The organism is Peribacillus simplex (assembly GCF_900156045.1).
GTDB lineage: Bacteria > Bacillota > Bacilli > Bacillales > DSM-1321 > Peribacillus > Peribacillus simplex_D.
Map to the genome: position 1 here is coordinate 1 of NZ_FTMX01000016.1, position 57,145 is coordinate 57,145.

Annotated in this window: 58 protein-coding genes, 2 tRNA genes and 1 rRNA gene; 58 read left to right on the plus strand and 3 right to left on the minus strand. The window is 41.2% G+C overall.

Features of this window, described 5'->3' with window-relative positions; genetic code table 11:
• From rrf to rsmI, 12 genes are all read left to right on the plus strand, one after another.
• Positions 1–104 (plus strand): 5S ribosomal RNA (rrf, locus tag BW986_RS27880); the annotation flags it as partial.
• A gap of 209 nt (positions 105–313) precedes the next feature.
• A complete protein-coding gene (locus BW986_RS27885; protein WP_081395831.1) occupies positions 314–532 on the plus strand; it encodes a sigma factor G inhibitor Gin in 219 nt (72 codons plus the stop codon).
• Positions 533–772: 240 nt separating this feature from the next.
• Positions 773–2,221, plus strand: coding sequence for an aminotransferase class I/II-fold pyridoxal phosphate-dependent enzyme (locus BW986_RS27890; RefSeq protein ID WP_076372918.1), 1,449 nt, complete (start codon positions 773–775; stop codon positions 2,219–2,221).
• Between the two features lie 39 nt (positions 2,222–2,260).
• A complete protein-coding gene (gene tmk, locus BW986_RS27895; RefSeq protein ID WP_076372920.1) occupies positions 2,261–2,902 on the plus strand; it encodes a dTMP kinase in 642 nt (213 codons plus the stop codon).
• A gap of 101 nt (positions 2,903–3,003) precedes the next feature.
• Entirely contained in the window at positions 3,004–3,333 is a 330-nt protein-coding gene (locus BW986_RS27900) for a cyclic di-AMP receptor DarA (RefSeq protein WP_063235895.1), read from the plus strand.
• A gap of 24 nt (positions 3,334–3,357) precedes the next feature.
• Positions 3,358–3,798, plus strand: a complete 441-nt coding sequence (locus BW986_RS27905; RefSeq protein ID WP_076372922.1) for a YaaR family protein — start codon at positions 3,358–3,360, stop codon at positions 3,796–3,798.
• Positions 3,799–3,806: 8 nt separating this feature from the next.
• Positions 3,807–4,811: a DNA polymerase III subunit delta' gene (holB, locus tag BW986_RS27910; protein ID WP_142244757.1), complete on the plus strand. Its 1,005-nt coding sequence runs from the start codon at positions 3,807–3,809 to the stop codon at positions 4,809–4,811.
• A gap of 1 nt (position 4,812) precedes the next feature.
• A complete protein-coding gene (locus tag BW986_RS27915) occupies positions 4,813–5,643 on the plus strand; it encodes a PSP1 domain-containing protein (RefSeq protein ID WP_061440314.1) in 831 nt (276 codons plus the stop codon).
• Between the two features lie 50 nt (positions 5,644–5,693).
• Positions 5,694–6,032: a DNA replication initiation control protein YabA gene (gene yabA, locus BW986_RS27920; RefSeq protein ID WP_370662572.1), complete on the plus strand. Its 339-nt coding sequence runs from the start codon at positions 5,694–5,696 to the stop codon at positions 6,030–6,032.
• A gap of 173 nt (positions 6,033–6,205) precedes the next feature.
• The gene (locus BW986_RS27925; protein ID WP_076372926.1) at positions 6,206–6,949 is read left to right on the plus strand and encodes a tRNA1(Val) (adenine(37)-N6)-methyltransferase; all 744 of its coding nucleotides are present in this window, start codon (positions 6,206–6,208) and stop codon (positions 6,947–6,949) included.
• Positions 6,936–7,196: a GIY-YIG nuclease family protein gene (locus BW986_RS27930; RefSeq protein ID WP_076372928.1), complete on the plus strand. Its 261-nt coding sequence runs from the start codon at positions 6,936–6,938 to the stop codon at positions 7,194–7,196. The genes BW986_RS27925 and BW986_RS27930 overlap by 14 nt, the downstream gene beginning before the upstream one ends.
• A 1-nt stretch (position 7,197) precedes the next feature.
• On the plus strand, positions 7,198–8,082 hold the full coding sequence (gene rsmI, locus BW986_RS27935) for a 16S rRNA (cytidine(1402)-2'-O)-methyltransferase (protein ID WP_076372930.1): 885 nt from the start codon (positions 7,198–7,200) through the stop codon (positions 8,080–8,082).
• Positions 8,083–8,127: 45 nt separating this feature from the next.
• Here rsmI and BW986_RS27940 read toward each other — a convergent pair whose 3' ends face one another.
• Positions 8,128–8,412, minus strand: a complete 285-nt coding sequence (locus BW986_RS27940) for a transition state genes transcriptional regulator AbrB (RefSeq protein WP_048689982.1) — start codon at positions 8,410–8,412, stop codon at positions 8,128–8,130.
• Positions 8,413–9,044: 632 nt separating this feature from the next.
• On the opposite strand from BW986_RS27940, the gene metG reads away from it, so the two are divergent.
• From metG to BW986_RS28090, 30 genes are all read left to right on the plus strand, one after another.
• On the plus strand, positions 9,045–11,006 hold the full coding sequence (gene metG, locus BW986_RS27945; RefSeq protein WP_076372932.1) for a methionine--tRNA ligase: 1,962 nt from the start codon (positions 9,045–9,047) through the stop codon (positions 11,004–11,006).
• A gap of 209 nt (positions 11,007–11,215) precedes the next feature.
• On the plus strand, positions 11,216–11,983 hold the full coding sequence (locus BW986_RS27950) for a TatD family hydrolase (RefSeq protein ID WP_076372934.1): 768 nt from the start codon (positions 11,216–11,218) through the stop codon (positions 11,981–11,983).
• 279 nt (positions 11,984–12,262) lie between these two features.
• Positions 12,263–13,417, plus strand: a complete 1,155-nt coding sequence (locus tag BW986_RS27955; RefSeq protein WP_260321019.1) for a G5 and 3D domain-containing protein — start codon at positions 12,263–12,265, stop codon at positions 13,415–13,417.
• A gap of 189 nt (positions 13,418–13,606) precedes the next feature.
• Positions 13,607–14,170, plus strand: coding sequence for a ribonuclease M5 (rnmV, locus tag BW986_RS27960; RefSeq protein ID WP_076372938.1), 564 nt, complete (start codon positions 13,607–13,609; stop codon positions 14,168–14,170).
• Positions 14,163–15,041, plus strand: coding sequence for a 16S rRNA (adenine(1518)-N(6)/adenine(1519)-N(6))-dimethyltransferase RsmA (gene rsmA, locus BW986_RS27965; protein ID WP_076372940.1), 879 nt, complete (start codon positions 14,163–14,165; stop codon positions 15,039–15,041). Before rnmV ends, rsmA begins: the two co-directional genes overlap by 8 nt.
• Before the next feature lie 201 nt (positions 15,042–15,242).
• The gene (yabG, locus tag BW986_RS27970) at positions 15,243–16,121 is read left to right on the plus strand and encodes a sporulation peptidase YabG (RefSeq protein WP_076372942.1); all 879 of its coding nucleotides are present in this window, start codon (positions 15,243–15,245) and stop codon (positions 16,119–16,121) included.
• A 313-nt stretch (positions 16,122–16,434) separates the two neighbouring features.
• Positions 16,435–16,686, plus strand: coding sequence for a biofilm formation stimulator Veg (gene veg, locus BW986_RS27975; RefSeq protein ID WP_034316343.1), 252 nt, complete (start codon positions 16,435–16,437; stop codon positions 16,684–16,686).
• 152 nt (positions 16,687–16,838) lie between these two features.
• Positions 16,839–17,015 carry a small, acid-soluble spore protein, alpha/beta type gene (locus BW986_RS27980; RefSeq protein ID WP_034316340.1) on the plus strand — a complete coding sequence of 59 codons (177 nt, stop codon included), beginning with the start codon at positions 16,839–16,841 and terminating at the stop codon, positions 17,013–17,015.
• A 323-nt stretch (positions 17,016–17,338) separates the two neighbouring features.
• A complete protein-coding gene (gene ispE / locus BW986_RS27985) occupies positions 17,339–18,208 on the plus strand; it encodes a 4-(cytidine 5'-diphospho)-2-C-methyl-D-erythritol kinase (RefSeq protein WP_034316338.1) in 870 nt (289 codons plus the stop codon).
• A gap of 61 nt (positions 18,209–18,269) precedes the next feature.
• Positions 18,270–19,094: a pur operon repressor gene (gene purR / locus BW986_RS27990; protein WP_076372944.1), complete on the plus strand. Its 825-nt coding sequence runs from the start codon at positions 18,270–18,272 to the stop codon at positions 19,092–19,094.
• Between the two features lie 13 nt (positions 19,095–19,107).
• Entirely contained in the window at positions 19,108–19,482 is a 375-nt protein-coding gene (locus BW986_RS27995; protein ID WP_053537019.1) for a RidA family protein, read from the plus strand.
• A 187-nt stretch (positions 19,483–19,669) separates the two neighbouring features.
• Positions 19,670–19,966: a septation regulator SpoVG gene (spoVG, locus tag BW986_RS28000; RefSeq protein ID WP_034316332.1), complete on the plus strand. Its 297-nt coding sequence runs from the start codon at positions 19,670–19,672 to the stop codon at positions 19,964–19,966.
• Between the two features lie 641 nt (positions 19,967–20,607).
• Positions 20,608–21,981: a bifunctional UDP-N-acetylglucosamine diphosphorylase/glucosamine-1-phosphate N-acetyltransferase GlmU gene (glmU, locus tag BW986_RS28005; protein ID WP_076372946.1), complete on the plus strand. Its 1,374-nt coding sequence runs from the start codon at positions 20,608–20,610 to the stop codon at positions 21,979–21,981.
• 15 nt (positions 21,982–21,996) lie between these two features.
• Positions 21,997–22,950 (plus strand): ribose-phosphate diphosphokinase, encoded by a 954-nt coding sequence (locus BW986_RS28010; protein ID WP_057276495.1) that lies wholly within the window; start codon positions 21,997–21,999, stop codon positions 22,948–22,950.
• 310 nt (positions 22,951–23,260) lie between these two features.
• A complete protein-coding gene (locus BW986_RS28015; protein ID WP_076372948.1) occupies positions 23,261–24,238 on the plus strand; it encodes a sulfonate ABC transporter substrate-binding protein in 978 nt (325 codons plus the stop codon).
• A 13-nt stretch (positions 24,239–24,251) separates the two neighbouring features.
• Positions 24,252–25,424: an FMNH2-dependent alkanesulfonate monooxygenase gene (ssuD, locus tag BW986_RS28020; protein ID WP_076372997.1), complete on the plus strand. Its 1,173-nt coding sequence runs from the start codon at positions 24,252–24,254 to the stop codon at positions 25,422–25,424.
• Positions 25,387–26,172: an aliphatic sulfonate ABC transporter permease SsuC gene (ssuC, locus tag BW986_RS28025; protein WP_076372950.1), complete on the plus strand. Its 786-nt coding sequence runs from the start codon at positions 25,387–25,389 to the stop codon at positions 26,170–26,172. The genes ssuD and ssuC overlap by 38 nt, the downstream gene beginning before the upstream one ends.
• A gap of 13 nt (positions 26,173–26,185) precedes the next feature.
• Positions 26,186–26,938, plus strand: coding sequence for an ATP-binding cassette domain-containing protein (locus tag BW986_RS28030; protein ID WP_076372952.1), 753 nt, complete (start codon positions 26,186–26,188; stop codon positions 26,936–26,938).
• 161 nt (positions 26,939–27,099) lie between these two features.
• A complete protein-coding gene (locus tag BW986_RS28035; RefSeq protein ID WP_076372954.1) occupies positions 27,100–27,738 on the plus strand; it encodes a 50S ribosomal protein L25/general stress protein Ctc in 639 nt (212 codons plus the stop codon).
• Between the two features lie 261 nt (positions 27,739–27,999).
• Positions 28,000–28,560, plus strand: a complete 561-nt coding sequence (gene pth, locus BW986_RS28040) for an aminoacyl-tRNA hydrolase (RefSeq protein WP_076372956.1) — start codon at positions 28,000–28,002, stop codon at positions 28,558–28,560.
• Between the two features lie 105 nt (positions 28,561–28,665).
• Positions 28,666–28,896, plus strand: a complete 231-nt coding sequence (locus tag BW986_RS28045; RefSeq protein ID WP_063574553.1) for an anti-sigma-F factor Fin — start codon at positions 28,666–28,668, stop codon at positions 28,894–28,896.
• A gap of 163 nt (positions 28,897–29,059) precedes the next feature.
• Complete coding sequence (gene mfd, locus BW986_RS28050; protein ID WP_076372958.1) at positions 29,060–32,596, plus strand: transcription-repair coupling factor; 3,537 nt, start codon at positions 29,060–29,062, stop codon at positions 32,594–32,596.
• Between the two features lie 188 nt (positions 32,597–32,784).
• Positions 32,785–33,321, plus strand: a complete 537-nt coding sequence (spoVT, locus tag BW986_RS28055; protein ID WP_063235918.1) for a stage V sporulation protein T — start codon at positions 32,785–32,787, stop codon at positions 33,319–33,321.
• 223 nt (positions 33,322–33,544) lie between these two features.
• Positions 33,545–35,167: a putative polysaccharide biosynthesis protein gene (locus tag BW986_RS28060; RefSeq protein ID WP_076372960.1), complete on the plus strand. Its 1,623-nt coding sequence runs from the start codon at positions 33,545–33,547 to the stop codon at positions 35,165–35,167.
• The gene (yabN, locus tag BW986_RS28065; RefSeq protein ID WP_076372962.1) at positions 35,160–36,632 is read left to right on the plus strand and encodes a bifunctional methyltransferase/pyrophosphohydrolase YabN; all 1,473 of its coding nucleotides are present in this window, start codon (positions 35,160–35,162) and stop codon (positions 36,630–36,632) included. Before BW986_RS28060 ends, yabN begins: the two co-directional genes overlap by 8 nt.
• 23 nt (positions 36,633–36,655) lie before the next feature.
• On the plus strand, positions 36,656–36,919 hold the full coding sequence (locus BW986_RS28070; RefSeq protein ID WP_034316386.1) for an RNA-binding S4 domain-containing protein: 264 nt from the start codon (positions 36,656–36,658) through the stop codon (positions 36,917–36,919).
• A 76-nt stretch (positions 36,920–36,995) separates the two neighbouring features.
• A complete protein-coding gene (gene yabP / locus BW986_RS28075) occupies positions 36,996–37,304 on the plus strand; it encodes a sporulation protein YabP (protein ID WP_034316308.1) in 309 nt (102 codons plus the stop codon).
• Positions 37,301–37,933, plus strand: coding sequence for a spore cortex biosynthesis protein YabQ (gene yabQ / locus BW986_RS28080; protein WP_076372964.1), 633 nt, complete (start codon positions 37,301–37,303; stop codon positions 37,931–37,933). The genes yabP and yabQ overlap by 4 nt, the downstream gene beginning before the upstream one ends.
• A 13-nt stretch (positions 37,934–37,946) precedes the next feature.
• Complete coding sequence (locus tag BW986_RS28085) at positions 37,947–38,333, plus strand: FtsB family cell division protein (RefSeq protein ID WP_076372966.1); 387 nt, start codon at positions 37,947–37,949, stop codon at positions 38,331–38,333.
• 81 nt (positions 38,334–38,414) lie between these two features.
• Positions 38,415–38,870, plus strand: a complete 456-nt coding sequence (locus BW986_RS28090) for a S1 domain-containing RNA-binding protein (protein ID WP_034316303.1) — start codon at positions 38,415–38,417, stop codon at positions 38,868–38,870.
• Positions 38,871–39,035: 165 nt separating this feature from the next.
• On the opposite strand, the gene BW986_RS28095 is transcribed toward BW986_RS28090, so the two are convergent.
• Together BW986_RS28095 and BW986_RS28100 are read right to left on the minus strand one after the other, a co-directional pair.
• Positions 39,036–39,107 (minus strand) — tRNA-Glu (locus BW986_RS28095).
• A 20-nt stretch (positions 39,108–39,127) separates the two neighbouring features.
• A tRNA-Met gene (locus BW986_RS28100) sits at positions 39,128–39,201 on the minus strand.
• A gap of 327 nt (positions 39,202–39,528) precedes the next feature.
• Between BW986_RS28100 and spoIIE the strand changes: the two genes are divergently transcribed.
• The 16 genes from spoIIE (at position 39,529) to lysS (ending at position 56,722) form a co-directional block, all read left to right on the plus strand.
• Positions 39,529–42,003, plus strand: a complete 2,475-nt coding sequence (gene spoIIE, locus BW986_RS28105; protein WP_076372968.1) for a stage II sporulation protein E — start codon at positions 39,529–39,531, stop codon at positions 42,001–42,003.
• A gap of 186 nt (positions 42,004–42,189) precedes the next feature.
• Complete coding sequence (locus tag BW986_RS28110; protein WP_063235926.1) at positions 42,190–42,927, plus strand: VWA domain-containing protein; 738 nt, start codon at positions 42,190–42,192, stop codon at positions 42,925–42,927.
• Positions 42,893–43,891 (plus strand): protein kinase domain-containing protein, encoded by a 999-nt coding sequence (locus BW986_RS28115; protein WP_311316581.1) that lies wholly within the window; start codon positions 42,893–42,895, stop codon positions 43,889–43,891. The genes BW986_RS28110 and BW986_RS28115 overlap by 35 nt, the downstream gene beginning before the upstream one ends.
• Positions 43,892–43,984: 93 nt before the next feature.
• Positions 43,985–45,379 carry a tRNA lysidine(34) synthetase TilS gene (gene tilS / locus BW986_RS28120; RefSeq protein ID WP_076372970.1) on the plus strand — a complete coding sequence of 465 codons (1,395 nt, stop codon included), beginning with the start codon at positions 43,985–43,987 and terminating at the stop codon, positions 45,377–45,379.
• Between the two features lie 32 nt (positions 45,380–45,411).
• On the plus strand, positions 45,412–45,951 hold the full coding sequence (hpt, locus tag BW986_RS28125; RefSeq protein WP_076373001.1) for a hypoxanthine phosphoribosyltransferase: 540 nt from the start codon (positions 45,412–45,414) through the stop codon (positions 45,949–45,951).
• Positions 45,952–46,068: 117 nt separating this feature from the next.
• Complete coding sequence (ftsH, locus tag BW986_RS28130) at positions 46,069–48,129, plus strand: ATP-dependent zinc metalloprotease FtsH (RefSeq protein WP_081395832.1); 2,061 nt, start codon at positions 46,069–46,071, stop codon at positions 48,127–48,129.
• 168 nt (positions 48,130–48,297) lie between these two features.
• Positions 48,298–49,077: a type III pantothenate kinase gene (locus BW986_RS28135; protein ID WP_076372972.1), complete on the plus strand. Its 780-nt coding sequence runs from the start codon at positions 48,298–48,300 to the stop codon at positions 49,075–49,077.
• Positions 49,078–49,103: 26 nt separating this feature from the next.
• Positions 49,104–49,985 carry an Hsp33 family molecular chaperone HslO gene (gene hslO, locus BW986_RS28140; protein ID WP_076372974.1) on the plus strand — a complete coding sequence of 294 codons (882 nt, stop codon included), beginning with the start codon at positions 49,104–49,106 and terminating at the stop codon, positions 49,983–49,985.
• Between the two features lie 18 nt (positions 49,986–50,003).
• Positions 50,004–50,900, plus strand: a complete 897-nt coding sequence (locus BW986_RS28145; protein WP_076372976.1) for a peptidyl-prolyl cis-trans isomerase — start codon at positions 50,004–50,006, stop codon at positions 50,898–50,900.
• Between the two features lie 130 nt (positions 50,901–51,030).
• Complete coding sequence (cysK, locus tag BW986_RS28150; protein WP_076372979.1) at positions 51,031–51,957, plus strand: cysteine synthase A; 927 nt, start codon at positions 51,031–51,033, stop codon at positions 51,955–51,957.
• A 163-nt stretch (positions 51,958–52,120) separates the two neighbouring features.
• Positions 52,121–52,957, plus strand: coding sequence for a dihydropteroate synthase (folP, locus tag BW986_RS28155; RefSeq protein ID WP_076372981.1), 837 nt, complete (start codon positions 52,121–52,123; stop codon positions 52,955–52,957).
• A gap of 1 nt (position 52,958) precedes the next feature.
• Positions 52,959–53,318: a dihydroneopterin aldolase gene (gene folB / locus BW986_RS28160; RefSeq protein WP_076372983.1), complete on the plus strand. Its 360-nt coding sequence runs from the start codon at positions 52,959–52,961 to the stop codon at positions 53,316–53,318.
• Positions 53,319–53,320: 2 nt separating this feature from the next.
• Complete coding sequence (folK, locus tag BW986_RS28165) at positions 53,321–53,848, plus strand: 2-amino-4-hydroxy-6-hydroxymethyldihydropteridine diphosphokinase (RefSeq protein WP_076372985.1); 528 nt, start codon at positions 53,321–53,323, stop codon at positions 53,846–53,848.
• The gene (locus tag BW986_RS28170; protein ID WP_076372987.1) at positions 53,800–54,012 is read left to right on the plus strand and encodes a helix-turn-helix domain-containing protein; all 213 of its coding nucleotides are present in this window, start codon (positions 53,800–53,802) and stop codon (positions 54,010–54,012) included. The genes folK and BW986_RS28170 overlap by 49 nt, the downstream gene beginning before the upstream one ends.
• A gap of 23 nt (positions 54,013–54,035) precedes the next feature.
• Positions 54,036–55,034 (plus strand): tRNA dihydrouridine synthase DusB, encoded by a 999-nt coding sequence (dusB, locus tag BW986_RS28175; RefSeq protein ID WP_076372989.1) that lies wholly within the window; start codon positions 54,036–54,038, stop codon positions 55,032–55,034.
• Between the two features lie 188 nt (positions 55,035–55,222).
• Positions 55,223–56,722, plus strand: coding sequence for a lysine--tRNA ligase (gene lysS / locus BW986_RS28180; protein WP_179086183.1), 1,500 nt, complete (start codon positions 55,223–55,225; stop codon positions 56,720–56,722).
• The last annotated feature ends 423 nt before the right edge of the window (positions 56,723–57,145 follow it).

The following is a 57,145-nucleotide window of genomic DNA, read 5'->3' on the forward strand; positions in this document are numbered from 1 at the left end:
AGCGAAGAGGTCACACCCGTTCCCATTCCGAACACGGCAGTTAAGCTCTTCAGCGCCGATGGTAGTTGGGGGTTTCCCCCTGTGAGAGTAGGACGCCGCCAAGCCATTTAAAAAGATCAGCCATCCGGCTGGTCTTTTTTTGCATAATGCAAAGAAAAATCATTGGATATAAAGGGATTATCAATTAAGGAAACTTTTATAAAGACATACACGTATTGAAATTCCCCATCATACATTGTTAAAAGCATCCCCGGTTCTCTTAAACTATTTAAATTCATGTATGCGAACAATGGTTTTTGGGGAGAATGCAGGTATGGAGGTGGAGATGTTGGGGACAACAACAACCAAAACAACGGCAGGGGAAACGTGCGCGGTTTGTGAACAAATAAAAGGGATGGGAATACATCTATATACGACTTTTATTTGTGAGGAATGCGAAAGGGATATGATCGGCACGGATACGAACGATCCCAAGTACCAATATTACTTAAAGCAATTAAGAAAAATCACTAATCCTGAAATATTATCATGAAAAAATAGTGTGTGGAAAGTTAAAGAGTCAGAGAAAAAAGAAATGATGTGTTTCTTTAATCTCTGATTCTTTTTTTGGTACTTTAGAAGAATACTTGGCAACGTGCTCCCATGTTTCTGTATGTTCCCTCCAAACAGACTGTTCGGAGACGCATAATTGCCTTTCAGTCGACGCAATATGAGATAAAAATGAACTTATTTGATAAAATGAAAAAATACTATGATATGAGGGAAGAGAAAAATGAATCAATCACAGACACCGTTGTTCGATGCAATGAGTGCTTTTCATAAAAAAAGCCCAATATCTCTGCATGTCCCAGGGCATAAAAATGGATGGGTGTTTAATAAAAAGGGCCAAGCCTTATACAACCCCGTTCTTGGTATTGATGCCACGGAGATAAGCGGTTTAGATGACCTGCATGCTCCAGAGGGCGCCATTTTACAGTCCGAGCAACTACTCTCTGACCTATATGGGGTAAAGCGGAGTTATTTTTTGGTTAATGGGTCCACCGTAGGCAACATTGCCATGATTCTTGCTGCCTGCCGGGAAGGCGATAAGGTCCTTGTCCAAAGAAACTGCCATAAATCAATTTTACATGGATTGATGTTAGCGAATGTACAACCGATCTTTTTACAACCAGCTTATTATGAGAAATGGGGCATTGTTGGCGGTGTGGGATCAAAATTAATTGAAGAAGCTTTGAGTGTACATCCAGATGTAAAAGCCATCATTGTTACCTATCCTAATTATTATGGTCTTGGTGATGACTTGACGGAAATGGTAGGACTCGCACATCAAAAAGGGATTCCTGTGCTGGTGGACGAGGCACATGGCGCTCATTTTCAGTTAGGAAGTCCGTTTCCAAAGCCGGCAATTTTGGCAGGGGCGGATGCCGTTGTCCATTCAGCGCATAAAACACTGCCGGCTATGACGATGGGATCATTTCTTCATGTGAATTCATCCTTGGTTGATGTCGATCAAGTATCATTCTATTTACAAATGCTTCAGTCGAGCAGTCCATCTTACCCAATTATGGGATCGCTCGACTTGGCCAGGGCCTACTTAGCCGCTTTTACATCAGAAGATAAAATATCCCTTATTGAAAAGATATCAGACTTCAGAGCGGAATTAGGTGCCCTTCAAACAGTAAGGGTCCTGGAGGCGCCACTAGGCACCTTGGTAGACCCGTTGAAAGTGGTCATTCAATCAACAAATGGTTTAAGCGGGTTTGAATTACAGCAGCTATGTGAAGCCCAAGGCATTTTTACTGAATTGGCTGATCCTCATAATTTATTAATGATTTTACCCTTATTAAAAATGGGTACCGAATTTCCTTTTCATGAAATCGTTCAAACCATAAAAAGTGCCACTGAAGACAGAACTGGAAACAAGGAATCAGATCTCGGGGGCCTATGGCCTGATGGAAGGTCAATGACAGGACTTGAAATGCCATACTCCGTCATGAAGCAAAGTAAATCAAAATCTGTCACATTACGCAATGCAGTGGGTGAAGTATCTGCCGAGATGGTCATTCCTTATCCGCCGGGCATCCCTTTAATTATGTCCGGGGAAATGATTACTCCTGAGCATATATTCAATCTGAGGAGACTGCTGGAACTGGGATCAAGGTTTCATGGTGGTTCCGCCCTTTCAAACGGAGAATTGATCGTTTATGAAAGCGGGCATTAAAATGATATACTACAAACAAAGAACCTTGGAGGTACATCGATGAAACGTGGTATTTTTATAACAATGGAAGGGCCTGAGGGTGCCGGGAAAACAACAATTACCCAAATGCTTGGCAAGGCTCTGCAACAAGAAGGCTATCAAGTCCTATTAACGCGTGAGCCAGGGGGAGTTCCCATTTCGGAGCAAATTAGGGAAGTGATCCTTAATAAAGATAATACAGCCATGGACTCGAGAACAGAGGCTTTATTATACGCAGCAGCAAGGCGTCAGCATTTAGTGGAAGTAGTCATGCCTGAGTTGGAACGAGGGGGAATTGTCCTCTGTGACCGATTTATAGATAGCTCGTTAGCCTATCAGGGTCATGCAAGGGGTTTGGATATAGAAGAAGTTTATAATATCAATAAATTCGCAATTGGAGATATGATGCCAGATGCCACGTTCTTTTTTGATATCGAACCGGAAGAGGGATTGAGACGTATCCAGTCCAATGGGGAACGGGAAGTGAACCGTCTGGATCTTGAAGCCCTCGACTTCCATAAAAAAGTTCGTGAGGGGTATCAACTCATTATAAATAGATGGAAAGACCGTTTCATTATCGTGGATGCAGGCCGGACAATAGATGAAGTCCTAGAGGAAACGAAAGCCAGCTTGCTGAAATTTTTAGCGAAAGCAGGAAACTGAATATATAGGTTTCCATATTATTCAACCAATACTATTCCAGACAAGGACTAGTTGCTATAATGGAGTTAGTAAAAATTCAGAGTAACCGGAGGATGATGAGAATGAAAATGATCATTGCTGTCGTTCAAGACAAGGATAGTCATCGCCTGCTGAATGAATTAGTGGAAAATAATTTTGGAACGACCAAGCTAGCCAGCACTGGCGGGTTTTTAAAATCAGGTAATACGACTTTTATGATTGGCACAGAGGATGAACGTGTTGATAAAGCCATCCAGATCATCAAACAGAATTGTCAGTCACGATCCCAGTTAGTATCACCGGTTTCACCGATGGGCGGGAATGCCGAGTCCTATGTACCTTACCCAGTGGAGATTCAAGTAGGCGGTGCGACCATTTTTGTTCTGCCGGTTGAAAACTTTTTACAATTTTAACGGTTAGTTTCAGGGAGGTTCATTATGAAAATCAACCATGATATCCCTATTAAGCATAATAAATCGCGTCAGGATGCCAAGCAGTTTCAAACCGGAAATGGCAGATTTCAACAAATGGTCCAGACACAGGATCAAAAGATGCAAATCCAAACATTAAACCGTTTGATAGGCGATATTGAAGGGGCAGGTCAGCGCTTAGGAAGGTCACGCACTTTTAGGGAATTGGCAAAATATAAAGCATTGGTGAAACGGTTTGTTAAAGAAGCGGTTGAATATGGACTGGAACTGAAGCAATCCACGAGCTGGAACGAATATGGTCAGAGCAGACAGTTGAAAACGGTGGAAACGATAGATGTAAGATTAGTTGAGTTAAGTGAGGAAATCCTAAATAAAGAGAAAAGCTCGCTTGAAATATTGGAAATGATAGGCGAGATTAAAGGTCTTCTGATTAATTTATATACTTAAGTGAGTTGATGGTTTTGGATAAAACATGGCAGGACATGAGTCAAATTCAGCCGCAGGTAATGACGATGCTGCAAAATAGCATAACGAAGCAAAGGGTGGCCCATGCGTATTTATTTGAAGGGGAAAAAGGGTCAGGTAAGCAAGAGATAAGCAGTGCCTTTGCCAAAAGCTTACTATGTGAAGCCCCGACAGCAGGTTATGAGCCGTGCGAACTTTGTCGGAATTGCAAACGGATTTCAAGTGGGAATCATCCTGATGTCCATTTGATAGAAAGAGACGGTCTCTCAATAAAGAAAGAACAAATTAAGGGGCTTCAGGAAGAATTTTCGAAAAAAAGCGTAGAGGCAGATCGGAAGGTTTATATGATTGCCGATGCTGACAAAATGTCGGTGGGGGCAGCCAACAGTCTATTGAAATTTTTAGAAGAACCTTCGGCTGATACTGTGGCAATATTGATGACCGAACAGCTTCAGAGGATTCTGCCGACTATATTATCAAGGTGCCAAGTGATTTCGTTCAAGCCATTATCTCCTGAGAATGTGAAACGGAAGCTGATGGAACATGATGTAGAACCACAGCTGGCTTCGGTTATTGCACACATAACACAGAATGTGGAAGCCGGAATCGGGCTTAGTCATGATGAATGGTTTGTACAAGCTCAAAAAATAGTGGTAAAATTATATGAAGTGTTAAAACTTAATTCCTTGAAGGCATTGCTGTACCTTCAGACGGATTGGTTCACACACTTTAAAGAAAGAGAACAGGTTGACAGAGGTCTTGATTTGTTACTTCTTATATATAAGGATTTATTATACATTCAGTTGGACAAAAAGGACTTCGTTGTGTTCCAAAATAAACTGAAGGAATTTGAAACTCACGCTCTTCATCTTTCCCCAAGACGCCTTGCTGAACATATGGGTTGCATTTTGGAAGCAAAAAGGAAGCTGATGTCCAACACGAATCCACAGCTGTTGATGGAACAGCTTGTGCTGAATTTGCAGGAGGGATCATGATTTGTATGATGTTGTAGGTGTCCGTTTTAAAAAGGCGGGCAAAATATACTACTTCGATCCGGGTGAATTCGCTATTCCTAAGGACGATTTTGTAATAGTGGAGACTGTCCGCGGTGTTGAATTCGGTAAAGTCGTTACAGCCCGAAAACAAGTAGATGAAAACGATGTTGTCCTGCCATTGAAAAAAGTACTTCGGGTCGCTGATGCAAAGGATAAGCTGATTGTAGACGAGAACAAGGCGGCTGCAGAAGAGGCTTACTCTATATGTTGTCAAAAGGTTGTGGAGCATAAGCTGGATATGAAGCTGGTTGATGTGTCATATACTTTCGACAGAAATAAAGTCGTGTTTTATTTTACAGCGGATGGTCGCGTGGATTTCCGTGATTTAGTCAAAGATTTAGCTGCCATATTCAGAACTCGCATAGAACTGCGCCAAATTGGGGTAAGGGATGAGGCAAAGATGCTTGGTGGCATCGGGCCTTGTGGCAGAATGCTTTGCTGCTCCACATTTCTTGGAGATTTTGAACCGGTTTCCATCAAAATGGCGAAGGATCAGAATTTATCATTAAACCCTACAAAAATCTCAGGTTTATGCGGTCGATTGATGTGCTGTCTGAAATATGAAAATGATGAGTATGAAAGTGCGAAGGAAATGCTTCCTGATTTAGGTGAAATGATTAATACGCCTGGTGGCAAAGGCAAGGTAGTGGGGCTTAATATTCTAGAACGCGTACTTCAGATTGAACTAATCGAGCAAGAAAGAGTATTAGAGTATACTCTAGATGAGATTCTAAAAGAGGGAGCCGTTTCTATTCAAGCCACAGATTATTAAGGTGGTGGGAGAGCGTGGATAAGAAAGATATTTTTGAGTCGGTGACCAATATGGAAACCCAGATAGGCCAATTATATAAGCAGCTTGGAGAATTGAAGCAGAACTTGGCTGAGATCCTTGAGGAAAATCAGTCGCTCAAGCTGGAGAAAGAGCATTTGCGCCATCGGTTGGGCCTTGTGGAAGTCGAAAGTGCGCCTGCTGCAGTAAAGGTCAAACAAAAAGTGAAAAACCGTACAGCAAGTACGGACAAGGTTATGGATATCGGGGAAGGCTATGATAATTTAGCCCGTATCTATCAAGAAGGCTTTCATATTTGCAATCTGCACTTTGGCAGTTTACGAAAAGAAGGGGATTGCCTGTTCTGTTTATCTTTTTTGAACAAGAAGTGATAAAGGAATAATATAAAAGATGTTTCTTTTACGTGATAGATAGACCGTTTACAATATATAGTGATTCGGGGTCTGACGCATACTATGAGTCAGACCCCTTTTTGTACGATAGTAATGTAGAAGCATGGTCCCTAAACATGCTTTTTCGATACATGATTAGGAGGGTAACAGCAATGGTGGAACTTAAAGGCGATGAGCGCCTGGATTATCTATTGGCTGAGAATTTAAGGATCATTCAGAGCCCATCGGTGTTCTCTTTTTCATTAGATGCCGTTTTATTATCAAGGTTCGTAAATATACCGATCCAAAAAGGCAAAATCGTAGATCTTTGCTCAGGTAATGGGGTCATACCTTTACTGCTGAGTACAAGAACGAAAGGGACAATTACAGGTGTTGAAATACAAGAGCGGTTATATGACATGGCCCAAAGGAGCATGGATTACAATGGCGTATCCTCCCAAATCGAGATGATACATGGGGATATGAAGGAAATTCCAAAACAGATAGGGTATAGCAAATATGATGTCGTTACTTGCAACCCACCCTATTTCCCGACTCCATCTATCGAGGAAATTAACAAAAATGAGCACTTTGCAATTGCCCGACATGAAATAATGTGTAATCTTGAGGACGTCATGCGTGTCTCAAGCCAGTTGCTGCGTCAGGGTGGGAAAGCTGCATTCGTTCATAGACCGGGCCGTCTGATGGATATCCTGCATTTCATGCGGATGTACAGAATTGAACCGAAGCGGCTGCAATTCGTTTATCCTAAGAGTTCAAAAGAAGCGAATACGATTCTTATAGAAGGGATAAAGGACGGCAACCCTGATTTGAAGATTCTTCCTCCGCTTGTTGTATATAATGATCAAAATGAGTATAATCCGGAAATCAGAAGGATTCTATATGGAGAGGAATAAGCATTATTTTTATGTTTTGAAATGCAGGGACGGCAGCTATTATGCTGGGTATACGAATAATTTGCATCGTAGGATTGATGCTCATAATAATGGCAGGGGGGCAAAGTATACACGAGGCCGGACCCCGGTTGAACTGATTTATCATGAAATATTCGAAACACGGACATTGGCCATGCAGGCTGAATATAAATTTAAGCAATTAACAAGAAAACAAAAGCAAAAGTGGATGGCAAAGGAGGATACATGATATGTGGCAGCAAAAAAGTTTTGAAAAAGAAGGATTGGAGCCAGCTCTATATCTGGTTCCTACACCGATAGGAAACCTTGAGGATATGAGTTTCCGGGCTTTAAGAATCTTAAAGGAAGCGGATGTCATTGCTGCTGAGGACACGCGAAATACGAAGAAATTATGCAACTACTTTGAAATTTCGACACCTATCGTCAGTTACCATGAACATAATAAGGAATATAGCGGGAAGCAAATGCTAGAGAGGCTTCGATCTGGAGAGGTCATCGCATTGGTAAGTGATGCTGGTTTGCCGACGATATCCGACCCGGGATATGAACTGGTCAAAGATGCCATTGCCGAACAGTTCAAAGTCATCCCGTTGCCGGGGGCCAATGCTGCATTAACTGCATTGATCGCATCTGGTCTGATTCCGCAGCCTTTTTACTTTTATGGCTTTCTACAACGGGGAGCAAAAGAAAAAAAGCAGGAGCTGGAAAAATTAAAAAAAATGGAATCGACTTGGATTGTCTATGAATCGCCACATCGATTGAAAGAAACATTGAAACATATGCATGAAATTTTAGGTGACCGCCGTATAGTATTATGCCGCGAATTAACCAAGAAATTTGAAGAGTTTATTCGAGGGACTGTGAGTGAAGCATTGACGTGGGCGATGGAATCTGAAATTCGCGGTGAGTTCTGTTTAATAATTGAAGGTGGGCAATGGTCGGAAGATGAACCTGAAGAAGCTTGGTGGATGGCCCTTGACATCGTCGGTCATGTTAATCATTATATAGAAACCAAGCAGTTCACTTCAAAGGATGCAATCAAGCAGGTCGCAAAAGATCGCAATATGCAAAAACGTGATGTATATCAAGCGTATCACATTGATATACCAAAATAATAAACATAAAAAAAACTTCCGAAGACCGGAAGTTTTTTTTATCATTTATTTAGAAGCAGTGAAGTTTTGTTGAATTTCTTGAATAAGTAATTCTGCACCTTCACGACTAAGGATCAATTTACCATTAGCAAGTGTAAGGTTGTTATCGGAAACTTCACCTGTAACTTGGCAAGTCATGTTTGGTTTGTATTTTTTCAAGATGATGCGCTCATCATCAACATAGATTTCAAGAGCGTCTTTCTCAGCGATACCCAATGTACGACGTAGTTCGATTGGAATAACCACCCGGCCTAACTCATCAACTTTACGAACAATACCTGTAGATTTCATTTATAAAATTCTCCTCTCAGTTACAATCTAGTACCCTATTTCTATTTTTTTCGCCAATATTCGACAAATTTTTTTATAAATTTATAATACCAGCCATTCCCAAATTCGTCAATGATTTATTTTCATTTTTTTGTAAGAAATAGCATGGCTCTTTTCGTGTAACAAAAAGGCTTTTAAAGAGAAAAAATCGGTTATGTCTTTAAAAGTGAAGAAATAGCAGGATACAAAGAACTACTAACTTCACCACATTTCGACAAAGTATGCATATAAAAACATACTTTACTATTATATGATTAAATATAATTTAGTTTCAAAACAAAAGTTCTGAATTAAGGGTAATTTTCTGAAAAAGTTTATGAATATGTGAGTTGTTGCACAAAAAAAGAAATTTAGGTATATTTTGTTGAGGTAAGAGGTAATGCTGTCATAAGGGAAGTTCACTTCCGTACCCCTATTGTTAAAATGAGATTAAACTTATATTTTTTTAATTCTATTAACATGATGATTAGATTAGTGTTTATTGTCGCGCAGAATTGTATATAGCGTTAAAATAGAGATAATAGCTTAAAATATATTCTTATGGCTTGGGCCAGTCCCATAGCCGGTTTTTCAAATGATGAGGAGGGAACGAAGTGCAAGATAAATTAAAGACATTCTATATCACGACACCCATATATTATCCGAGTGGTAATTTACATATAGGGCACGCGTATACGACAGTGGCAGGGGATGCCATGGCTCGTTATAAAAGGATGCGTGGCTTCGATGTCATGTATTTAACAGGAACTGATGAACATGGTCAAAAAATCCAGCGTAAAGCGGCTGAGGAAGGAGTCACTCCTCAGCAATATGTAGATAATATCGTATCAGGGATTAAAGAGCTCTGGGAAAAGCTTGATATTTCATATGATGATTTCATCAGGACTACGGAAGATCGCCATAAAGAGGTCGTAGCCAAGATTTTCAAAAGGCTATTGGATCAGGGTGATATATATTTGGACCAATATGAAGGATTATATTGTACACCTTGCGAATCTTTCTTCACGGAACGTCAGGTGGAAGAAAGCAATGGAAACTGTCCTGATTGCGGCAGGCCTGTTGAAAAGGTGAAAGAGGAATCTTATTTCTTTAAGATGAGTAAATATGCGGATCGGTTACTGAAGTTTTATGAGGAAAACCCGGATTTCATTCAACCGGAATCCCGCAAAAACGAAATGATCAATAACTTCATCAAGCCTGGATTGGAAGATCTGGCCGTTTCCCGTACTACTTTCGATTGGGGCATCAAGGTGCCGGGAGATCCAAAGCATGTTATTTATGTATGGATTGATGCATTGACCAATTATATAACGGCATTAGGGTATGGAACGGACAATGATTCTAAGTACTTGAATTATTGGCCTGCCGATGTACATCTGGTCGGAAAGGAAATCGTTCGTTTCCATACAATCTATTGGCCGATTATGTTAATGGCTCTTGATGTGCCGCTTCCAAAGAAAGTCTTTGCCCACGGATGGCTCCTCATGAAAGATGGTAAAATGTCGAAATCAAAAGGGAATGTAGTGGATCCCGTTACATTGATTGATCGTTACGGTTTGGATTCCTTACGCTACTACTTATTGCGTGAAGTACCTTTTGGTTCAGATGGAGTATTTACACCAGAAGGGTTTGTGGAACGGATCAATTTTGACCTGGCAAATGATTTAGGGAATTTATTGAATCGAACAGTTGCAATGGTCAATAAGTATTTTGATGGTGTGATTCCAAATTACGAAGGATCCAATGGCGAATTCGAAAAGGCTTTGCTTGAAATAAACCAAGATACGGTAGGCAAGTATGAGGAAGCAATGGAAAACATGGAATTTTCAATTGCACTAACATCCATTTGGCAACTCGTGAGCAGAACTAATAAATTCATTGATGAGACCCAGCCATGGACTCTTGCTAAAGATGAATCAAGGAAAGAAGACCTTGCTGGTGTCATGGTTCATTTGGCGGAATCATTGCGCAGGACGGCAATACTTTTGAAACCGTTCTTGACGCAAACACCGGAAAAAATCTTTGCTCAGCTTAGCATCAAAGATGATGTGTTAAAATCCTGGGACAGTTTAGCGGAGTTCGGTCAAATTCCTGCTGAAACAAAAGTCTTGAAGGGAGAGCCGATCTTCCCTCGTCTGGATATGGAAGAGGAAGTTTTATATATTAAAGATCAAATGCAGGGTGGCGCCCCCAAGGTTGAGGAAAAAGTAGAAGAGACGATTCCCGAAGTTGATGAAATCACTATTGATGACTTTACAAAAGTGGAGCTTCGTGTTGCTCAGGTCATGGAAGTTGAGCCTGTGAAGAAGGCGGATAAGCTTCTTAAACTTCAGCTTGATTTGGGGTATGAGAAACGCCAGGTCGTATCAGGCATTGCACAGCATTATAAACCCGAAGATTTAGTAGGCAAAAAAGTGATATGCGTAACAAATTTGAAACCTGTTAAACTTCGTGGCGAGCTCTCTCAAGGAATGATTTTGGCGGGAAGCCAGGATGGTGTGCTCTCAGTCGCTACAATAGATTCATCGATTCCTAATGGTTCAAAGGTGAAATAAACCGATGAAAACATAAAGGTGTTTCATATGAAACATTTTTATGTTTTTTTCTTTATACTTTTGGAAAAAGTAATTCAATACAGGTTTAGTTTTTGGTTCTGCATTTAGTTGTTGGGCATATAGGCTTCTTTGTAATCTTTTTGTTACCTAAATGTGAAACATAAAACTTTCATTTTCTAATAAAATAGTGCTAGAAAGGAAGAAAAATAATGTTATTTGACACACACGTACATGTTAATGCGGAACAATTCAACGAGGATCTCGAAGACGTAATAGATAGAGCCAAGGAAGCAGGAGTCAATAATATGGTAGTCGTTGGTTTTGACCGGCCTACTATTATAAGGGCAATGGAATTAATAGAAGCTTATGATTTCATGTATGCCGCGGTCGGATGGCATCCTGTGGATGCTATAGATATGACAGAAGAGGATTTACAATGGATCGAGGAATTATCCAATCATCCAAAGGTTGTGGCCATTGGTGAGATGGGCCTGGATTATCATTGGGATAAATCACCGAAAGATGTTCAAATGGAGGTGTTCAGGAAGCAGATCCGATTGGCAAAAAAGGTGGGACTGCCCATTATCATCCATAATCGGGAAGCGACCGCGGATATCGTGAACATACTCAAGGAAGAAGAGGCATCAATGGTTGGGGGCATCATGCATTGCTTTAGCGGAAGTGCAGAAACGGCTTTGGAGTGCATCAATATGAACTTTTATATTTCATTGGGTGGCCCTGTGACCTTCAAGAATGCAAAAAAACCAAAGGAAGTGGCAGCAGCCGTACCTTTAGACCGTTTACTGATAGAGACCGATTGTCCATACTTGGCTCCCCATCCTTATAGAGGGAAGCGTAATGAACCTTCGTATGTGAAGCTTGTTGCTGAACAAATTGCAGAAATCAAACAACTCACATTAGAGGAAGTTTCCCAGGCAACAACGGAAAATGCCAAGAAATTATTCGGCATTAACTGACATTTTTTTTTACAATATCTCCCGGGATTCACTAGCTAAAATTGAATTTTTTTAAGGTTTCTACAAATTTCACTCCTACTATAGGTTTATTATGTCGAGAAGTCGCCCTTTCCTTTTCAATATGAAATATGCATAATAGGTAGTAATTTCCTGAATGAGAAGTGAATGGGTTGACAGCTTGATAACTAAGTCTATATAATCACCGGGAGGAAGGAGGAGTTTTTCATTCTATTAAAAACTATGAAAAACCTTATTCCCAAACCTTTTGGGAAGAAGAGGATGGCAATTGCCATTTGCAGTGCTATTCTTGTTTCTACAGCATTGGGAATATTGATATATCAAGGAACAAAGGATACAGTAACAATCATGCTAGACGGAAAAAAAGAGGTAGTGCGTACACACGCGGCTACTGTAAATGATATGTTGGAAGATTTAGAGATTACCGTTAAAGCTGCAGACTATGTCCACCCATCTAGAGCCACCAAGGTTGATGATGATTTAGAGGTGGTTTGGAAGCCTGCACAAAAAATCGTCATGGTACAGGATGGTAAGACGAAGGATGTTTGGTCCACTGCCGATACGGTAGATGAACTTTTAAAAGACCAAAATCTTAGGGTGAAGGAACAGGATAAGATCACCCCTTCGAAAAATACGAAGCTGAAAGCGAATATGGAAGTTGCCATAGACAAAGCCTTTTCACTGAAATTAGTGGTAGGTGGAGACGAAAAGCAGGTATGGTCAACTTCGACTACTGTCGCTGACTTTTTAAAGCAACAAGGAGTAAAACTCAATGATTTGGATCGAGTTGAGCCGGAATTAACCGAAAAAGTTGAAGCTGAGAATACGGTAAACGTAGTTCGAATTGAAAAAGTCACCGATGTAGTGGAAGAACCAGTTGACTTTGCTGTCATAACTAAAAAAGATGACTCTTTATCAAAAGGGAAAGAGAAAATTGTCAAAGAAGGAAAAGATGGACTCATTTCCAAAAAATATGAAGTTGTTAAGGAAAATGGCAAAGAGGTTAAAAGAGAATTACTTTCAGAAAAAGTAGTTAATAAAAAGCAGGATAAAGTTGTAACGGTCGGAACTCGAACGACGGTTGCCCAGGCATCACGCGGAGTAACTAACGTTAGTTCTTCAAGCGGAAAAGAAATATACGTATCATCAACAGCTTATACTGCCAGTTGTAAGGGCTGTTCCGGTGTCACGTCCACAGGCGTGGATCTAAAGAGTAATCCGGGTGCCAAAATCATCGCTGTCGATCCAAACGTAATTCCTATGGGATCGAAAGTATATGTAGAGGGCTATGGCTATGCAGTAGCTGCTGACAAAGGCGGAGCAATAAAGGGAAATAGGATTGACGTCTTCTTTTCTTCAAAAAATGATGCCTATCGCTGGGGTGTAAAGAGGGTAAAGGTTCGTGTATTGGACTAATAAGGTTTCTCTCGCAGGAGATGAATTCGTCTCCTGTTTTTTGCGTTTTATTTTCCATTTGTTGAAAAACCCTATGTAAAACTGTTTTAATAAGATAGACGTCTCACATAAGGTTTCAATTACGGGGGACCGGTTACGTTTATCCAAGAGCTAATCAAAGCGTTTGCGCTTTTCTGTATGGAGGAAACCATGAAAAAGATTAAAGAAATTATTGTTGTAGAAGGAAAAGACGATACGGTAGCGATAAAAAGGGCTGTTAATGCTGATACAATAGAAACCAACGGTTCCGCGGTGAATGAGTCTTGTATTGAGCAGGTGAGGCTTGCACAAAAGACACGTGGAGCCATCATTTTCACAGACCCTGATTTTCCAGGCCAAAAAATCAGGAATATCATTTCAGAACAAGTAAAAGGCTGTAAACACGCCTTTTTAACGAAGAAGGAAGCCCTTCCTAAGGCAGGTAGAGGAATTGGTGTGGAGCATGCTTCTCCTGAGGCAATTCGTAATGCTTTAAAGGATGCCCAATTAATGGATGAAGAGGCTTCAGAAGAGATTTCACAGCAGGATTTAATAGATGCAGGTTTAATCGGGGGATCCGGTGCCAAGGAACGAAGGGAAAAACTTGGATCTATTTTAAAAATCGGGTTTACCAATGGTAAACAGTTATATAAGAGACTAAAAATGTTCCAAATATCGACTGAGGCTTTTGAGAAAGCGATGGTACAGATAATTCAGGAGGAAAAAAATGAATAAGGATATTGCAACCCCTGTCAGAACGAAAGAAATATTAAAGAAATATGGATTCTCCTTTAAAAAGAGCTTAGGCCAGAACTTTTTAATCGATACGAATATCTTGAAACGTATTGTTGAACATGCCAATTTAACTGAGGAAAGCGGCGCCATCGAAATTGGGCCAGGAATAGGGGCATTGACGGAACAACTAGCGAAAAGCAGCAAAAAGGTTGCTGCCTTTGAGATTGATCAGCGTCTGCTGCCCATCTTATCGGATACACTGTCTCCCTATAACAATGTAAACATCATTCACGGGGATGTTCTCAAAGCTGATGTCAAAAAGGTCATCGAGGAGGAATTTGCTGGCTTTTCGGACCTGATGGTTGTTGCAAATCTGCCATACTATGTCACGACACCCATCATTTTAAAGCTATTGTCCGAGGACCTGCCCATTAGAGGCATCGTCTGCATGCTGCAAAAGGAAGTGGCTGATCGAATTGCCGCAAAACCTGGGACAAAGGAATACGGTTCTTTATCCATTGCCATTCAATATTATACTGAAGCTGAAACAGTGATGATAGTACCTAAAACGGTATTCATGCCTCAGCCTAATGTTGATTCAGCTGTAATCCGTCTTACAAGGCGCGTGAAGCCGATCGTCGAGGTCCTGGATGAGGGTTTCTTCTTCATTGTGACCCGGGCGAGCTTTGCCCAGCGTCGGAAAACGATTTTAAATAACTTAACCAGTCAGCTGCCAGATGGTAAATCGAAAAAAGAACTTATACTTGCCGCTCTCGAAGCCGCGGAAGTGGATCCTTCCAGACGGGGGGAAACGCTGAGCATCGAAGAATTTGGCCGCTTAAGTGATGCATTATTGCCGAATTTCAAATAAAGGAAATGTGAAGGATTCAAGTCGGAATGGGGTCAATCCCAGCTTCCGGCTTTTTTTATTTTGAAATTGGCCAACCATGAGGAAACATACCTGAAAATGTAATCAATACCTACCTTTCACCATTCAAGAATGGTTCGCATAACTTAAGAATGAAAATAAACTAGGGCGGGCTGAAAATAAGTCTTCTCATGGGGTGGGGCCATGAATATTCAAATAAACGATATTGTTGGTCGGGTTTCTTATAAATGCGACGTGTTGTTTCGGGTAATCGATATCCGTGATATTGACGGAAGACGTCAAGCTGTTCTTTATGGGGAGGATATCCGACTGATTGCAGATGCACCTTTTCAAGATTTAATGATCATTAATGATAATGAAAGAAATAATCGACAAAGGTCGAATGAGGTACTTCAAGAACAATCTTACCGCTTATTAACACAAGATCTAGAGCTGCAACAACAAAAAAATGGCTATCAATCCAGTAATGGTTATCGGTACAGCGGTGAATATTTTCAGATACCAGGGAGGGTCCTCCATGTTGATGGGGATGCATCTTACTTAAGGAAATGCATGGATCTATATCAGAAATTCAGTATTCCGGTCAATGGCATCTATTGCAATGAAAAGGAAATGCCCCAAAGAATCGGGGGGTTGTTGGACCATTATCGGCCGGACATTCTTGTTGTAACCGGTCATGATGCCTATTCAAAATCAAAAGGGCCGATATCCGATATTAATGCCTACCGTCACTCAAAGGATTTTGTACAGACGGTTAGAGAAGCTCGAAGGAGGGTTTCTAATTTAGACCAACTGATTATATTTGCCGGGGCTTGTCAGTCGCATTTTGAATCGCTGATCCAAGCGGGGGCAAATTTTGCAAGTTCTCCTTCCCGTGTTAATATACATGCTCTTGATCCGGTATATATCGTCGGAAAGATAAGCTTTACGCCTTTTTCCGATCATATTCATGTATGGGATGTGCTTAGGAATACATTAACTGGAGAGAAGGGCTTGGGGGGAATTGAGACAAAAGGGGTGTTACGGACCGGTTTGCCTTTCAAGCCATTTCAGGAAGAATGAACGAGCTGCATTTTGAAAGAATGCAGCTTCCTTTTCGTGAGTAAGAATTCGGATATCGTCAAAGAAAAACTGGTTTTTTGTTGAGTAATGTCATTAGGTAATATTTTAAATACGAAAATTCGGCTTAATAGATAATGAAATAGTTCGTTTACATAATTTTTCATTTCCCAGGATATAATAAAATTGTTCGCGATTTTGCCGAATTTCAGATAAAAATATATTGACTACATTTTTAAGTGCTGATATAATTTATTATTTTGTTTGCGTATATTTGTAAATTGTGATATACTTAACTTAGTGAGGTGGACCGAAAATGCCAAAAACTCTAGCTGATATTAAAACTGCACTTGATTCAAACCTAGGTAAAAGATTGCTCTTAAAAGCAAACGGTGGAAGAAGAAAGACTGTAGAACGATTCGGAACTTTGGCGGAAACTTATCCGGCTGTTTTTGTAATTGAGCTCGACCAAGATGAAAATGCGTTTGAAAGAGTATCTTACAGCTATGCGGATGTTTTAACGGAAACCGTAGAACTAACATTTTTAAACAAACAACAAGAGATGTAACTTAGACGAGGCAGTGAACAACTTTGTTTGCTGCTTTTTGTTTTGGATGGAATACCTGTGAGCTCCAATAAAAAGGCTTAAAAAGGATGTAATGAAATAGCGTATGATGCAAACACTAGGCATGTGACGGCATGTGAAGGGGGTTGCTTCGCTTGAGCAGGAAAAAAGGGATTATGTCAAATGATCTTAAAGAGGAATTGGCTAAAGAACTTGGATTTTACGATGTTGTCCAGAAAGAAGGCTGGGGAGGAATCCGGGCCAGGGACGCAGGGAACATGGTAAAACTTGCTATCGAAAAAGCACAACGTCAATTGGTGAACAAAGAGTAAGATAAAACACTTAATTGCATCATGCCGTCATGTTGAAAGAAACCGGACTCTTTATACAATGTATAGCTCCTTTCATTTTTGCTTACATTGTAGTTAAGGAGTCTGGTTTTTTTATGTATTGGTGATTGCCATACGGATATGTAGCAAGTTTTTTGGGATGCAGGAAGCAGCTGCTCTCCAATGTGCCTACATGTGTCTATTCTCCTCTAAGGGCCGATCTTAGCTTCATTACATTGAAATTACGATGAAAAAACCTTTAGAATATAAACAAATATGATAGAATAGGACAAGAACTTTTAAGAACGTTAAAGTAGGTGGACATATTGAAGCTTATGGAAAAAGCCCCGGCTAAAATTAATTTGGCTTTGGATGTGCTTTTCAAACGGCCTGATGGGTATCATGAGGTGGAAATGATCATGACGACAGTCGACCTTGCCGATAGAATTGAACTAAAGGAAATAACGGGAAATCATATTCAAATTCTATCCCATAATCGATTTGTTCCGGATGATCACCGGAATTTAGCTTATCAAGCTGCATTTATTCTAAAGGAACGTTTTGGGATCAATAAAGGTGTTTCCATAACTATAGAGAAAAATATACCTGTAGCCGCAGGACTTGCTGGTGGAAGCAGTGATGCCGCAGCTACCTTGAGAGGCTTAAATAGACTGTGGAAGCTTGGTCTTTCCATGGATGAACTTGCGGAAATAGGAGCTGAAATTGGCTCTGATGTTTCATTTTGTGTATATGGAGGAACGGCATTGGCCAGGGGGCGCGGGGAAAAAATCACGCATCTTCCCGCACCGCCAAAATGCTGGGTCATCTTGGCCAAACCGACGATCGGCGTATCGACAGCAGATATATATAAAAGGCTCCAAACTTCAAAAATGGAGCATCCGGATGTACCTGGAATGATTTCGGCTATTATGGAAAACAATTATCACGATGTATGTGAAGGGTTGGGTAATGTTCTGGAACAAGTGACATTGCAGTTATACCCAGAGGTTGCGAACATTAAAGATCAAATGAAGACATTTGGAGCGGATTCGGTCTTGATGAGCGGAAGTGGTCCGACCGTTTTTGGTTTGGTGGAACATGATTCGCGCATGCAAAGAATTTATAATGGACTTCGCGGATTTTGTGATCAAGTCTATGCGGTCCGTTTACTGGGTGATCGAAACAATCTTGAATAGAAACGTACATTAGTGGTATAGTTGCTATATAATATTCGGAATTCACAAAGGGGGTGTCTCAATGAAATTTCGTCGCAGCGAGAGGCTAGTCGATATGACCAATTATTTATTAGAACATCCAGGGGAACTTGTTTCGCTGACTTATTTTGCTGAAAGATATAGTTCAGCAAAGTCCTCGATCAGTGAAGATTTGACAATCATCAAAGATACCTTTGAACAACGCGGCATAGGATCTTTAACAACCGTTCCAGGTGCGGCAGGTGGAGTGAAATATATTGTTTCCATCAAGGAAGAAGAAGCCAATGCCTTCATTGACGGATTATGCGATACGATCGCTAGTCCAGAAAGGCTACTTCCTGGCGGTTATCTATATATGACAGACATATTAGGACATCCGCAAACCGTGAATAAGGTTGGAAGGATAATCGCTTCAATGTATGCCAAGAAAAACATCTCAGTCATCATGACAATGGCAACCAAAGGGATATCATTAGCATACGCCGTGGCAAATTATTTGAATGTTCCAGTTGTAATTGTAAGTAGGAATAATAAAGTAACGGAAGGTTCTACAGTGAGCATCAATTATGTTTCAGGCTCTTCAAAGAGGATCCAGACTATGGTACTCTCTAAGAGAAGCTTGGTTGAGGGTTCAAATGTATTGATTGTAGATGATTTCATGAAGGCTGGGGGTACCGTTAATGGTATGATCAGCCTATTGGATGAATTTAAGGCAACAGTTGCCGGAATAGCGGTGCTGGTCGAATCCGAACATACGGAGGAGTGCCTTGTCGAGGACTATGTTTCTTTAATCAAGTTGACGCAGGTGGTCGAAAGAGACAAGAAAATCAATGTAAGCCGTGGGAATTATTTTACGAAAAAGGAATAGGGGGAATCATTTAATGAAAACGATACATACTGATGAAGCACCGGCAGCAATCGGACCATATTCACAAGGCGTAATCGTGGATAAGTTATTTTTCAGTTCAGGACAGATCCCACTTACTGCTTCTGGTGAGATGGTGACTGGGGATGTAAAGGAACAAACACACCAGGTCTTTAAGAATCTCCAAGCTGTATTGAAAGAAGCTGGGGCTTCATTGGAAACGGTCATTAAGGCCACAGTATTCATTAAAAGTATGGATGATTTCGGTTCGATTAATGAAATATACGGAGAATATTTTTCTGCTCACAAACCTGCTCGCTCTTGCGTAGAGGTTGCTCGCCTTCCTAAAGATGCACTAGTGGAAATAGAAGTGGTAGCGCTCGTTAAATAAACGGGCGTTTTTTTATGTTTAAGGGAATACTTAATGGGTTTTCCTGTAATGTAAGGGTGATTTTTAGTATTTTTGAAAACTAGGCTGAATTTTCTAAAAAAATTACAGATAATAGAAGGAGTTCACGTTTTTTTGTTGAATATGTACTTTAAGTTTTAACAACAACAAAAAGGGATGGTGAGCTTAAATGGAAGTAACTGACGTAAGATTACGCCGTGTGAATACGGATGGTCGTATGAGAGCTATCGCATCAATTACACTGGATAATGAATTTGTGGTTCATGATATTCGTGTGATCGACGGAAATAATGGTTTATTTGTAGCAATGCCAAGTAAACGAACTCCAGATGGAGAATTCCGGGATATCGCTCATCCAATCAATTCCTCGACACGCGGGAAAATTCAAGAAGCTGTCTTGACAGAATATCACCGATTGGGAGAACTTGAAACTGAATTAGAGGAAGCTGGAGCAGGTGCTTCTTAAAATAACCTTACTTTTAAACTTTAAATTTATAATTCGTGCATCTAGAGCCTACTTCATAAGTAGTGCTCTTTTTTATTTATTCATAAACGGATAAGTATAGAACCTATTCGCTCATCATGCAGAAATTTGCTTCAATTATCTAAATTGTGGAATTAAGGTGATATATTCAAAGTTTAAGTACCCATCCTTTTTATTTTTTAAACCTTTTTGTTCATCCGGAAATTGAAATTCCTGTAAGCGGGATTTGAGGACATCACTTACTCTATCATCTGATGAGCTGAAGATGAATTGAATCGGTAACCTGATTTTGGAATGGAAGTTAATAAAGGGTGCAGTACTTCCAAATGGCTTGTACATAGGTCTAGCGTGATCATGGCAATGTTTTGGGATAATGGGGCATGCTGGTGTTATAAAGGCGAGGAGACATGGTTTCTGTATTATGCCGTTAATGAAAATGACATCGACCATGATCTAAAATAATGCTAAAAGGTCCATTAATAACTTAAGTAAGGCTGTCGGAAATCGAACTTTTTTAACCTGATTGGTTGACAATTATATGTACTTTTAATTGTTACCTTGAAAAGAATCACTATTTGAGATAATATTTTTAGTGGATAAAAAGGTGAAAATGGAGGCCTGTTATGAGTAATCGCTATGCAATAATATTGGCCGCTGGGCAAGGTACTAGGATGAAATCTAAGCTTTATAAGGTTTTGCACCCTGTTTGCGGGAAACCAATGGTACAACATGTTATCGATCAAGTCAATCAACTTCAAATAGAAGATATTGTTACAGTCATCGGCCATGGAGCTGAAAAAGTACAAGAACAACTTGGTGATTCATGCAAGTATGCCTTACAAGAACAGCAATTAGGTACGGCACATGCTGTAATGCAAGCGGAAAGCGCTTTATCCGTAAAAAGTGGAACGACCCTTGTTATTTGCGGTGATACGCCTCTGATTAAAGCGGAAACGATGAAAGAGCTTATAGCATTACATGAGCAAAGTCAGGCGAAAGCAACAATCTTAACAGCATATGCAGATAACCCTGCTGGTTATGGAAGGGTCCTTCGCGGTGAAGGCGGTCTTGTAGAAAAAATCGTCGAGCATAAGGATGCCACTGATGAAGAAAGATATGTTAAGGAAATAAATACCGGTACATATTGCTTCGATAACCAGGCATTATTCAGCGCGCTGAAAAAAGTTTCAAATGAAAATGTCCAGGGAGAATATTACTTACCGGATGTTATTGAAATCTTAAAAGAGGAAGGCGAAGTGGTGACGGCCTTCCAATCCAGTGATTTCGAGGAGACATTGGGTGTAAATGACCGAGTGGCTTTATCGCAGGCGGAGCAAATTTTACGGAAACGTATCAATGAAATGCATATGAGGAACGGTGTAACGATCATCGATCCGCTTACTACGTTCATTGAAGCTGATGTGCAAATCGGACAGGATACAGTCATTAACCCTGGGTCATTCATTAAAGGAAAAAGTATTATCGGGCAGGATTGCTTGATTGGCCCGAATACGGAAATCAGTAATTGTGAAATTGGTGATGGAACGGAAGTCCTCCAATCGGTTGTACACGAAAGCAGTATTGGAAGTTTTGTTAAAATCGGTCCATTCGCACATGTTAGACCTCAATCAGATATTAAGGATTCCGTTAAGATCGGTAATTTTGTCGAAATTAAAAAGACCGTTTTTGGCGAAGGAAGCAAGGCCTCTCACTTGAGTTATATTGGAGATGCAGAGGTTGGGGAGAATGTTAATATAGGCTGCGGATCTATTACCGTGAATTACGACGGGAAAAATAAATATCTGACGAAGATTGAAGACAATGTCTTCATAGGCTGCAATTCTAATCTGGTTGCACCCGTGACGGTAGGAGAAGGGGCATATGTAGCTGCCGGGTCAACCATCACTCAAGATGTACCGCAGGAAGCCCTATCCGTTGCCCGGGCTCGTCAAGTTAATAAAGAAGATTATGTCAAGAAATTGAAATTTAATAAATAACCGACGGAGGTCATCATGTCAAATCAGTATTTAGATCCTAATTTAAAAGTATTCTCTTTAAATTCAAACTTCGATTTAGCTCAGGAAATTGCTGCTGCAATCGGTGTTGAGCTTGGAAAATGTAGCGTAACAAGTTTCAGTGACGGTGAAGTTCAGATTAATATTGAAGAAAGTATTCGTGGCTGTGACGTTTACGTAATCCAATCAACAAGCCAACCAGTCAATGAAAATTTAATGGAACTTTTAATTATGATCGATGCTCTTAAACGTGCTTCAGCTAAAACGATCAATATTGTAATGCCATATTACGGTTATGCCCGACAAGATCGTAAAGCGCGTGCGCGTGAACCAATTACAGCTAAACTTGTCGCAAATCTTTTAGAAACGGCTGGTGCCCACCGTGTTATCACATTAGATCTTCACGCACCACAAATTCAAGGTTTCTTCGATATTCTGATCGATCACCTTGTTGCTGTTCCGATTTTAGCTGATTTCTTCAAAGAAAAAGATTTAAGTGATATCGTCATCGTTTCCCCAGATCATGGTGGTGTAACACGTGCCCGTAAAATGGCCGATCGCCTAAAAGCACCGATTGCTATTATCGATAAGCGCCGTCCAAGACCGAACGTGGCGGAAGTCATGAACATCATTGGTAATATTGAAGGGAAGACAGCAATACTGATTGATGACATCATCGATACTGCAGGCACTATTACACTAGCGGCCAATGCTCTTGTGGAGAATGGTGCTAAAGCAGTGTATGCTTGTTGTACACACCCAGTCCTTTCAGGCCCTGCCATCGAAAGAATTCAAAATTCAACGATCAAGGAATTGGTCGTGACTAACTCGATTGCCCTATCTGAAGATAAGAAAATCGATAAAATTACAGGACTTTCTGTAGCACCTTTGATTGCAGAGGCAATTATTCGTGTGCATGAGGAACAATCAGTCAGCACATTATTCGATTGATAACAAAATTAATCAAAACACGGCGGGCCTTCGGGCTCGCCGTATTTTTGTTTGGAATTTTCAAAAAATATTAAATTCTTAGTTGACAGATATGAATACTAATAATAAAATGGCTATACAAATTCAATTCATATTCATGGAATGAAAACCTGTACTAACGCAAGTGCATATTGGATGACGCCGATCGGACTACCGAAGGCTCCTTTTCACTTACCATTGAACATTAGGCATCTTTTTGCCCTATTGTCCTATTGGTGAGGAAAGGAGCCTTTTATTTTTATATAAATAGTTTAAGAAGGGTGTGCAGAATATGAAAAAACGAAAGATATGGCTGCTGACCATCTTCAGTATCTTCATGCTGATAGTGAGTGCATGCGGGCAGGAAAAGAACAGTTCCACAAGTGCTGATGCAAAAGAATCGGATAAGACCATCCGAATCGGTTATCAAAAATTCGGGACATTAAATATTTTAAAATCAAAGGGAGAGTTGGAGACACATTTAAAGGATGTGGGTTATACAGTCGATTGGACTGAATTCCCTGCAGGACCTCAGCTGCTTGAAGCCTTGAATGTCGGCAGCATTGATTTTGGGCACACAGGGGAGGCACCGCCGATATTTGCACAGGCAGCCAATGCGCCGCTTGTCTATATTGCCAATCAGCCGGCAAACCCATCAGGAGAGGCCATAGTCGTACAAAAGGACTCACCCATTAAAAATGTGAAAGATTTAAAGGGTAAGAAGGTTGGCTTGAATAAAGGTTCCAATGTTCATTACCTATTGGTCAAAGCGTTAGAGAAAGCAGGTCTTACTCTTGATGACATTCAGCCCGTCTACTTGCCGCCGGCTGATGCGAGGGCTGCTTTTGAAGGAAACCAAATCGATGCCTGGGTAATATGGGATCCATTTTTATCAGCGGCGGAATTGGAACTTGAAACGAAAACGATTCAGGATGGAGACGGACTGGTGGCGAATCGTGAATTCTTTTTGGCAACTGATTCATTTGCCGGGAACGAAGAGGCTTTGAAAATTATCAAAGAAGAACTGATAAAAGTTGATAAATGGATTGAAGAAAACCCAAGGGATGTTGCTGAGTTTCTATCTCCGGAAATTGGAATGAGTGTGGAGGCATTGGAAAAAACATTAAATAGAAAAGAATATGGACTTGAGGAGATTTCCAATGGGGTTTTGGATGATCAACAAAAGATTGCCGATACGTTTTACAATCTTAAATTAATCCCAAGCAAGATTAATGTTCTGGATGCATCTGCAGATGTTAAAAAAAATTAAGGGGGAAATGAAAATGAAAGTTTTTTGGTTTTTACCATCACACGGGGAAAGTCGCTATTTAGGATCGACAAAGGGAGGGAGGGCAATCACGCTTCCTTATTTAAAACAAATAGCACAGGCGGTCGATCATTTGGGATTTGAAGGAGCGTTGCTTCCTACGGGACGGTCTTGTGAGGATGCATGGGTAGTGGGTTCTTCATTGATTTCCGCAACGGAAAGAATGAAATTTCTAGTTGCGGTCCGACCAGGTTTAATGTCGCCAACCTTGGCTGCCAGGATGGCCTCGAGCTTCGACCGGTTGTCGAATGGACGCCTCTTGATCAATGTAGTAACTGGAGGGGACCCGGTCGAACTGGCAGGTGATGGCGTATTTCTGAATCATAAGGAACGATATGGGCAAACAGATGAATTTCTTGATATCTGGAGAAAGGAGATGTCCGGGGACAAAGTGGACTTTGAAGGGGAGCACCTAAAGATTGAAGGCGGGGATATCCTGTTGCCGCCTGTACAAAAACCATACCCACCACTCTATTTCGGAGGTTCATCCGACCCGGCCATCGATATATCAGGAAAGCATATTGATGTGTACTTGACTTGGGGTGAGCCGCCGGTGCAAGTGGCAGAAAAAATTGAGAAGGTACGTAAAAAGGCAGAAGAATATGGACGTGAGGTCAGGTTTGGCATAAGGATGCATGTCATTGTAAGGGAAACGGAAGAAGAAGCTTGGCAGGCAGCGGATGAACTAATTAAATATGTGGATGATGAAATGATTGAAAATTCGCAAAAGATTTTCGAAAGGTTTGATTCAGTGGGCCAAAAGCGGATGTCGCAACTCCATGACGGAAACAGGGATTCGCTTGAAATCAGCCCTAACCTTTGGGCAGGTGTAGGTCTAGTGCGCGGGGGCGCCGGTACGGCACTAGTGGGGAGTGCAGAAAATGTTGCTGCCAGAATGAAGGAATATGAAGAAATCGGAATAGAATCCTTTGTTTTATCTGGATACCCTCATCTTGAAGAAGCGTACAGAGTTGCTGAATTATTATTCCCTTTACTCCCTGTTGAACAGCTGGAAAGTCCCGTTTCAAAAGCTACGAGCCCATTTGGGGAAATACTGGCCAATGACCACTACCCTACAAAAGGACGTGAAAATGAAGATGCAGAAAAAATTAAGCAAAAAGTTCAATAGGTTCCACCTCATATCTTGGCTTGTGCCCATTCTCCTTTTGATAACTTGGCAGCTCCTGTCTTTGTGGGGGATTTTGTCGGATCGGATATTGCCTGCCCCGACTGAAGTGTTTCAAGCAGGTGTCGCTTTATTGGGTACAGGTGAACTTATGGATTATATCGGCATCAGTGCTCAGCGTGCCTTCATCGGCTTTTTAATAGGCGGGATCATTGGTTTTGCACTAGGTTTATTAAATGGATTATCATCCATTGCTGAAACCTTATTCGATACCTCGCTTCAGATGTTGCGTAACATTCCGCATCTAGCTTTAATACCGCTGGTGATTCTATGGTTTGGTATAGAAGAAGAAGCAAAAATCTTCCTTGTCGCTTTAGGGGTTCTTTTTCCTATCTATCTAAATACATTTCATGGAGTGAAATCGGTGGATAAGGGATTGATCGAAGCAGCGAGGGTTTATGGGTTAAGTGGTTTTTCTTTATTCTGGAATGTTATTCTCCCTGCCGCCTTTCCATCGATTTTAGTGGGTATCCGCTTCTCTCTTGGAATCATGTGGGTCACATTAATTGTCGCAGAAACAATATCCGCTAATTCCGGAATTGGATATATGGCTATGAATGCCCGGGAATTCATGAGGATGGATATTGTTGTTCTTAGTATTCTCTTATATGCCTTATTGGGAAAAATATCGGACGTTGCGGCCAAAATAATCGAAAAAAGATGCTTGAAGTGGCATCCATCATACCAATGAGGAGGTCATTAATATGAAAAATGGAAATTCGTTGGAGTTGCAGGGTGTAAGAAAGGATTTTGGGGAGTTTGAAGTATTAAAGGAGTTGGACCTCACTTTTAAAAAAGGGGAATTCGTAGCCATTGTCGGTAAGAGTGGATGTGGAAAGAGCACCTTGCTTCGCCTTGTGGCAGGACTGGAAAAGCCGACGGGCGGGCAGATACTGGTGAATGGAAAGCCATTGAAAGGATTAAATAAATCTTCACGTACGATGTTTCAGGATGGAAGGCTTTTTCCTTGGAAAAAAATCCTTGAAAATATTGGTATAGGCTTGAAAGGGGATTGGAAGCCAAATGCTATGGAATTACTGGAGCAAGTGGGGCTTGCAGATCGAGCAAGTGATTGGCCGTCCGTTTTATCTGGGGGGCAAAAGCAAAGGGTTGCGTTAGCGAGGGCATTGGTGAACCAACCTGACATTCTCCTCTTGGATGAGCCGTTAGGGGCATTGGATGCTTTGACGAGAATTGGCATGCAAAGGCTGATTGAAGATCTATGGAGGAAAAGGGACTTTACTGCCTTGCTTGTTACACATGATGTTGAAGAAGCCGTAATGCTAGCCGACCGTGTCATATTAATCGAAGAAGGCAAAGTGGTCATGAATAAGGAAATCAATCTGCCGAGACCACGGAAAAAGGATAGTATTCAATACTCATCACTAGCAGCACAAATCCTTAACCGAGTGATGCAAGTTGAGGGGGAAATGGAAAAAAAGGCGATACACGCTTGAATTAGAGAAAAAAGATTTTGCGGCGAATACCTATGTTTACCATATGTTTATCCCCTTCTTGCTTCCTTCGGATTTTACCTTTCATGTTTAATGATTCGCCATTTAGGGAAATGTAAAATATAGAGAAACTTGTAATTCATATTTAGGAAGGCGGAGGATGTATGAGTAATATATTAGCTGCAAAAGAACGTACGGATTCAAAACACTCTAATTTAAGGAATTTGAGGGAAAATGGCGAAATCCCTGCGATAGTATATGGCAATAAAAATGACAGTACGGCCATTTCAGTCAATAATATCGAGCTTCAAAAGACAATCAAGGAAATAGGCCGTAATGGAATCATTTCTTTGGAATTGGAAGGTGCGAGTTATAAAGTCATGCTTTCTGACTATCAAAAGGATCCAATAAAGAATTCCATTTATCATGCAGACTTTTTAATTGTAGATATGTCCGCTCAATTACAAGCGCAAGTTCGCATTAACCTTGTCGGTGTTTGTAAAGGCGTGAAAGACGGTGGGGTCCTTCAGCAGTCACTTCATGAAGTCACGGTTACGGCTAAACCTAATGACATTCCTGACTCCATCGATGTTGACGTTACCGAACTTCAGGTAGGGGATACAATCTACATATCCGATATCCAAACGAATAAGCAAGTTACAATCGACAATGATGGTGAAGAAGTTGTTGCATCCGTTTTGGCTCCTCGTCAGGAAGAGGAAATAAGTACAGGTGAACAGCAGGATGGCGGCATCCCTGAAAATGAAGAAGGCAGGGAAACCAAGGCATCACCAGAGTCATGATGCCGGGATTAAACAAGTGAATCGTGATATAATAGGCGTAGCTCTTAACGAGTTACGTCTTTTCAATCTCTGGATGCATCAATTTAAACCGGACCATTTTTTTCGTAATGGATTCCTTTAATTAGGATTTTTCCTAATTAGTTCTCCTGTCGCTTGCAGGCCAGCTTGAAATTAGGGTACTATTTTTCTAAGGTCAATGATCTTGGAAAAACCTTGTCCCAGCGTAACTCCCTAAATAACCGTAATGACGGAGTGTGAATCATGAAAATTATTGTAGGGTTAGGGAACCCAGGTAAACAGTATGAAAAAACCCGGCATAACGTCGGATTTGAAGTAATAGATGAGTTATCCAAAAGATGGTCGATTCCACTTGATCAAGCAAAGCATAAGGGGATATATGGTACGGGAATGGTAAAGGGAGAAAAAGTTTTATTACTTAAACCATTAACCTACATGAATTTGTCAGGCGAATCCATTTCGGCTGTCATGCATTTCTTTAAGGTGGATATCGCGGATGTGGTCATTATCTATGATGACCTTGATTTGCCTCCAGGGAAGCTTCGCCTTCGTCAAAAAGGTAGTGCAGGCGGTCATAATGGGATAAAATCTTCAATTGCCCATTTGGGTACGCAAGAATTCAATCGAATCAGAATAGGAATTGGCCGCCCGATTGGCCGCATTCCGGTATCTGATTATGTATTGGGGCGTTTTTCGCCAGAAGAATGGGATCATGTCGGGGCAACGATCGAAAAAAGCGCAGCTTCTTGTGAAGCCTGGATGGAAAATCCATTTATACAGGTCATGAACGAATATAACCAATAAGCAGAGAGTAGATATAAGTAAAGAATAATATCTTCCTGTTTCGCTGAATAAAACTCCTCTACTTTTGTACATACTAACACTATTACTAAAATAGGGGGTTACCAAATGGCTCTCCATTATCGATGCCGACATTGCGGAACTAAGCTGGGCTCAATCGAGGCACACTCACTGAGTACGGAGCAGTTAGGTTTTAATCAACTTACCGATGAAGAGCGACAAGAGATGATCGTTTATGATTCTGAAGGGGATATGCATGTAAGGGCGATATGTGAAGATTGCCATGAAACGCTGCAAAGAAACCCTGATTTATATGAAAACGATTATATTATTCATTAGCGGGAGAGGGCTTTGGACAAAATCCAAAGCATTTTTCCGTTTGTCTGGAATACCAGGGCACATAAAATTGCCGTTGATAAAGAGGACGCTTGGTGAAATGGCCAAGTTCAAATAAAAGGATTACAAATGGTTTTTCGCACGTTAAAGAGAGGGGGGAAAGAAAATGAATGGATTGCAGAACTTGTTCTCCAAACAAGATGATGTTCATTCGTTAATAGCCGGCATCGATGAAGGACTTAAGGAGCAGATCGTCTCTGGTCTGACAGGTTCCTCGAGATCACTATTGCTGGCTTCCGTATATGAAAAGACGAATAGGCCTATTTTATTAGTTACCCATAATTTATTGCAAGCACAAAAATTCCATGAGGACTTATCCAGTTTCATTCCCGAGGAAGAATTATATATATATCCAGCCAATGAATTGATTGCGGCTGATTTGAGTGTTGCCAGCCCGGAATTAAGGGCCCAACGTGTAGAGGCATTGAACTTTTGGGCGGAGGGAAAGAAAGGGATTGTCATTGCGCCGATTCCCGGGGTGCGCCGTGTGCTTCCTCCAAAGGATATTTGGAAGAGACATCAGCTTATCTTTAATTTAGGGGAAGATATCGAGCTTGAACCAACGCTTAATAAATTCATTGCCATGGGTTATAACCGGTCTGAAATGGTTGCTTCTCCAGGTGAATTCAGTATCAGGGGCGGTATAATCGATATTTATCCGATCACCGAACCTAATCCAATAAGAATTGAATTATTCGATACCGAAATAGATTCAATAAGGACTTTTTCAAGCGAAGATCAGCGATCCATCGAGAAACTCAAGAAAGTGACGATTGGTCCCGTCAGTGAGGCTTTGCTAGAGACGGAGCATATCGAAAGAATCATAACAAGGCTCGAGAGCGGATTAAGTAAAAGCTTGAAGAAACTTAAAGACGAGAAAACCAAGGAACAGCTGGTCCAAACGATCAGTTATGAACTTGAACAGCTGAAAATGGGGAATATACCCGACAAAATCTTTAAATACTTAAGTTTAGCATATGAAGATCCAGCTAGTTTAATAGATTATTTACCGGTAAATGGTTTGGTTTTCTTGGATGAAATCAGTAGAATCCAGGAAATCAATGATTCTTTGGAGAAGGAAGAGGCTGGGTGGTACACGGATCTTTTAAGCCAGGGACAAATTATCCATGACATCAAATTGGCTCATCCCATGCAGGAACTAATAATGAAATCCAGCAGGCCGTTCGTATACCTTTCATTGTTTTTAAGGCATGTACCGCATACAAATCCTCAGAATATCCTGAATTTTGCCAGTAAACAAATGCAAAATTTCCATGGACAGATGAATGTGTTCAAAGCTGAACTGGAACGTTGGAAAAAAGGGAAATATACAGTCGTCATACTTGGACAGGATGAAGAACGGGTAAAAAAGCTGCATTCGGTTTTAGCCGATTACGATATAGAGGCCGCAGAACTGTTTAATGCGGACAGCATTCTTCCAGGTAAAGTACAGATTTTACGCGGCAGTCTAAATAGCGGCTTTGAATTACCTATGCAAAAGTTCAGTATCATTACGGAAACGGAATTGTTTAATAAGAAGTCAAAGAAATCAATACGGAGACAGAAACTATCGAATGCGGAGCGAATCAAGAGTTATTCCGAACTGAAGATCGGTGACTATGTCGTTCATGTTAACCACGGTATCGGTAAATACTTGGGCATTGAAACCCTTACGATAAATGGGGTCCATAAAGATTACCTGAATATTCGTTATCAAGCGGACGACAAATTGTATGTTCCTGTCGACCAAATCGATCTTGTCCAAAAATATGTCGGTTCTGAAGGAAAAGAACCGAAGCTTTATAAGCTAGGCGGAACGGAATGGAAGCGTGTCAAAAGTAAGGTTCAATCATCCGTTGAGAACATTGCTGATGATTTAATCAAGTTATACGCAGAAAGGGAAGCGGCAAAGGGCTATGCCTTTTCACCCGATGGTGATATGCAGAGAGAATTCGAAACATCATTCTCTTATAACGAAACGGAAGATCAATTACGTTCCATTGTCGAGATCAAAAAGGATATGGAACGTGAACGGCCGATGGACCGTTTATTATGTGGCGATGTTGGATATGGGAAGACAGAGGTGGCGATCCGGGCCGCTTTTAAAGCCATTATGGATGGCAAGCAGGTTGCATTTCTTGTTCCGACCACAATCCTCGCCCAGCAGCATTATGAAACATTAAGGGAGCGTTTTCAGGATTATCCCATTTCGATTGGTCTTATGAGCCGTTTCCGGAGTAAAAAACAGCAAACGGAGACGATTAAAGGATTGAAAGCCGGCACGGTGGATATTGTGGTTGGCACGCATAGGATTTTATCCAAAGATATCGTGTACCGCGATTTGGGATTGCTTATCATTGATGAAGAACAGCGCTTTGGCGTTACACATAAGGAAAAGATCAAGCGGTTAAAAACTAATGTGGATGTACTGACTTTGACTGCGACGCCGATTCCGAGGACCCTTCATATGTCCATGTTGGGTGTGAGGGATCTGTCCGTAATCGAAACGCCGCCTGAGAACCGGTTCCCCATTCAAACTTATGTCATGGAGTATAATGGCTCGTTGGTAACGGAAGCCATAGAACGGGAATTGGCCAGGGGTGGTCAGGTTTATTTCCTTTACAATCGGGTAGAGGATATAGCAAGAAAAGCAGAAGAAATTTCCATGCTGGTGCCCGATGCCCGTGTCACATTTGCTCATGGGCAAATGTCAGAGCAAGAACTGGAAGCCGTCATGTTCAGCTTTTTAGAAGGCGAATATGATGTTTTGGTGAGTACAACCATTATAGAGACGGGTGTTGATATCCCGAATGTCAATACGCTCATAGTGAATGAAGCGGATAGAATGGGACTTTCACAGCTCTATCAGCTGCGTGGCCGTGTAGGGCGATCCAACCGGGTCGCATATGCATTCTTCACTTATAGGAAAGATAAAGTGTTGACTGAAGTGGCAGAAAAACGTCTTCAATCCATTAAGGAATTTACAGAATTGGGTTCAGGTTTCAAAATCGCGATGCGTGATTTATCCATCAGGGGAGCTGGAAACATTCTAGGGGCTCAACAACATGGCTTCATCGATTCAGTTGGTTTTGATCTGTATTCACAAATGTTGAAAGAAGCTGTAGATGCGAAACGTAATGACCAACCAGCCGAAGAAAAGAACACCCTGGAAATTGACGTTGAAGTGGACGCTTATATCCCTGATGCCTACATAATGGATGGACATCAGAAAATAGAAATGTATAAAAGGTTCAGAGGGATTGCTTCGCTTGAAGAAGTGGAAGAATTACAGGATGAAATGATCGATCGTTTCGGAGAATATCCAGAAGAAGTTTCTTATTTATTCATGATTGCTGAAATGAAGGTATATGCTGAAAAGGCCGGAATTGAAAGCATTAAGCAATTAAAGCAGGAAATCAGCATTCTCCTTAGGGAAAAGGTCAGCAGCGATGTGGATGGACAAAAGGTGTTCGAGCTGGGATCGAAGTATGGCCGTATGGTGGGCTTCGGCATGGACGGCAATCGAATGAAGCTGGTCCTGCACATAAAAGGTGTAGAACAAAGCAAATGGCTTAATATCTTATTTGAGATGACCAAGGGTTTACAGTATGTAAAAAAAGAGACGCAAGCCACTAAAAACTAAAATTGAATGATTGTCCTCTTGAAGAAATTTTTTTAGGTACCATGGTAAAAAAATGCAACAAGAAGAAAAATTTTTTCAAAGTGCATAGAACTTACCATTAGAAAAATACTAAGTACAATAGCTGGTGATGATTTTGCTACAAAATGAGGATTTATCAAATCAATTAGATGAAAGTGAGGCAACATTAGATGAAAGCAACTGGTATCGTTCGCCGAATTGATGATTTAGGAAGAGTCGTCATCCCGAAAGAAATTCGCAGGACCCTCCGTATTCGTGAAGGAGATCCACTGGAAATATTTGTGGATAGAGATGGGGAAGTCATCCTAAAGAAATACTCTCCTATCAGTGAATTAGGCGATTTTGCAAGGGAATATGCAGAAGCGCTATATGATAGCCTTGGAAACCCAGTTATGATTTGTGACAGGGATACTTACATTGCAGTGGCAGGCGGCTCCAAAAAAGAATACTTAAATAAAAGCGTTAGTGAACTAGTGGAAAAAATCATGGAAGAAAGAAATCCTGTCCTGGAGTCTCCAAACGGACAAATTTCATTCGTTGATTCCAATGATGAAGAGGTCCAATCTTATACTGCAGCTCCGATCATTGCAAGTGGCGACCCGATTGGTGCCGTCTTGATTTTCTCTAAAGATAGTACCATTGGTGAAGTGGAACAGAAATCAGTTGAAACAGCAGCAAGTTTCCTAGCTAGACAAATGGAACAGTAACCTTGGACATGCCATTATAATTTTTAAGGTGGAAAGGGCAGCAAACGCGCTGTCCTTTTTGCTCTTTCTAAAAGGCTAACCGGATAGGGACAGAGATAAAGAGGCGGAAAATATTCTACAAGGTGAATATGGAAACTAATTAACAGTATGGGATGGAATTGAAAAATAACCATTGGAATTATGCTATAATAACTACCACATATGAGTGAAAAGGGGAAAAAGAATGGCTGAAAAGCCTTATAATACATCAAATGAACTTTTTCGAGGTGCGCTGATTTTGAGCGCAGCAGCGATTATCGTAAAAGTATTGAGCGCGGCCTATCGCATACCTTATCAGAATATTGCGGGTGACATCGGGTTTTATATCTATCAACAGGTCTATCCCTTCTACGGTGTTGCTTTTACATTATCAACGCTCGGCTTTCCGGTAGTCATATCCAAACTTATTGCTGAACGGGAGTCTTCCAAAAATAACTTTGCGGTCAAGGACATTTTAATGACATCATTCGTCGTCTTAAGCTCGATAGGAGTCATGATGTTTGCTGCACTATTCCTTGGAGCTGATTGGATTGCAGGATGGATGAAGGATCCGCATTTAGCCGGCCTGCTGAAAATCGTTGCCTACTCCTATTTATTAATGCCGATTTCATCTGTTTTAAGAGGCTATTTTCAAGGAATAAACGACATGCTGCCGACGGCAAGTTCGCAGGTCGCTGAACAATGCATCCGTGTGTTGACGATTCTGGTTCTTTCCACAATATTCGTGTATCAGGGCTATAATGAATATGTGGTCGGCAAGGGGGCGGTCCTTGGTTCGATAACCGGCGGCATAACTAGCCTGGTACTGCTTATCACTTTCGTTATTTTAAGAGAAGAATGGAAGCTTTTTTTACGAATGAGAATCAAACCGGTAAATTTCATGAAAATCTCCAAAGCCCTGATTTTCCAAGGGCTGGCGTTTTGCATAACTGGCTTGATCCTTATCTTGTTTCAGTTTGTCGATTCATTGCACCTGTACTCCCTACTGAGGGAAACTGGAATGGGGGAAAAGGAGGCAAAAGAATGGAAAGGGGTATATGATCGAGGACAGCCGTTGCTTCAGCTAGGTACAGTCGTGGCTAATTCTTTTGCATTGGCGCTTGTACCTGTAATATCCGGATTCGTTCAGAGGAAAAGTGAGCATGAATTATTGAATAAGATCAAATTGGCGCTTCGTGTAAGTGCGACGATAGGACTTGCTGCCGCGATTGGGCTTGTGGTGACGATGAAGCCTGTCAACCATATGCTGTTCATGGATACCAAAGGGACGATTACTTTAGCAATTTTCTCTTTATCGATTTTATTCACATCCCTCATAATGGCAGAAACGGCAGTGATTCAAAGTTTAGGCTACTCGTTCGTGCCGGTGATCATCACGATTGTGGGGGTTGGCAGCAAGTGGGCTTTGAACCTTGTTCTGGTGCCCCATTACAAGATCGCGGGAGCAGCCTCGGCAACAGTGCTTGCGTTTATGATCATGTCTGTATTATTTTATCTGGTATTGAGAGTACATATTAAAAAGCCATTAATTGAAAAGAAGCACGTGTTAATAATCTTGAAGAGTACAGTATACATGGGTACGGCGGTTGTTTTATTCAATAGTTTATTCGAATTGATATTACCAGGCGAGAGCCGGTTGTTAGCTACGATCCAAGCTTTGACCGGTGTAGGGATCGGTGCAGCCGTTTTTGTGATGACGGCCATTCGTGCAGGTTTATTTGGTGAAGAAGAACTTTCACTTATACCTGCAGGTTCGAAGCTTAAACGATTTATAATAACGAATAGGAGTATACGAAATCATGAATGAGATTACGATAATAGGCCTTGGTGCAGGAGATTTAGATCAGCTTCCGCTAGGGATTTATAAAAAATTGATACAAACGGAACAATGTTTCGTCAGAACGATCGATCATCCTGTAATCGGGGATTTGAAAAGGGAAGGAATAAATTTCACGGCATTTGACGGGATATATGAAAAGCACGACCAATTTGAAGCTGTATATGAAGAAATTGCCGGAACATTATTACAAGAGGCTTCAAACCGTTCCGTTCTATACGCAGTTCCAGGGCATCCCATGGTTGCGGAAAAAACGGTGCAGCTTTTGCTTGAAAAGGGTCCGGCTCTTGGAATAGCCATTAAGCTGGAAGGCGGGCAAAGTTTCCTTGATCCCTTGTTTCAGGCTGTTAGAATCGATCCGATTGAAGGGTTTCAGCTATTGGATGGAACAGATCTTTCACCAGAAGATTTGCACATTGCCCAGCATATGATAATCGGACAGGTGTATGACGCAATCAGTGCATCCAATGTGAAGCTGACCTTAATGGAAAAGCTACCGGATGACTACGAGGTATATATCGTTACAGCGGCAGGAAGCAGTCAGGAAAAAGTGACAAAATGCGCTCTCTTCGAACTCGACCGTCAGATGGAGTTAAGTAACTTGACGAGTGTTTATGTCCCGCCTGTAAGCGAAGAAGCTTTACGATATAGGGAGTTCTCTAAGCTGCGGCAGGTCATTGCAGAACTTAGAGGTCCTGACGGATGTCCTTGGGATAAGAAGCAAACTCATGAAAGCTTGAAGAAGTATCTAATAGAAGAGGCATATGAGCTGATTGATTCTATCGATGAAGAGGACGATGAGGGCATGATTGGTGAACTTGGGGATGTCCTGCTTCAGGTGATGCTTCATTCACAAATCGGTGAAGATGAAGGCATGTTCACGATAGATGATGTGATTGAAGGCATTACGGCAAAAATGATTCGACGCCACCCTCATGTATTCGGAGATGTTGAAGTGAACGGCGAGGAAGATGTATTGGTGAACTGGCAGAAAATCAAAGAAGATGAAAAAGGGAGCGAAACAAAAGCCCCGCAATCCATACTGGATGGTATTGAGAAATCGCTGCCAAACTTACTTCGGGCCGAAGAGTATCAAAAAAGGGCATCCAAGGTTGGATTTGATTGGGATGAGGTTTCCGAAGCCTGGAAAAAGGTCAGGGAAGAAGTGCTGGAATTGGAAGAGGAAATATTAAGCCCGAATAGGGATGTCGAAAGAATAAAATCAGAGCTCGGCGACCTCTTTTTTGCGCTTGTCAACGTTTCACGTTATTATGACATACAAGCGGAAGAAGCCGTCTACAAAGCAAACCAGAAATTCCACCAGCGTTTTACATATATAGAAGAGTGCATTCAAAGGGCAGACAAAAAATTCGAGGATTATACATTGGAAGAACTGGATTCATATTGGGATGAAGCAAAAGCTAAAGGACTTTAATTAAGGGAGAGATTTGAATGTCGATGAGATTGGATAAATTCCTAAAAGTTTCAAGGTTGATCAAGCGCCGCACACTTGCGAAGGAGGTTGCGGATAAAGGGAGAATCACGATTAACGGACAGCAGGCCAAGGCAAGTTCGAATGTGAAAGATGGCGATGAGCTGACTGTAAGGTTCGGTCAAAAGCTTGTTACGGTACGTGTCGATAAAATTCAGGAAACGACGAAAAAAGAAGCGGCTGCAGATATGTATACCATCGTAAAGGAAGAAAAGCTAGCGGAGGAGTAAGGACAGGCTTGGTTCTAATTCCACTCTTACGGACATACACTTGTACAAAATCAGTGGTACTGTGAGGGATGAAAAAATGAGCCAATATATTGATCCGAATGCTGGTTACACAAAGGGAACGACCCAAGAGCATGATGTAACGATGAAAGGCCGCCGTTTACTTGATATTACCGGTGTCAAACAAGTTGAAAGTTTCGATAATGAAGAATTTCTGCTCGAAACGTCAATGGGTTTCTTATCTATCCGGGGCCAAAACTTGCAAATGAAGAATTTAGACGTTGATAAAGGCATCGTTTCCATTAAGGGAAAGATTTTCGACCTTGTTTATTTAGATGAGCAATCAGGGGAGAAAGCTAAAGGCTTCTTTGGCAAATTGTTCAAATGACCTTAACGATCCAATTTTATACGTTGCTTGCGATGATAGGCATGGGCAGTGGCTTTGGAGCTGCCCTGGATACGTATAGCCGGTTCCTGAATCGTTCAGAAAGGAAAAGGTGGATTGTATTCATCCATGACTTCCTTTTCTGGATCATTCAGGGTCTCCTTATTTTTTATGTTTTGTTTTTAGTGAATGAGGGAGAGTTTCGCCTCTATTTATTTTTGGCCTTATTATGCGGTTTTTCAGCTTATCAAGCACTTTTCAAAGGTTTCTATCAACGTTTATTAGAGTTTCTGATAATACTTGTGATAAAGTTGGCGAGATTTATAGCGAATTCGGTTCACATGCTGATATTTCTACCGATAAAATGGGTAATAGTATCTGTAGTGGCCATCATCATCGGGATAGGTAAGTTCGTTTTGGCATTATTAAAATGGGCGGGGAAAATACTTCTCTTTATTTTGACTATATTCTGGAGACCACTAAAATGGATTCTGACTTATGTATGGAATTTATTGCCGGTTTTTGTTACGAAAAACGTCGGGAAGTTTTATAATAAAGGAAAAGGGATTTTATTGAAAATAAAGAATTCTATATTTAGAACGCTAAATGGATGGAGAAATAAAAAGAAATGAGGAGCGATAAAAAATGAGTAGCCTGCGTAAAAGGAAAGTGGCAAAAATGGAAAATCCCTACGTCGCTCAACAAGAGAAAAAAGTACAAACCGTAGAAAAAAAGAAGCGTGGTCTAATGCGTAGATTAACTCTTTACTCAGTTTTCGCCGCTGTCTTTTTGATTTTTGCCGTTTCCACCCTCATAACGCAAAATGTTGCACTGGATGAGAAAGTTAAACAAAAGGAAGAATTGAAGGGAAAGTTAGCTGAATTGAAAAAAGACGAGACCCTTCTTAAAGAAGAAATCGTAAAGCTTAATGATGACGACTATATAGCGAAAATAGCCAGACGGGATTATTTCTTATCTGAAAAAGGTGAAATCATTTTTACCCTTCCAAAAGGGAAGGAAGATAGTGACTAATATTGACACTGTTTTTTTACTTTCGTTATAATATAGTATGAAGAGATTTTTTTAACATTTCTAAGGAGGAACATTTTTTTTATGTCAATCGAAGTAGGCAGCAAGTTACAAGGTAAAGTAACAGGCATAACTAATTTTGGTGCATTTGTAGAGCTACCTCAAGGTTCAACCGGTCTTGTCCATATCAGTGAAGTAGCTGATAACTATGTCAAGGATATCAATGATCATTTAAAAGTGGGCGATACAGTTGAGGTGAAAGTCATCAACGTTAAAGATGGCAAGATTGGCTTGTCCATAAAAAAAGCGATAGACCGTCCTGAAGTTGAGCAAAAACCTGCATACACACCACGTCCGCGCCAAGGAAGAGGGAATGACAGCCGTTCCAAAGACTTCCGCTCGAAAGGTAATGGTTTCCAACCTAAAGAAAACTTTGAGCAAAAAATGGCTAAATTCTTAAAAGATAGCGAAGACCGCTTAACGACCCTTAAACGTAGCACCGAAACGAAACGGGGAGGTCGAGGAGGAAGACGCGGATAAAACTGCTGCTGAAAATAATAGTTTAGCAACTTTTCCTGTGAAATTATTCATAGTGTAGATAAAGGCAAGCTTGCTGGCTTGTCTTCTTTTAATTATCAACGACATTAAAAAAGCGCCTCTGTACACTTACCGATATAAGTGTGCAGAGGCGCTTTTGATATAGGATGACCCGTACGGGATTCGAACCCGTGTTACCGCCGTGAAAGGGCGGTGTCTTAACCGCTTGACCAACGGGCCGTGATTTTCAAGAAAAAAGATAGCGGCAGAGGGGATCGAACCCCCGACCTCACGGGTATGAACCGTACGCTCTAGCCAGCTGAGCTACGCCGCCATAATGGTAAGTGCTACTGAAGCACAAGTTATATCTTACAGTCGTGAAGAAAAAATGTCAACAAAAAAAATAAAGTTTGTCGGTTTCCATTTTCTGATCATTTATTCGTGTTATTTTCCGCAAAAATAACCTAAAAACTTTGCTTTTCTTCAAAAAAAAAAGAACACCCGTTTCCGTATTGAAAAAAAAGGTACAAAAACCTGTATACAAATGATTGTTCAAGAAGAATTTCGTCGAACGTTTTTCTTGTCCGCTTATAAAATTCTGACAAAAAAATAGACAAGCCCTCTATATAATAAAAACCACTAATACGAATGGGGTGTTGAAATGGAAAAAGTAGAAAGACCTATGATGGAACCTCTTGGAGATGTTCAATTGAAAGAAGCGAAGGCAGGGGCCATCAATTGGATCCATCAACTGCAAATGAAGTCGGAAGACATATTCATAAAAAAAGGTATCTCTTTAGCAATTATCGGTTTTTTATTAGGACGGGCTTTGATTCTTTCGCAGCTTGCACCATTTGGACTTCCTTTTTTCGCAGCTGTTTTTCTCATGAGACGTGATAGGGCTCCACTGGCTTTATTCGGATTGATTGCAGGTGGTCTGACCGTTCACTATTCGAACAGTTTAGTCATCTTTGCATCGGCGTTCCTGCTCCTGTTATTTCATAAGATCAAGAAGCCCGCCGTGGAAGGACAATTCAAGACAATGTCGATGTACGTCTTTGCTTCACTATTCCTGGTCAACCTGGCCGAGCAATATCTGGTATTTCGAACGATTCAGCTGTACGACTTGATGATGATAGGGGTAGAGGCGGGACTCGCAATGATCTTAACCTTAATCTTCATACAATCCATCCCGATGCTGACCATTCGGACAAAGTCCCAATCATTAAAGACGGAGGAAATCGTCAGCATCATCATCCTGCTGGCTTCGGTGATGACCGGAACCATCGGCTGGATGATATACGATTTATCACTCGACCACATATTCTCGCGATACCTGGTCCTCCTCTTCGGGCTGGCGGGAGGGGCCGCCATAGGCTCCACTGTAGGTGTAGTTACTGGATTGATATTCAGCTTGGCAAGTATTGCAAGTCTTTATCAAATGAGCCTTCTCGCATTCTCAGGGCTTCTGGGAGGTTTGTTGAAGGAGGGAAGGAAGATAGGGGTTGCCGCAGGACTCTTGATTGCTACATTACTGATAGGTTTATATGGTGAGGGCACCAATAATATTATGGTGACCCTTTATGAATCAATTATAGCTGTGGCCCTATTTATATTGACACCGTCATCCATAATCAACAAAATAGCGAAACATATACCGGGAACAGTCGAGAATTCCGATGAACAGCAGCAGTATGCCCGAAAAGTGAGGGATGTCACCGCTCAAAGGGTGGAGCAATTCTCACATGTATTTGAGGCGCTCTCAAATAGCTTTTCCCAAGTGGATGAAAGGGGGAGATTGGAGGAAGATGAGAAAGAATTCGACTACTTCTTAAGTAATGTAACGGAAAAGACGTGCCAGCTCTGTTTTAAGAAGGAACAATGCTGGTCCAAGAACTTTAATACAACCTATGACGGCATGCAGGAAATTATGCTTCAATTAAGTGAAAATAATGGTCAGCTCCCCCAAAAAACTTCGAAAGAATGGGGGAAATATTGTAGCCGCGGGCCTCAGGTCATTGGGGCGATAGCACAGGAACTTACTTATTTTGAAGCTAACCAAAAATTAAAAAGGCAGGTGAAGGAAAGTCGGAAACTAGTGGCGGATCAACTGCGGGGCGTTTCGGCAGTAATGGATGATTTTGCGAAAGAAATTCAAAGGGAAAGGAAGAATCATCATGTACATGAAGAGTCCATTTTGGAAGCCATCCAGGATTTTGGCCTGCACATAGGTCATGTTGAAATATACAGTCTAGAACAAGGAAATGTTGATATAGAGATGAGTGTCCCATACTGCCAGGGCAGAGGGGAATGTGAAAAGTTGATTGCACCTATGCTTTCTGACATTTTAGGGGAAACGATAGTCGTTCATTCAGAAGAGTGTGCAACATATCCAAACGGGCAATGTGAGGTGATATTTAGGTCAGCAAAAAAATTCACGGTCGAAACGGGTGTGGCTCATGCTGCCAAGGGGGGAGGGCTTGTATCGGGAGATAGTTATACGACCATGGAAATTGGCTGCGGCAAATTTGCGATAGCCATCAGTGATGGAATGGGAAATGGGGAAAGGGCCCATTTTGAAAGTACAGAGACATTGAAGCTGCTACAAAAATTTTTACAATCGGGAATAGAAGAAAAAATAGCCATTAAATCCGTAAACTCCGTATTATCTCTACGCACTACCGATGAAATATTTTCGACTCTTGATTTGGCAATGATTGATCTTCAGGACGCAAGGGCTAAGTTTTTAAAAATCTGTTCGATACCGAGTTTCATTAAAAGGGGGGATAGGATAATAAAAATTGAATCAAGTAACCTTCCTATGGGAATCATCCAGGATTTCGATGTTGATGTTGTATCAGAAGAGCTGAAGGCAGGGGACATATTAATCATGATGAGCGATGGAGTATTCGATGGTCCCTCACATGTTGAAAATATCGAGTTCTGGCTCAAACGAAAAATCAAGGAAATGGAAACGGACGATCCGCAGGAAATCTCTGATTTAATATTGGAAGAGGTCATCCGAACTAAAGGGATCATAGATGATGACATGACAGTGGTTACATCGAAAATTAAGCATAACACACCGAAATGGGCATCCATTCCCGTTTCTCCAAAACGTAAAAAGGCCCAGTAGGGGCCGTTTATATAAATAAAATAAATAAAACCAAAATGAGGTGGAGAAATGTTAGACGGATAAAAGGTAAAGGGTTGAACTCTTTTTAATCACTTCACTCCATGACTTGATGCGATGCCTTTTGCGTATAATTTCCCCTTTTTTAGTCAATTATGGTAACAAATTGATAGGAAGGGAGAGCAAAACATGAAAGCAGGAACATTAAGACAGATTTTGCTTATAACCGACGGATGTTCAAATCATGGTGAGGAACCATCTGCCATGGCTGAATTAGCAAGGGAACAAGGCATAACCATCAATGTCATAGGTGTCATGGAAAATGATGTGATAGATGAAAAGGGGCTTAAGGAAATTGAGAAGATTGCTGGTTCTGGAGGTGGCGTAAGTCAAATAGTCTATGCTCAGCAGTTGTCCCAAACCGTCCAAATGGTGACCCAAAAGGCAATGACCCAAACTATACAGGGAGTTATCAATCGTGAACTTCAACAAATACTTGGAGATTCAAAAACGATGGAGGATCTTCCGCCGGATAAACGAGGAGAAGTGATGGAGGTGGTCGATGAGCTTGGGGAAACAAGCAAGCTCGAAGTACTGATTCTTGTTGATACAAGTGCAAGCATGAAACATAAGCTGCCTACAGTAAAAGATTCCTTATTAGATCTTTCCCTTAGTATGAATGCAAGGATGGGTGACAGCCGTTTTTCCGTATTCGTATTTCCTGGGAAAAGAAATGATGTTGAAAAGTTGCTGGATTGGACCCCGAACCTTGAAGCCTTGACGGCAACTTTTCCTAAGCTTAGTACAGGGGGACTCACTCCGACAGGTCCAGCCATTCGTGAAGCTTTGACATATTTCAATAAAAAACGTTCATTGAGGGGATTGTTATCACATGATGATGAACAATACTTTGAGGAATCAATGTAAACTCCTGCCTGGCAGTTTGGTCACTGGAAAATGGAATAAAAATCAGTACAAAATAATTAAGGAATTGGGGTGTGGAGCGAACGGGATCGTCTATTTGGTTGAAAGCGGAAATCGTCATTATGCTTTAAAGCTCAGTGATAATGGGACGTCCATTATTTCGGAGATGAATATCCTAAAATCCTTTTCAAAGGTCCAGGGGTCTACCCTTGGACCTTCCTTTTTGGAAGCGGATGATTTTATGAAAACAGGAAAGCAGCTCCCTTTTTATGTCATGGAATATATCCACGGACACGATTTTTTGCGTTTCATCGATAAAAAAGGGTCATCGTGGATTGGAGTCTTAATGCTTCAGCTTTTAACAAGCTTGTCTGCCTTGCATACCAATGGCTGGGTGTTCGGGGATTTAAAACCTGAGAATTTGATTGTGACTTCACCAGCCTATAAGGTACGGTGCGTGGATGTTGGCGGAACCACCTTAATCGGGAGATCTGTTAAAGAATTCACTGAGTTTTTTGACAGGGGTTACTGGGGACTTGGATCAAGAAGGGCCGATCCGCAATATGACTTGTTCGCTGTGGCGATGATTATAATAAATTCAGCCTATCCTGGACGTTTCCACAAGAAAGGGGAGGGGTATAGACTGCTTAACGACCTTATTAAGCAGAAAAAGGAATTGCACCCATATAGAAAGATGTTGGATAAGGCGCTCCGCGGGCAGTATGATTCAGCCCTTCAAATGCGGGAGGATCTCGTCATGGTTCTAAGTAAGCAAAATCATTCAAAGAAAAAGAGCTCGACTCAGGCAGCGATGGGTCAGCGACATACAATGCAACCTGCAACGAGACAGGCAAGAAGGTCCCAAAACCATTCAAAAAAGAAAAGTGGCGGTTTTTTTGAAACTTTTTTGCTGGTTGCCATCATATCGATGCTCTATGTTCTATACATATATGAACAGTTGTTATGATATAGTTATTAGGTGAATGCAATGGAATAGTTGAAACCATTTCATGATTGAATCGTATAAAACTAATGCCTGTCCATAAAGAAGGAAGATTGTATGTTAAAGGAAAAAGTTCTGAGCACCATTTATAGAAACGAATTGATTAAGGAACACTCGAAGTTGCTAATAGGCGTTTCCGGAGGACCGGACTCAATGGTGCTTCTCCATATCCTTAAGGAAATTCAACCTCTTTTTCATTACGAGATGATCGTTGCAAGTGTTGACCATATGTTTCGTGGTGAAGAATCCTATGAGGATTACAAATATGTCGAGCATATATGTGAACGGTGGGGCATTACATTCGAGGGAAGAAGGATTGATGTTCCTGCCCGGATGGAGCAGACGGGGGAAAGTTCACAAATTACGTCAAGAAAGTTGCGTTTTGCTTTTTATGAAGAAATGATGGATAAGCATCAAGCCTCCACGCTTGTCCTGGGGCATCATGGGGATGATCAAATAGAAACGATGCTCATGCGCTTAACAAGAGGGGCGACAGGTAAGGCAAGAGCGGGTATTCCCATAAAGAGGCGGTTCCATACCGGAAATCTGATCAGGCCTTTTCTTGAGATCACGAAAAGCCAAATAATCGAATACGCGGGCCTTCATAATATTAAACCAAGGTTTGATCCGAGCAATGAAACGGATGTCTATGCAAGAAATCGTTTTAGACATGAAGTCCTTCCATTTTTAAAGAAAGAAAATAGAAAGGTTCATGAGCATTTTCAACGATTCAGTGAAGAGCTTTATGAAGATGAAGAGTTTTTTTTGAAAATGGTTTCAAGCAAAATGTCCGAGGTTTGGATCCGACAGGATAAAGATCAAGCGGTTATTCTGATTGATAAGGTTCTCGCGATGCCTAAACCTTTACAAAGAAGGGCGATTCAACTAATATTAAACTATCTTTATTTGGAGAGACCTTCATCGCTTTCGGCATTACATATTGACCAACTTTTAGTTTTGTTTTTGAATCCTCAACCATCTGCAGAATTGCATCTTCCGGAGGGCCTTATTGCGGAAAAATCATATCAAACTTGCACTTTTAGATTTTTTCGGCAAAAAAGCCTTAAATATTCCCTTAATTTACAAATTCCCGGTGAGACTATTCTTCCGAATGGATATAAGATTAAAGCGCACTATATAAAAGAAGAAATTCCGGTACTTAGAGGAAATCATTCTTTTATTCTTCCCGAATCAGCTGTTCAGTTTCCTCTTACAGTCCGAACCAGGAATGAAGGCGAACGGATGGCCGTCAAGGGATTGGGTGGAACTAAAAAGTTAAAGGATATTTTTATCAATGAAAAGATCCCGATGCTAGAAAGAAATGTGTGGCCGGTCATCATCGATCAAACGGGAACGGCCATTTGGCTACCTGGTTTAAAGAAATCGAATATTGAGCCGGATATAATTTCTGATGAAAAATCTTTAATCTACTTAGAATATAAAAAAGCTTAATTCTTCTTGGGGGGCAATTAATTACAATGACCATGCAAAACGACATTGAAAAGGTTTTAATATCGGAGGAAGAACTTCAAAAAAAAATCAGGGAATTGGGTGCGCAGCTTGAAGCCGATTACCAAGGTAAGTTCCCGTTGGCCATCGGAGTACTGAAAGGCGCCATGCCATTTATGTCAGATCTACTGAAACGTGTGGATACACATCTTGAAATGGACTTTATGGATGTTTCAAGCTATGGTAACTCCACTGTATCTTCCGGTGAAGTGAAAATCATCAAAGATCTTGATACATCGGTTGAAGGCCGGGATATTTTAATCATCGAAGATATTATCGACAGCGGTTTGACTCTTAGCTATCTTGCGGAACTTTTCCGTTATCGAAAAGCAAAATCAATTAAAATCGTTACCTTATTGGATAAACCAACAGGCAGGAAAGCGGATATCACTCCGGATTATGCCGGTTTCATCGTTCCGGATGCATTTGTTGTCGGATATGGTCTTGATTTTGCCGAAAAGTATCGTAATCTCCCGTATATTGGCATATTGAAGCCTGAAATTTACTCGAATTAATCGTACCTGTTTGAAAGAGAAGACCAGATAAAAACAGCGGTGTTAAATTATTGTAATTCATTAATTTTGTATGATAGTATTTACTATAGTTTGTTTACCCGTGGGAGGAGGTAAGGGATGAATCGGATCTTCCGTAATACCATATTTTATTTACTGATCTTTTTGGTCATCATTGGGATTGTAAGCATTTTTAATAATAACAATGAACCAACGGAGAAAATGACCCAAGATGAATTCTATAAGCATTTGGAGAATGGGGATGTTACTGCACTGACGATGCAGCCCGAAAGCAGTGTATTTGAAATCACAGGAAAGCTCAAAGGTTATGAGGAAAACAAATTCTTTGTGACGTACGTGCCTTTCAGTGAATATTCTCAAAGTAGAATCAATGATGCCGTAACCAAGTTGGATAAGGACATCATCACTGTGGAACCTCCAGAAAAAACAAGTGGCTGGGTGACATTTTTCACTTCCATCATTCCATTTGTAATCATTTTTATCCTCTTCTTCTTTTTACTTAACCAAGCTCAGGGCGGCGGTGGTGGCCGCGTCATGAACTTCGGGAAAAGTAAGGCGAAATTGTATAATGATGATAAGAAAAAAGTGCGCTTCAATGATGTTGCCGGAGCGGACGAAGAAAAGCAGGAACTTGTCGAGGTTGTTGAATTCTTGAAAGATCCTCGCAAATTTGCCGAGCTTGGAGCCCGTATTCCTAAAGGGGTACTTTTAGTTGGACCTCCTGGTACAGGTAAAACTTTACTTGCACGAGCAGTGGCTGGTGAAGCCGGAACTCCTTTCTTCTCAATCAGTGGTTCTGATTTTGTTGAAATGTTTGTGGGTGTCGGTGCATCCCGTGTTCGTGACCTGTTTGAAAATGCTAAGAAGAATGCACCATGTATCATCTTTATCGATGAAATTGATGCAGTCGGACGTCAACGTGGCGCAGGTCTTGGTGGCGGTCACGATGAACGTGAACAGACATTGAACCAACTATTGGTTGAAATGGATGGTTTCGGTGGTAATGAAGGAATCATAATCATCGCCGCGACTAACCGTGCTGATGTATTGGATCCGGCATTATTGCGTCCAGGACGTTTTGACCGTCAAATAACGGTAGGCCGTCCTGATGTTAAGGGCCGTGAAGAAGTTCTGAAAGTGCATGCACGCAATAAACCTTTAGCAGAAACAGTCGATTTGAAAGCGATCGCTCAGCGTACTCCAGGATTTTCTGGTGCAGATCTTGAAAACTTACTGAATGAAGCGGCGCTAGTAGCTGCCCGTCAAGATAAGAAGAAGATCGACATGTCCGATTTGGATGAAGCTTCGGATCGCGTCATCGCTGGACCGGCCAAGAAAACCCGTGTCATTTCCAAAAAGGAAAGAAATATCGTGGCGTGGCATGAAGCAGGCCATACCATTATTGGATTGGTTCTGGATGATGCCGAGGTCGTTCATAAAGTTACGATCGTCCCTCGTGGTCAAGCTGGCGGTTATGCAGTTATGCTGCCGAAAGAAGATCGTTTCTTCATGACGGAACCTGAGCTTAAAGATAAAATCGTAGGTCTATTGGGTGGCCGTGTAGCCGAAGAAGTTACATTCGGAGAAGTGAGTACCGGTGCGCATAACGACTTCCAACGTGCAACGGGCATAGCTCGGAGCATGGTTATGGAATATGGCATGAGTAAACTCGGACCACTTCAATTCGGTAATTCACAAGGTCAGGTCTTCCTAGGCCGGGATTTCAACAATGATCAAAACTATTCGGATGCAATAGCATATGAAATTGATCTTGAAATTCAACGTATCATCAAGGAAGCTTACGAAAGATGTAAGACGATTCTTACTGAAAATCGTGAAAAACTTGATTTGGTTGCAAAAACCCTGCTTGAAGTGGAAACACTTGATGCTGAACAAATCAAAAGTTTATTCCATAATGGTAAATTGCCGGAACGGGATTATACAGCCCTTAATGGGAATTTAACCACTGATGAGAATGTCAAGGTTAACATCAATACGAAGAAGGAAGAAAAAGAGGCCTTATTAGATCCATTGGATAAGAGAGGACCTGAGGACCTTGAAATAACGGAGGAAGGATTGAATACCCCTCCAATCAAAGAAGGTGCGCCTCAAGATCAGCCGCTTTCCTTCCCGAACGAAGATGACAATAAAAAGTCTTAAGTTGACTGAATTCAAAAGGGTATTTCCGCCTCGGAAATACCCTTTTCTTAACTCTTGAATTAATTATGATGAATTTTCTGTGGAACCTTTCGAAAAGTGCGACTAATAGCGTGGTAAAATAACAGTGTGGTATGATGTTGGAGAATAATTTACCGGAGTGATGAAACGATGATTTTTGTATTGGATGTTGGGAATACGAATACTGTATTAGGCGTATACGATGAAGATATTTTAAAATATCATTGGCGAATTGAGACTAACCGTCACAAGACAGAAGATGAGTATGGAATGGTCATAAAGTCTTTGCTGCAACATGAAGATCTTTCGTTTGATCAATTTGATGGAATCATCATTTCTTCGGTAGTTCCGCCAATTATGTTTGCGCTTGAACGCATGTGCAAAAAATACTTTGGTATTAAACCGCTTATAGTTGGACCTGGAATAAAAACTGGCTTGAATATTAAATACGAAAATCCGCGTGAGGTGGGTGCGGACCGAATCGTTAATGCCGTTGCAGGCATTCAGGAATATGGAAGCCCTCTCATTATCGTGGACTTTGGCACGGCAACTACATATTGCTATATAAATGAGGATAAACAATACATGGGCGGAGCCATTGCTCCGGGGATAAATATTTCTACTGAGGCACTTTATTCAAAGGCGGCCAAACTTCCAAGAATAGAAATCAGCCGGCCAGAGGGGATTATTGGGAAAAATACGGTGTCCGCCATGCAGTCTGGTATTTTGTATGGGTATGTTGGACAGGTAGAAGGAATCGTTAATCGAATTAAGGCGCAAAGTAATTTAGAACCAACGGTAATAGCAACGGGTGGATTGGCTACCTTAATTGCCAATGAGTCTACTGTGATTGACGTAGTGGAGCCATTTTTGACCTTGAAGGGGTTGCAGTTGATTTATAAACGTAATCGTGAGCAAGTGAAGAAGTAACAAAAAGCATGAAAGGAGCAAAATAAATGAAGGATTATCTAATAAAGGCATTAGGTTATGAAGGACAGGTTCGGGCATATGCTGTTTCAACAACAGACACGGTAGGTGAAGCCCAGCGGCGCCATTATACATGGCCTACTGCTTCAGCTGCCCTTGGACGGGCGATGACGGCAGGCGTTATGATGGGCGGAATGTTAAAAGGTGAAGAAAAACTGACGATTAAAATCGAGGGCGGTGGACCGATTGGTTCCATCCTGGTCGACAGCAATGCAAAGGGGGAAGTCCGCGGATATGTCACTCACCCGCAAACCCACTTTGATTTGAATGAGCAAGGAAAGCTGGATGTAAGGAAAGCGGTGGGTACTGATGGATTGTTGACTGTTATCAAAGATATCGGTCTTCGTGATTACTTTTCAGGTCAGGTACCGCTTGTATCGGGAGAATTAGGTGAAGATTTCACTTATTACTTTGTTACTTCCGAACAGGTGCCTTCATCTGTGGGGGTTGGGGTCCTGGTGAATCCGGATAATTCAATCCTTGCAGCGGGTGGATTCATCATCCAGTTGATGCCTGGTACATCCGAAGATACGATTTCAAAAATCGAAAATCGACTAAGCACGATAACGCCTGTTTCTAAGATGATTCAAAGCGGCATGACTCCTGAAGAAATCCTAACCGAAATTTTAGGTGAGGGCAATGTGGATATACTAGAAAAAATGGATGTCCAATTCTCCTGTCAATGTTCTAGGGAAAGAATTGCAAATGCATTGATTAGCCTGGGGCAAGCTGAGATTAGGGATATCATTGAGACAGAGGGACAAGCGGAGGCACATTGTCATTTTTGTAATCAGACCTACCAATTCTCGAAGGAAGAACTCGAGGAACTAGAAGCGGAAGCCAAAAAATAATATACGGGGGATAAGGGTTTGCCAAAACAAAAGCTTCGGGCAATTATTGCTGCCCTTGCCTTGTTGAACCTATTGACTATCATTATCTTTGTCATAAAACCACTAATCATTTCAAAATCCGTCATCGGGGAAGAAACGGCCGCAAAGGTTGGATCCAAGGATATTTCCCGGGACGCATGGATTAATGAGCTCGAAAAAAGATATGGGGAAGATGTACTTGAAGAAATGGTCGATAAAGAGGTCGTGAAACAGGCAGCTGAAAAATACAAAGTAAAAATTTCGGATGAAGAGCTTGATCGGGAACTTAAAATGATGAAAACGATGTATGGGACTGCCGGTCAGAACCTTAATAAAAGTAACGATCAACTGAGGCAGGAAATTCAGTCGAGTCTCCTCCTCGAGAAGCTCCTCACGAAGGACGTTTCGGTCTCCGAAACGGCAATGCGGAATCATTATGATAATAATAAGGATATCTACAGAATCCCTACTGCTTTCCATATTTCCCATATTACCTCATCTACAAAAAAGCAAGCGGATCAAATTGTACGTGAACTGAAGAAAGGAGTCTCCTTTGATGTCTTGGCGATGGAAAAGTCCCTTGATGAATTCACTGCCAATCAAGGAGGGGACATGGGTTATATATCGCAGGATAACGAGCAAGTCTCCAAGGAGTACATTACCGCTGCCGAGAAATTGAAGGTAAAAAAGTGGAGTGATCCGATTCAAACGGAAGAAGGCTGGGCCGTCATCTATCTGCATGAAAGAATAGAGGGCAAGCAGTATGAATATGAAGAAGTTAAAGACAAGATTCACCGTCAAATAGCTCTTGAACAGATTCAGGCACCGGTCTCAGGGAAAATTTTCTGGGACGAATTTGATGTAGAATGGTTTTATGGATCGAAAGAACAAAAGTAGGTCAATGGTTGTGTGAGAAAATTTAGAATATAGTATATAATCATTGACAATGAACCATAAAAACTGGTAACTTTAAATTTATAAAACCAATAAACATACTCGGTATTTGAAATGATAAGGAGTGGAGAAAATGGCACGTATAGCTAATTCTGTAATCGATCTAATTGGACAGACGCCTATTGTGAAGTTAAACAAGCTTCAAAATGAAAACAGTGCAGATATTTATCTGAAACTTGAGTATTTTAACCCAGGCAGTAGTGTAAAAGACCGTATCGCCCTTGCGATGATCGAAGCGGCAGAAAAAAATGGTACCCTTAAGCCAGGTGATACGATCATTGAACCTACAAGCGGAAATACTGGAATAGGACTTGCGATGGTAGCTGCGGCAAAGGGCTATAAATCAATTCTGGTTATGCCGGAGACGATGAGTTTGGAACGCCGCAACTTGCTTCGTGCTTATGGCGCAGAATTAGTCCTTACTCCCGGACCTGAAGGAATGAAGGGTGCAATCGCAAAGGCGACGGAGCTGTCTAAAGAAAAAGGTTACTTCATTCCACAGCAATTCGAGAATGTAGCCAACCCTGAAGTTCATCGGAACACCACAGGACCTGAAATCGTTGAAGCCTTTGGTGATGAAGGCCTGGATGCATTCGTTGCCGGAATCGGTACTGGCGGAACCATAACGGGTGCTGGTGAAGTCCTGCGTGAAAAATACCCTGACATTAAGATTTACGCTGTTGAGCCTGCGGACTCTCCGGTATTATCGGGTGGAACTCCAGGACCTCATAAAATCCAAGGAATCGGTGCAGGCTTCGTCCCAAGTATCTTGAATACAGATCTCTATGACGAAATCATTCAAGTCAATACAGAGGAATCGTTTGATTATGCCCGCCGTGCAGCAAAAGAGGAAGGAATCCTCGGTGGAATTTCCTCTGGTGGAGCAATTGCAGCTGCCATTAAAGTGGCAGACAAACTGGGTAAAGGCAAAAAGGTACTTGCCATCATACCAAGTAATGGTGAACGCTACTTAAGTACGCCATTATATAACTTTGAGTAAGACAAGACACTAAAAATTAGAAGCGAAGTTCCTTAGGGGCTTTGCTTTTCTTTTTGTAGTAAAGTCTGCAGAAGCGTTCCAAATCTTCATGGAACTTGCACTATGCCTATGTAAATGGGTAAACTCGTATATATAGATTTCTTTAGGTGAAGGAGAACGTTGGATGTCATTAGCTGGAGCGTCAAAAATAAAATGCGGTTCATTTGATTTGGATTACAGCAATAAAACCTTAATTATGGGGATTTTGAATGTTACGCCAGACTCCTTTTCGGATGGCGGGAAATATAATCGGATAGATGCCGCTTTGAAGCATGCCGAACGGATGGTCAACGACGGAGCGGATATATTGGATGTAGGCGGGGAGTCCACACGTCCTAACTATGAGAGGATATCGGATGAAGAGGAAATAGAGAGGGTCGCCCCGATTATTGAAGCCATATCCCGTAATATTGAGGTACCAATATCGGTCGATACATATAAATCAAGAGTAGCCGAAGCGGCTGTAAAAGCAGGAGCACATATATTAAATGACATTTGGGGAGGAAAGGCCGATTCCTTGATGTCAAAAGTTGCTGCGGAATATAAGGTGCCGATTATCTTGATGCATAACAGGGATAATATGAGTTATGGACACTTTGTTCGGGATGTACTTCAAGATTTATTCGAAAGCATCATGTTGGTAAAGGATGCAGGAGTCAAGGATGAAAACATCATTCTCGATCCGGGAATTGGCTTTGCGAAAGACTTAAAGTTAAATTTAGAAATGATGAGGAATCTTGATAAGCTGGTATCATTAGGATATCCCGTACTGCTAGCCACATCAAGAAAGTCCATGATTGGACATGTTCTGGACCTGCCACCTGATGAGAGAATGGAAGGAACAGCCGCCACGATCTGCCATGGCATTCAACAAGGCTGTCAAATGGTTCGTGTACATGATGTGAAGGAAATGGCACGGACTGCAAAGATGATGGATGCTCTATTAGGAAAAGGTGAATGAAATGGATAAGATATATGTGAATAAAATGGAATTTTACGGTTATCATGGAGTTTTTCCGGAAGAAACGAAGCTTGGTCAGCGGTTTAAAGTGGATTTGATCGTCCAGACTGATTTAGCCAAGGCTGGGAAGAGTGACAACCTTGAAGACTCGATCAACTATGGTGAGTTATATGAAGTGTGTAAAAGTGTTGTCGAGGGAGAACCTTTTAAGTTAGTGGAAGCTGTTGCTGAAAAAATTGCCTCTGAATTGCTTAATAAATATTCTTCCATCGAGACATGCACCGTGAAGGTCTATAAACCAGATCCTCCAATAGCAGGCCACTATGATTCGGTTGCCATAGAGATTGTAAGGGGTCGCTGATTGTGGTAAATGTTGCTTACCTTTCGATAGGGTCGAACTTAGGTGATCGCCTTGAAACTTTCCAAAGGGCTTTCCAATTATTGTCTGAAAATCCGCATATTAAGTTGGTTGCATGCTCTTCTTTATATGAAACGGACCCGGTAGGATTTGAAGATCAGGACTGTTTTTTAAATGCTGTCCTTAAAGTGAAAACCGATTTAGAACCCGAAAAACTACTTCACGCTTGTATGAAAATCGAACAAGAATTAGGGAGAAAAAGGGAAATTAGGTGGGGTCCCCGTACTTTAGACCTTGACATTTTGTTATATAATCATGAAAATATTGAGACAGAGATTCTTTCAGTCCCGCACCCTCGTATGCACGAGAGGGCTTTTGTTATCGTGCCTTTAATGGAAGTGGACCCTGATATATCACTTCCGCAAATTCATGCACCTTTGAGCGACCTGCTTGAACAGATTTCGGATAAAGAAGGAGTTCGATTATGGAAGGTGAAAAATGGGGAAGGCGTATTCGCGCTTTTCGAAAGTTAAAGGGTTATACCCAGGAAGGGTTTGCGAAAGAAATAGGCGTTTCCGTTTCCTTGTTGGGAGAAGTCGAACGAGGGAACCGCAACCCTTCAGAAGCATTTTTACTGGAAGTGGCGGAAGTTCTTCATGTTTCCATTGAGGAGCTTGAGCCACCTGAGGATAAATGAAAGAATGTTATAGGAGGCACACCGTGTTAAAAATTGGCAATATAGAAATGAAGAATCCGGTAGTGCTAGCACCAATGGCGGGAGTCTGTAACTCGGCATTCCGCTTGACCGTCAAGGAATTTGGTGCTGGCCTTGTTTGTGCGGAGATGGTCAGTGACAAGGGAATCGTTTTACAAAATGCTAGAACGATGAATATGCTTTATATAGATGAAAGAGAAAAGCCGTTAAGTTTGCAAATCTTTGGCGGTGAAAAGAAATCTTTGGTCGAAGCAGCACAATTTGTAGATAAAAATACAAATGCTGACATCATTGATATCAACATGGGCTGCCCAGTCCCAAAAATTACGAAATGTGATGCGGGCGCGAAATGGCTTCTCGATCCAAACAAAATTTATGAAATGGTTTCAGCGGTGGTTGATGCTGTTGAAAAGCCGGTAACGGTGAAAATGCGCATAGGCTGGGATGATGAGCACGTTTTTGCGATTCAAAATGCCCAGGCTGTTGAACGCGCAGGTGGTAAAGCTGTTTCCATGCATGGCAGAACACGAGTTCAAATGTATGAAGGAAAAGCTAACTGGGACATCATCCGTGAAGTGAAGAAATCAATTAATATTCCCCTTATCGGTAACGGTGATGTGGAAACTCCAGAGGATGCGGAAAGAATGCTGAAGGAAACGGGTGTTGATGGAGTCATGATCGGCCGTGCAGCTCTAGGTAACCCGTGGATGATTTACCGGACTGTAAAATATCTAGAAACCGGTCAACTGATGGATGAACCTTCTGTTCGTGAAAAGATGGACGTTTGCGTGCTTCATATGGATCGTCTAATTGCGTTGAAAAATGAAAATGTCGCTGTTCGTGAAATGCGTAAGCATGCTTCTTGGTATCTAAAAGGTGTTAAAGGGAATGCTAATGCTCGCAAAGGAATTAATGTTTGTGAAACAAGGGAAGATGTTGTTAGCCTTCTATATGGACTTGTTGATGATATAGAAGCGAAGCAACAAAATATCCAAATGGTCTGATGTTTGACATTACCTTCCTATTTTCCTATAATACGCTTATCTTAAACTGCCAGTAATCCTGGCAGTTTTTATATGTACATAAACAATGTTTTAAGATAAAAAGCTGTTGAATTCCTTTACTTTATGTAAGAATAAATATGTATGCAAAAGAATTTCTGATTAATTATATAATGCATTTATTAATAAAGATGGAGATGATTTTCGTGAGTCATGAAGAATTGAATGACCAACTGCAGGTAAGGCGCGATAAAATGCAGGCCATGATGGATAATGGACAAGACCCTTTCGGGAGCAGATTCGAGCGCACCCATAACACTCAGGAGATAGTCAGTGCTTATGGTGAATTAGAAAAAGAAGATCTTGAAGAAAAAGAAATTGAAGTTACGATCGCTGGCCGTGTCATGACGAAGCGTGGAAAAGGGAAAGCGGGATTTGCCCATATCCAGGATATTAGCGGTCAAATCCAAATCTACGTCCGTTTAGATAACATTGGTGAAGATTCTTACCAAATTTTCAACCAAACGGATCTTGGCGATATCGTAGGGGTAACTGGCGTCATTTTCAAAACGAAAGTCGGGGAACTTTCCATTAAAGCTAAAGAATATGTGTTCCTTGCTAAAGCGCTTCGCCCGTTGCCTGATAAATTTCATGGCCTAAAGGATGTTGAAGAGCGTTACCGGAAGCGTTATGTCGATTTAATCACAAATGAGGAAAGCAAAAACACATTGATCATGCGCAGTCGCATTGTACAAGCAATGAGACGGTATTTGGACGATCATGGATACCTGGAAGTGGAAACGCCTCTACTGCACTCTGTTGCTGGTGGAGCTGCAGCACGTCCTTTCCTTACTCACCATAATGCCCTGGATATGCCATTGAATTTAAGGATTGCCATCGAGCTTCATCTAAAACGCTTAATCGTCGGCGGATTGGAGAAAGTTTATGAAATTGGCCGTGTTTTCAGAAATGAAGGAGTATCCACAAGACACAATCCTGAATTCACATTGATCGAATTATACGAGGCATATGCGGATTACCAAGATATCATGAGTTTAACGGAAAACCTGATTGCCCATATCGCTCAAGAAGTTCTGGGCACGACTACCATCCAGTATGGCGAGTATGAGATAGAGTTAAAACCGGAATGGAAACGACTTCACATGGTTGATGCTGTAAAAGAATATACTGGTGTGGACTTCTGGACTCAAATGAGTAAAGAAGAAGCCCAGCAGCTTGCTAAAGAAAATGGGATTGAAATTAAGGAATCCATGGAATTCGGGCATATCGTAAATGAATTTTTTGAACAGAAGGTTGAAGATAAGTTAATTCAACCTACATTCATCTATGGCCATCCAGTGGAAATCTCTCCTTTAGCAAAGAAAAACCCGGAAGATTCCCGTTTCACAGATCGTTTTGAGTTATTCATTGTGGGTAGGGAGCATGCAAATGCCTTCACGGAACTAAATGACCCTATTGATCAACGTCAACGCTTTGAAGCTCAATTGAAAGAACGGGAGCAAGGTAATGATGAAGCCCATGAAATGGATGAAGATTTCTTGGAGGCGTTAGAATATGGAATGCCGCCAACTGGCGGACTTGGAATTGGTGTTGACCGTTTGGTTATGCTATTGACCAATTCTCCGTCTATACGTGACGTCTTGTTATTCCCGTTGATGAGACATCGCTAATAGGCAAAATGAATATTGATTGCAGGCCGAATTCGGATGGCTGGGATCATTGGGCATAGCTCATGATCCTGGTATGTCCCATTCGGTTTTTGTTTTTTTATTATAATTTCATGCCTTTTAATAGAATGGTTTCTAGGGCTTGAAAGAAAAACAACATTATCTCAAAAAAACTTTAAAAAAGGTATTGCGCAGTTAACGTAATGATGTTATATTTATATCTGTCGTTACGAACGAGTTGCAAACAGATTACAAACTTTTAAAAAGTTTTAAAAAAGTTGTTGACTCACAGCGATGAAAATGTTATTATAAATAAGCTGTTCCGAAAGATATTGCTCTTTGAAAACTGAACAAAACAAAGCGCCAACGTTAAATTTTAAGTGAGCACACACTATCAAAAAAGCAAATGAGCAAGTCAAACATTTC

Coding starts and splice junctions, on each gene's coding strand:
- BW986_RS27885 (WP_081395831.1), top strand. CDS start 314: ATGGAGGTGGAGATGTTGGGGACAACAACAACCAAAACAACGGCAGGG.
- BW986_RS27890 (WP_076372918.1), top strand. CDS start 773: ATGAATCAATCACAGACACCGTTGTTCGATGCAATGAGTGCTTTTCAT.
- tmk (WP_076372920.1), top strand. CDS start 2,261: ATGAAACGTGGTATTTTTATAACAATGGAAGGGCCTGAGGGTGCCGGG.
- BW986_RS27900 (WP_063235895.1), top strand. CDS start 3,004: ATGAAAATGATCATTGCTGTCGTTCAAGACAAGGATAGTCATCGCCTG.
- BW986_RS27905 (WP_076372922.1), top strand. CDS start 3,358: ATGAAAATCAACCATGATATCCCTATTAAGCATAATAAATCGCGTCAG.
- holB (WP_142244757.1), top strand. CDS start 3,807: ATGGTTTTGGATAAAACATGGCAGGACATGAGTCAAATTCAGCCGCAG.
- yabA (WP_370662572.1), top strand. CDS start 5,694: ATGGAAACCCAGATAGGCCAATTATATAAGCAGCTTGGAGAATTGAAG.
- BW986_RS27925 (WP_076372926.1), top strand. CDS start 6,206: ATGGTGGAACTTAAAGGCGATGAGCGCCTGGATTATCTATTGGCTGAG.
- BW986_RS27930 (WP_076372928.1), top strand. CDS start 6,936: ATGGAGAGGAATAAGCATTATTTTTATGTTTTGAAATGCAGGGACGGC.
- rsmI (WP_076372930.1), top strand. CDS start 7,198: ATGTGGCAGCAAAAAAGTTTTGAAAAAGAAGGATTGGAGCCAGCTCTA.
- BW986_RS27940 (WP_048689982.1), bottom strand. CDS start 8,412: ATGAAATCTACAGGTATTGTTCGTAAAGTTGATGAGTTAGGCCGGGTG.
- BW986_RS27950 (WP_076372934.1), top strand. CDS start 11,216: ATGTTATTTGACACACACGTACATGTTAATGCGGAACAATTCAACGAG.
- BW986_RS27955 (WP_260321019.1), top strand. CDS start 12,263: ATGGCAATTGCCATTTGCAGTGCTATTCTTGTTTCTACAGCATTGGGA.
- rnmV (WP_076372938.1), top strand. CDS start 13,607: ATGAAAAAGATTAAAGAAATTATTGTTGTAGAAGGAAAAGACGATACG.
- rsmA (WP_076372940.1), top strand. CDS start 14,163: ATGAATAAGGATATTGCAACCCCTGTCAGAACGAAAGAAATATTAAAG.
- yabG (WP_076372942.1), top strand. CDS start 15,243: ATGAATATTCAAATAAACGATATTGTTGGTCGGGTTTCTTATAAATGC.
- veg (WP_034316343.1), top strand. CDS start 16,435: ATGCCAAAAACTCTAGCTGATATTAAAACTGCACTTGATTCAAACCTA.
- purR (WP_076372944.1), top strand. CDS start 18,270: ATGAAATTTCGTCGCAGCGAGAGGCTAGTCGATATGACCAATTATTTA.
- BW986_RS27995 (WP_053537019.1), top strand. CDS start 19,108: ATGAAAACGATACATACTGATGAAGCACCGGCAGCAATCGGACCATAT.
- spoVG (WP_034316332.1), top strand. CDS start 19,670: ATGGAAGTAACTGACGTAAGATTACGCCGTGTGAATACGGATGGTCGT.
- glmU (WP_076372946.1), top strand. CDS start 20,608: ATGAGTAATCGCTATGCAATAATATTGGCCGCTGGGCAAGGTACTAGG.
- BW986_RS28010 (WP_057276495.1), top strand. CDS start 21,997: ATGTCAAATCAGTATTTAGATCCTAATTTAAAAGTATTCTCTTTAAAT.
- BW986_RS28015 (WP_076372948.1), top strand. CDS start 23,261: ATGAAAAAACGAAAGATATGGCTGCTGACCATCTTCAGTATCTTCATG.
- ssuD (WP_076372997.1), top strand. CDS start 24,252: ATGAAAGTTTTTTGGTTTTTACCATCACACGGGGAAAGTCGCTATTTA.
- ssuC (WP_076372950.1), top strand. CDS start 25,387: ATGAAGATGCAGAAAAAATTAAGCAAAAAGTTCAATAGGTTCCACCTC.
- BW986_RS28030 (WP_076372952.1), top strand. CDS start 26,186: ATGAAAAATGGAAATTCGTTGGAGTTGCAGGGTGTAAGAAAGGATTTT.
- BW986_RS28035 (WP_076372954.1), top strand. CDS start 27,100: ATGAGTAATATATTAGCTGCAAAAGAACGTACGGATTCAAAACACTCT.
- pth (WP_076372956.1), top strand. CDS start 28,000: ATGAAAATTATTGTAGGGTTAGGGAACCCAGGTAAACAGTATGAAAAA.
- BW986_RS28045 (WP_063574553.1), top strand. CDS start 28,666: ATGGCTCTCCATTATCGATGCCGACATTGCGGAACTAAGCTGGGCTCA.
- mfd (WP_076372958.1), top strand. CDS start 29,060: ATGAATGGATTGCAGAACTTGTTCTCCAAACAAGATGATGTTCATTCG.
- spoVT (WP_063235918.1), top strand. CDS start 32,785: ATGAAAGCAACTGGTATCGTTCGCCGAATTGATGATTTAGGAAGAGTC.
- BW986_RS28060 (WP_076372960.1), top strand. CDS start 33,545: ATGGCTGAAAAGCCTTATAATACATCAAATGAACTTTTTCGAGGTGCG.
- yabN (WP_076372962.1), top strand. CDS start 35,160: ATGAATGAGATTACGATAATAGGCCTTGGTGCAGGAGATTTAGATCAG.
- BW986_RS28070 (WP_034316386.1), top strand. CDS start 36,656: ATGAGATTGGATAAATTCCTAAAAGTTTCAAGGTTGATCAAGCGCCGC.
- yabP (WP_034316308.1), top strand. CDS start 36,996: ATGAGCCAATATATTGATCCGAATGCTGGTTACACAAAGGGAACGACC.
- yabQ (WP_076372964.1), top strand. CDS start 37,301: ATGACCTTAACGATCCAATTTTATACGTTGCTTGCGATGATAGGCATG.
- BW986_RS28085 (WP_076372966.1), top strand. CDS start 37,947: ATGAGTAGCCTGCGTAAAAGGAAAGTGGCAAAAATGGAAAATCCCTAC.
- BW986_RS28090 (WP_034316303.1), top strand. CDS start 38,415: ATGTCAATCGAAGTAGGCAGCAAGTTACAAGGTAAAGTAACAGGCATA.
- spoIIE (WP_076372968.1), top strand. CDS start 39,529: ATGGAAAAAGTAGAAAGACCTATGATGGAACCTCTTGGAGATGTTCAA.
- BW986_RS28110 (WP_063235926.1), top strand. CDS start 42,190: ATGAAAGCAGGAACATTAAGACAGATTTTGCTTATAACCGACGGATGT.
- BW986_RS28115 (WP_311316581.1), top strand. CDS start 42,893: ATGATGATGAACAATACTTTGAGGAATCAATGTAAACTCCTGCCTGGC.
- tilS (WP_076372970.1), top strand. CDS start 43,985: ATGTTAAAGGAAAAAGTTCTGAGCACCATTTATAGAAACGAATTGATT.
- hpt (WP_076373001.1), top strand. CDS start 45,412: ATGCAAAACGACATTGAAAAGGTTTTAATATCGGAGGAAGAACTTCAA.
- ftsH (WP_081395832.1), top strand. CDS start 46,069: ATGAATCGGATCTTCCGTAATACCATATTTTATTTACTGATCTTTTTG.
- BW986_RS28135 (WP_076372972.1), top strand. CDS start 48,298: ATGATTTTTGTATTGGATGTTGGGAATACGAATACTGTATTAGGCGTA.
- hslO (WP_076372974.1), top strand. CDS start 49,104: ATGAAGGATTATCTAATAAAGGCATTAGGTTATGAAGGACAGGTTCGG.
- cysK (WP_076372979.1), top strand. CDS start 51,031: ATGGCACGTATAGCTAATTCTGTAATCGATCTAATTGGACAGACGCCT.
- folP (WP_076372981.1), top strand. CDS start 52,121: ATGTCATTAGCTGGAGCGTCAAAAATAAAATGCGGTTCATTTGATTTG.
- folB (WP_076372983.1), top strand. CDS start 52,959: ATGGATAAGATATATGTGAATAAAATGGAATTTTACGGTTATCATGGA.
- BW986_RS28170 (WP_076372987.1), top strand. CDS start 53,800: ATGGAAGGTGAAAAATGGGGAAGGCGTATTCGCGCTTTTCGAAAGTTA.
- lysS (WP_179086183.1), top strand. CDS start 55,223: ATGGAGATGATTTTCGTGAGTCATGAAGAATTGAATGACCAACTGCAG.